We start from the raw sequence: 57,406 nt of genomic DNA on the forward strand, positions 1-57,406 counted from the left end.
AGCTCGAACTCCGCCTTGATGCGGTCGAACAGCGGCCACAGCCGCTCCGGCACCAGCGAGTGCACGTAGTGCCCGGCTATCGCCATGTCCGTCTTCGCGAGCGTCATCTCGACGTTGCTGATCACGGTGCGGAAGAAGTGCCAGTTGCGCAGCATGTCGTGGAGATCGGGCTCGAGGCCCGCCTCACGAGCGGCCTTCAGACCGGAGCCTGCCCCGAACCAGCCCGGCACGATCTGTCGGGACTGGGTCCAGCCGAAGACCCACGGGATGGCCCGCAGACCGTCCAGGCCCTTCTCGGAGGTCGCGCGCTTGGAGGGGCGCGAGCCGATGTTCAGGTCGCCGAGCTGCTCGACCGGCGTCGAGGTCACGAAGTACTCCGGCAGATCCGGGTCGTCCGCCAGCGTGCGGTAGCGCGCATAGGAGGCGTCGGAGACCTGCTGCATGACCTCGCCGAAGCGTTCCAGCTGCTCGGGCGTCGAGCGCGGCGCGGTATGCAGCGCCGAGCCTTCGAGCACCGCGGCCAGCGACAGGTCCAGGTTCTCCCGGGCCAGCGTGGGCAGCGTGTACTTGTCCGAGATGACCTCACCCTGCTCGGTGAACTTGATCTCGCCCTCGAGCACGCCGTACGGCTGAGCCAGGATCGCGTCGTACGTCGGGCCGCCACCACGGCCGACGGACCCGCCGCGGCCATGGAACAGCCGCAGCGTCACCCCGTGGCGGGCGGCGACATCGCGCAGCAGGCGCTGAGCCTGGTGGATCTCCCACTGGCTCGTGATGACGCCGGAATCCTTGTTGCCGTCGGAGTAGCCGAGCATGACCTCCTGGAGGTCGCCGCGCAGGCGCACGATCTCCCGGTAGGACGGATCGCTGAGCATCTCGTCGAGGATCTCCCCGGCGTGACGCAGCTCGGCGACCTCCTCGAGCAGCGGCGCGAAGCTGATGTCCGACCGGTTCTCGTCGCCACCGGGAAGGGTGACCAGGCCGGCTTCACGGGCGAGCAGGGCGACGGCGAGGATGTCGTCGGCGCCATGCGTCATGGAGACGATGTAGGTCTCGATCGAGGACTGGCCGTACTGCCGGTGCGCGTCCCGGATCTCGCCGAACACCTTGTAGGTGGTGCGGGTGGCGTCGTCGAGGATCGTCTCGTCCTCGGCGAGGGCCGTGCCGACCAGCGGACGGCGGTTCGCGAGCTCCGCGGCCAGCACCTTCGTGCGCTCGTCGCGGCTGAGCTCCGCGTAGGGACGGTCCAGCTCCCCGACCCGGTCGAAGAGACGGGCCAGCACCTCGTGGTGCTTCTCGGAGTGCTCGCGCACGTCGAGGATGGCGAGGTTCAGGCCGGAGCCGGCGAGGACCTGCTGGGCGACAGCGATCGCCCCGTCGGCCGCCCGACGACCGCCGTGGCGGGCCAGGGCTCCGCGCAGCACGGCGAAATCGTCCTGCAGCTCCTCGGAGTCGTAGTAGTCCTTGCCATGCACATGCGGCTCGCTGGTGCGGATCCGCTCACCGGTGGCCTTGAGCTTGCCGCGCATCGTGCCGAGCTTGAGCCGGTAGGGCTCCTGCTCGAACATCCGCTGCTGCACCTCGTCGACCTCGGAGTCGAAGGCGAGATCCGCCTCGATGCTCGCGCGCAGCTCCTCGTCGTCACCGGTCATCTCGCTGGAGATCGACAGGTCGCCGATGAGCTCGGAGACGACGTCGATCGCCAGCTCGACCGCGGTCTCGGCCTGGAGCTGGAGCACCTCACGGGTGACCTCCGCGGTGACGTACGGGTTGCCGTCGCGGTCGCCGCCGATCCAGGACCCGAACCGCAGCGGCACCTGACGCTCGCGCAGGTCGGCGCCATGGGCGCGCAGCTCCTCGCGCAGATCGTCGAGGAACCCCGGCATGGTCTGGCGGTACAGCTGGGTCAGGTAGTAGAGCACGTTGCGCGACTCGTCCTGAGGGGTCGGACGCTGGCGACGCAGCTCGTCCGTCTGCCACAGGGACTCGATGAGCTCGGAGAGCAGATGATCCTGCCGGCGCCGCTCGGTCGTGCCGTCCTCGGTGTCGTTCTCGAGGATGTCCGAGATCTTGCGGAGCTTGGTCAGCACCGCCCGACGGGAGGCCTCGGTGGGATGCGCGGTGAAGATCAGGCGCACGTCGAGCGAGTCGACGGCCTCCTGCAGACCCTCCGGACCCACGGACTCGTGCACGGCCGCGACGGTGCGCGGGACCCACGACTCCGAGGAGGGCCGCTCCTGCAGGGAGCGGACCCGGTAGACCTGCTCGGCCGCATTGGCCAGCAGGAAGTACTGGGCGAAGGCACGGGTCAGCGCCGTCGCCTGTTCGAGCGGGAGCTCGGCGAGACGCTCCTGGACATCTCGGGCCTCGGCCTCGGAGTCCGAGGACTTCGCGTCCTTGGTCAGCTTGCGGACTTGCTCGACGAGATCCAGCATCTCCTGACCATGCTGGTCAGCGAGGGTGCGACCGAGCAGCGTCGAGAGGCGACGGACTGTCGCTCGCAACGGTGCATCGATATGGGGATCATCGCCGACGACGGGGAACTCGCTCGTCAAGGTCGGGACGGCGATGGCGTCGGATTCTGGCACGGGGCCTCCTGGGGTCGGCGGCGCCACACAGCGGCCGCCGACAGCTGGGGCGACCGCCTCGGCGCGGAACGAACGGGCACAGACTATCGCGACGGGACGGGAAGCCCTGCCGCGGACCGGTCTGCGGACGGGACGAGAACAGACAGGACGAGACAAGTCGGGACTGAGGCCGGAGTCAGAGCTGGAGGTCAGAGCATGGGGTCAGAGCTCGAGGTCAGAGCTCGAGGTCAGAGCACGGCGTGCAGGAAGTCCCTGGTGCGCTGGTGGCCGGGGTCGCTGAAGATCTTCTCCGGCGAGCCCTCCTCGACGATCGATCCCTGATCGAACATCATCACCCGGTCCGAGACGTCCCGGGCGAACTGCATCTCGTGGGTCACGATCAGCATCGAGATGTCCGTCTCGGCGGCGATTTCCTTCAGCACCGCGAGCACCTCCCCCACCAGCTCGGGATCCAGCGCCGAGGTGACCTCGTCCAGCAGCAGGATCTCGGGGTCCATCGCCAGCGCGCGGGCGATCGCCACGCGCTGCTGCTGACCACCGGAGAGCTGCGAGGGGTTGAAGTCCCGCTTGTCGCTCATGCCGACCTTCTCCAGCAGGCCCTCGGCCTTGGAAACCGCCTCGGCCTTGGACAGACCCATGACGTGGATGGGCGCCTCGGTGATGTTCTCCAGCACCGTCATGTTCGGGAACAGGTTGAAGTGCTGGAACACCATCCCGATCTGCGTGGTGGTGCGACGGCGGGCCTTGTCCGAGACGCGAACGCGCTTCCCGCCCCGGTCCTCGTACTGCAGGGGGGTCCCCCCGACATGGATGAACCCGTCGGTGAGCTCCTCGAGGGTCATCACCAGGCGCAGGATCGTCGTCTTGCCGGAGCCGGAGGGCCCGATCAGGGTGACGCGCTCCCCCTTCGCGACGGTGAAGTTGAGGTCGTTCAGCACGGTGTTGTCGCCGAACCTCTTGACCACGTCTCGGAACTCGATGTGCGGAGCACCGGTGGCGGATGCCCCCTCGGGGGCGGTGTTCTCAGGCAAGTTTCTTCTCCAGTCGTCGGATCAGAACGGACGTCGGATAGCTCGCGACCAGGAAGATCAGGCCGGCGAGCGTGATCGACTCGGTGTACCGGAAGGTGTCCCCGCCGTAGGTCTGGGCGACGCGCACCATCTCCAGGACGTAGATGAGGGAGAGGAACGGCGTCTCCTTGAACATCGAGATCGCGTAGTTGCCCAGCGACGGCAGGGTGCTGCGGATCGCCTGCGGGATGACGACCGCCCGCCAGGTGCGCAGCAACGGGAGCGACAGCGCGGTGGCCGCCTCCCACTGTCCCTTGGGCACGGAGTCGATGCCGGCGCGGTACACCTCGGCCATATAGGTCGTGTAGTGGATGCCGAGCACCCAGATGCCGATCGCGAGCGTCGAGTCGAGGTAGGGCGAGAGCACCAGGTTCGCGAACACCAGCTGGACCACGAGCGGCGTCATCCGGATGAACTCCACGACCCAGGTCACCGGAGTGCGGATGACGGCTGGCGCGATCCGTCGGATCATCGCCACGACCAGGCCCAGCACCACGGCGATGAGCGTGCCGAGCACGGTCGCCACCAGGGTGTACTTGAAGAAGCCCTCCAACAGCAGGGGCAAGACGGCGGCGGCGTGGTCCCAGGACCACCAGGACTCGTTCATGCCAGTCCTCCCTTCGCCACAGCGGCACTGCCCGGGGAACGCAGCAGGGATCCGAGCGACTTCGACAGCGCCGGGCCCCGGCCGATCTTGTGCTTGGCCCGGACTTCGAGAGCGTTCATGATGATGACGATCACCCAGGCGATGAGGTAGTACGCGACCAGGGCGAACAGGAACGCGAACCACGTGCCGGTCTGATCACGCACCTGCTCCACCCGGAAGTAGAGGTCGTAGAGCAGCACCGTGCTGACGATGGCGCTGCCCTTGAGCAGCTGGATCCACAGGTTCGACAGCGAGGGGATCATCAAGGCCCAGGCCTGCGGGATGATCACGCGGAACATGCCGCGCGCCGGGGAGAGGCTCAGCGCGCTGAGCGCCTCGTACTGCCCCTTGGGCACCGAGCCGATCGAGCCGCGCACCACCTCGGCGCCGTAGGCCCCGTAGTTCAGCCCCAGCGCCAGCACGCCGATGGCGAGGGGGGTGAGCTGCCACCCGAACGGATAGGGCAGCTGCGGCAGCACGAAAGCGAGCCAGAACAGCTGGACCATGAGCGAGGTGCCGCGGAAGAACTCCACGAAGATGCGCGCGAGGATGCGCACAACGGCGACCTTCACGGTCTGAGCGATGCCGAACACGAAGGAGATCACCAGTGCCAGCAGGCCACCGAGCGCGGTGGCCAGCACGGTGGCCTGGACACCTTCCAGGACCTGCGGCATCCGTGCGCCGAGGATCTCGATATTGGGTCCGAGCTGCTCGAAGAAGCCCATCACACCATCCATGGGCGGATCACCTCCTCGACTCGCGCCGCTCCGGCGCGTCCCAGATCGGGGCGCGCCGGAGCGGTATGGACGAGATCGTCAGAGGTCACTGCAGGGACGACAGATCGCCGGAGCACAGGATCTCAGCGGTCATATCCTCCGGGGGGAGCTCTTCCTCGGAGAAGCCGAACTCACCGACGATGGAGAGGTACCGCTCCGGATCGGCGATGATCTCGGCGAGCTTCTCGTTGTACGCGTCCAGCAGCGAGGTGTCCGCCTTGCGGAAGACGGTGCCGCCGGCGCCGACCTGCTTCACCCCGTCGATCTCGGCGACGAAGCTCTCGGTCACCTCGAGGTCGGTGTTGGAGTTGTCGGCCAGCCAGTTCAGGGAGATCGCGGTGAGCGCGAAGGCGTCCGCGTTGCCGCTGGTGACGGCGTCCACGCCGTCCTGCGGGCCGCCGACCTCGATGCTGTCGAGATCGAGGTCCTTCGCGTAGGTGCTCTCGACCGCGCCGCTCATGGTGGCGACGGTGAGACCGGAGTCGACGAAGGAGTCCATGTTCTCGAGGTTCTCGGGGTTGCCCGCGGGCACCATGAGCGCGGTCGTGTACTGGAACTCCGGCTCGCTGAAGGCGGCCTCGGCGCAGCGCTCGGGGAGGATCGACATGCCGGCACTGACCGCGTCGAACTGCTGGGAGTTCAGGCCCGGGATCAGTGAGTTCCAGTCGGTGAGCTTGCCCTCGACCTCGTCGATGCCGAGTTCGCCGAAGATCTCACGGTGCATGGCCACGGTCGCGCCGGTCAGCTCTCCGTTGTCGTCGAAGCTGTAGGGCGCCTCCCCCGCGAAGCCGACGGTGATCTTGCCGGCCTTCTGGAGCTTGGACAGCAGATCGTCGCCGCCACCATCGCTGGAATCGCCACCGCCGCCGGTGCTCGTCTGGCTGCAGGCGGCCAGGCTGCCGCCCAGTGCCGCGGCGGACAGCACGAGGCCGGTCCCTCGGAAGAATGTACGGCGATTGTGCATGGGGAGTTCCCTCTCGCTGAGCGATCGACCGGCCGACGCGCGCTGGCTGCTCGATGCTGAGCTGTCGGACAATCTGATCTCTGGATATCGGATTCCTGTCCACGTTATAGGTGTTGGCCGAGTGGGTCGTACCCCGTCCACGTTTCGTGATGGGGTCGTAACCCGCTCGGAACTCGTCCCGCGTCCGCTCCGGTCCGCGGCCCCGGACCGCGCCTCGGACCACGCCCCGGCGAGGTCCCCGAGTGAATCGAGCGACTGCACCGGTCCTCCCATGCTGACGTGAGGTCTCCCGCGTTCTACGATGACGCGACGCGGAAGTGGACCGCGCAGGAGCAAGGAGAACGGCGATGACCTCTCGTCTGGAACGAGTGCAGCTGCCCATGATGCAGCCGCTGCGTCGGCCCTCGATCATCGATCAGGCCGAGCTCGAGCTGCGCAACGCCATCTACTACGGCGACCTCCGCCCCAGCGACGGGATCCCCGAGGTGCAGGTGTCCCGCCAGATGGGGATCTCCCGCTCGTCCCTGCGCGAGGCCTGCCAGCGCCTGGTGCGCGACGGCCTGCTCACCCAGATCCCCGGTCGCGGCCTGTTCGTCACCCGTATGGACGCCGGGACGATGTCGGACTTCATCGACTACCGCCTCGGGATCGAGATGCAGTCCGCCACGATCGTGGCGGACACGATCAGCACGTTGCGCCGCCGCGGCGGGACGGCGGAGATCGACGCGCTGCTCGCCCCGCTGCGCGCCTCGCTCGAGCGCAGCCGCACGGCTCTCGCGGCCGAGCAGCTCATCGAAGCCGGCAACGCCGACCTCGACCTGCACCAGCAGCTCGCGGAGATCACCCAGAACCGCTTCCTCAGCACCGCGATGAACACCATCGTGATCCTCACCCGGATGGGCAGCTTCTCCGACCCGCTGGGCTTCGGCGTGCGCGCCGACCTCACCTCCACCCATGAAGCCCTGCTGGAGGCGCTCGCCGAGGGCGACGGCTCCCGTGCGCGCGCCCTGCTGCGCGAGTCGCTGCAGGAGCTCGCGGGTCGTCTGCGTGCGGGCGTCGAGTCCGACGTGGTGCGCGATCCCGATCTGCTGGAGAACTCCGGCCCCGAATGGACGACGATCGGCGAGGGCACCGGCGAGAGCCTCTGAGCGTCGGCCCGTCGGCCCGTCGGCCCGTCGGCAGAGCATGGACAAGGCCCCTGTCCCGCGATGTTCTCGCAGTACAGGGGCCTTGCCGTCGGCGGAGACGAGAGGATTTGAACCTCCGAGGCGATTTTTGTCGCCTACTCCCTTAGCAGGGGAGCGCATTCGGCCGCTCTGCCACGTCTCCTGATGCCCGGGTCGAACTGGGCATGCCGGAACAGCATACGGGAGCGCGCGGGGTGCGCCAAAGCGGGAGCGCGCAGATCACGTCACATGTGCCGACCACCACCGTCGGACGGGTGCTCCCGCACGACCTCGCGCCGGCATCGCTCCCCCGGGCAGGCGTGATCCGGAGCCGGGATCAGAGCCCGAGCTTCTCCTGCAGCAGCGCGATGTGCTTCGGGGTGCCCACGCGGTACTTCACGAAGGTCAGCACACCCTCGGCGTCGATCGCGAACGTCGAACGGATCGTGCCCTGGACCTTCTTGCCGTACATGTTCTTCTCGCCCCAGGCGCCGTAGGCCTCCATCACCTGGTGCGATTCGTCGCCCGCGAGGGTGTAGGGCAGCTCCTGCTCCGCCACGAAGCGGTCGAGCTCCGCCACCGGATCCGGGGAGATCCCCACGACGCGGTAGCCGGCGTCGAGGAACATCTGGTGGTTGTCGCGCAGGTCGCAGGCCTGCTTGGTGCACAGAGACGTGTTGGCGGCCGGGTAGAACCACAGCAGCGCCGGGGCGCCGCGCAGCTCGGACAGGCTGATCCGGCCTCCGCCGGCGGTGGGCAGATCGAGATCGGGGGCGATGTCGCCGACGGCGAGCTTCACGGGTGCGGCAGGCATGTCTCTCCTGGAGGGGATGCGGATCGAGGTGGTGGCGGGGGACGACGGCGTCCGACCAGGCTAGCGGGAGACGGCGACCCGTCGGCCCCGGCGACCGCGCCGCAGATACGTCTCCCGGAAGCGTCGCTCGGCGTGGCGATCACCGAGCAGCAGCAGCTTGCCCGGCGCCGAGGGGATCGACTCGGTGTCATAGCTGAGCGTGCCGTCGTCCCCCGCCACGGCCACGATGTGGCAGCCGGTACGACGATGCACCTCGGCATCCCGGACGGAGCGCCACACGAGGGAGGAGGGCCGCGGCACCAGGAACAGCTCATTGCCCTCGGCCACCAGCACACGATGGCTGAGCCCGGCGTGGTTCCACAGATCGGTGGCGCCGATGGTCGCGTACGAGAGGACCCCGTCGGCCCCGGCGCGGTACAGCGTGGCGACGTTGCGCTCGTAGGTCGCGCGCGAGACCACCTGGAGCTCGGGGCGCAGGCGCCGGCAGAACAGGGTGAGGTACACGTTCAGATCGTCATCGCGCGGCGTGACCAGCACGGCCGAGGCGCTCTCGAGCCCGGCCCTGCGCAGGACCCGCTGGTCCGCGGCGTCACCGTCCACGACCGTGTAGTTCGCCGTCCCCTCGAGTGCGGAGTACGAGTTCTCGACCCGGCCCGGCAGCTGCTCGACGATCGTGTTGGGGACTCCCTGGGCGGTGAGCTCGCGGGAGGCCGAACGACCCACCCGGCCGCCGCCGAGGATGATCACCGGGTCCTCGGACTGCTCCAGGACCTGGAACTGCTCGTCGTAGGCGTCGAGCTCGGCGGACTCCCCCGCGAGGATCAGCACCGTCTGCTCGGTGATCGGCAGCTCGGGCTTCAGCGGGCGAAGACGCCCCTTGCGCATGATCGCCAGGATCCTCACGCAGGAGCGGAGCTCCGCGATGGCCTCGCCCAGCGTCTTCCCCACGAGCGAGGTGCCGCGCACCGCGGCCTCGGCGATGAGGGTGTCCCCGAAGCTGCCGATGCGATGGATCCTGCCCGTCGAGCCCAGCACGCGCCCGGCCATCTCCTGGCCCAGCACCGCGCCAAGCTCGAGCACGTGGTCGGAGCCGGCGAGGGAGAGCACGTCCACCGAGACCGGCTTGCTCGCGGTGACCGCGACCGGGACGTCCCCGCAGACCTGACGGACCGTGAAGGCGACGTTCGTGTTCGCGGTGTCGGAGAGCGTCGAGGCGACCATGCGCGCACGGTCCGCCCCGGCGCTGCGATAGGTCTGGGCGGAGTCCAGAGGGCCGACGACCACCTGGCGCCCCTGGTCATGCAGCTGTCCGGCCTCGACCGGATCCTCCACGACGAGCACCGCGGGGACCTCGGAGCGCTCCGCCCGCGCGGCGAACGCCTGGGTGACCGCGTCGGAGCCCACCAGCAGGACATGGTCACGCAGCTGGGCCGGCACCTTGCGGGGCGTGCGGGCCGTGCGCCGTCGATCCAGCCAGGGGGTGACGACGTACTGGATGACGAAGAAGGGCAGCAGCACCAGCATGTAGACGACGCCGCTGAGGAGCACGAGCAGGGAGAACAGCCGGCCCAGGTCCGTCGAGAAGGTGATGTCGCCGTAGCCGAGGGTCGACATCGTGGTGATCGTCCAGTAGATCGCCCCGATCCAGGAATGATCCTCGCCGTCGGCGCCCATCAGGGTCTTGAACACGGTGGCATAGAGGATCACCATGACGGCGCCGATCGCGACGATCAGCAGTCCGGCACGCGATTTCCGGCGCGCGACCGGCACCCGATCAGCGCGTCGGGGCATGCCTCCCGGCAGCTCCATGGATGATCCTCTCGACGACGGTCCGTGGCACCCGGACGAAGCTCGCTCCGGGGCACCTCGCGGAAGCGTAGGCCTGTTGCCCGGTGCATGCCTAACGATCGACCACCGCATGCGGCCCAGGGCACCCTCGCCCGGGGCCCACCGTGGTGAGGACCATCTCCCCGGCAAGCTCCGGATGGCCGCGCACAGCGAGTTCACACGTCGGGGAGGTTCAGCAGGCCGTGGGGTCCGACGCCCAGGCATGCTCGACGAGGTCGCGCAGGACGTCGAGGTCCACGTCCTCGAGCTTCCGGACCCACACGCACGCCGCACCGCGCCGGTGCTTCCCGAGCCGGTCGAGCAGCTCGTCGGACCGCGGGGCGCTCACCAGCCCGTAGAGGGCGAGGTCCGCCGCGCGAGGGCTGAAGCCGAGATGGAAGGTGTCCCCTTCGCGGCCCGAGGCGTACACGTAGTGGGTCTCGCCGTAGCCGATCATGCTCGGACCCCACATGACGGCCTGCTCCCCGGTCGCCTCGCCGAACAGCTCCAGAAGCTGCTGGCCCTCACGACTGCGCCGGGCGCTCAGGCCCGCGACGTACTGGGCCGGGTCGACCGTCGTCGCATGGGTCCTGATGTCCTTCGCGCTGCGCCCGGTGCTGCCGCGGGTGACCGTCGCCCCGCCGCTGCGCGGAGCAGGCGGGTCCACCAGGGATTCGCCGTGCTCCTCGAGGACCTGCTGGAGGCGACGACCGGCCGCGGGGCCGACGCCGTGCAGCCGCGCGAGCTGCGTCCAGTCCGCGCCGACGAGGTCGCCGACGCTGTCCAGTCCCTGCTCGGCCAGGGCGCGGGCGGCCGGCCTGCCGACTCCGGGGACCGCGTCGATCGATGTGCTCAGCTCGCTCATGGCCGCAGGCTACTCGCGAGCGATGGCCTTCGCGGTCGATCCGCGGGGGACGAACTGTGTGGGCAGGCCGATCCGGGCATGCTTCGGGCTCCGGCCGTGGGCATCCTCGTCACCGCTGGCGCCCTGGCTCTCGAGATGGCTCTCGCCGTTGCGGCGGCTGCCGCCGTCGTGGAGCAGGTCGATCGCGGTGACACCCATGTCGTAGCGGGGCACCCGCACAGTGCTGAGCCCCGGGGTCACGAGGGAGGAGAACTCGATGTCGTCCCAGCCCACCACGCTGATCTCCCCGGGCACGTCGACGCCGAAGCTGCGCAGGCGCTCCATCAGAGCCAGCGCCATGAAGTCGTTGTAGACGAGCACCGCGGTGACGTCGGTGAGCAGCACCGCCTCGGCGCCGCTGCGGCCGCCGTCGACGGTGGGTGGGAAGGAGCCGATGTCCGTCCAGTCCATGCCGGCCTCGGTGCAGGTCCGCTCGATCATGGGCCGGCGCACGGCGTCGGATCGGCTCACGCTGGGCCCGCCGACGTACCCGACGTGGCGGTGCCCCATGCGATGGAGGTGGCGGATGGCCGAGGGGATCCCGGGGATCGGATCCGCGAAGACGCCGGGCAGCACCGGGGACACCCGGTTGACGAGGCTGAGCGGGGTGATGTCCGCGGCCTCGCGCAGGGAATCCTCGGTCATCCGGCTCGAGCACAGCACGATCCCGTCGACCTGGGCAGCGAGGGTGCGCACCAGCGGCAGCTCGCCCTCCGGGGCCTCCCCCGCGTCCGTGATCAGCAGCTGGGAGCCGAGCTGGTGGGCACGGGCCTGCGCCCCCTTCAGCACGGCGGGGAAGAAGGGGTTCTCGAGGTCCGGCACGATCACGCCGTAGACCCCGGCGCGGCCGGTGATGAGGGCGCGGGCGCTGCGGTTGGGGCTGTAGCCGAGGTCGGCGGCGGCGGCGAGGACCTTGTCGCGCGAGGTCGTGCCCACGAGCTCCGGTCGCTGGAAGGAGCGCGAGGCGGTCGCGACGGAGACGCCTGCGAGCGCCGCGACGTCCTTGAGGGTCGTGGCCATGCGGCGCCTCCAGGTCGTGGTTCGTGTCGTGGTCGTCGTCGTGGCCGTGGCCGTGGCCGTGGCCGTGGCCACGGTTCGTGCCCACTGCAACTTTTGCAGTCACACGGAATCCTACGGCATAAACACCCCTTCCCCGCAGGCCCAGGGTATGCAATCGTTTACGATGGTCGTGCGCATCCCCGCCCATCACGCAGACCTCGGACAGGAGCACCATGAGAGCACTGCAGGTGACGACCCCCGGCGCCGCCATGGTCGCCGAGATCGACGACCCGATCCCTGCCCCCGGTGAGGCGCTGCTGCGCGTGCTCTACGCCGGGATCTGCGGCTCGGACATCCAGACCTTCCGCGGCACCCAGCCCTTCACGACCTACCCCCGGGTCCCGGGCCACGAGTTCTCGGCCGAGATCGTGGAGATCCGCGCGGCCGACGGCGACAGCGCCGGGCTCCAGGTGGGCGACGTGGTCACCGGTGTCCCGTACTTCCAGGACGGCACCTGCTACTCCTGCCGCCGCGGCCTGATCAACGCCTGCGAGCACAACGAGACCATGGGCGTGCACCGCGACGGAGCCTTCCAGGAGCTGCTCACGATGCCGCTGGACCGCCTGCACCGGGCCGACGGGGTGGACCCTCGCGACCTCGCCCTCGTCGAGCCCTTCTCCATCGGCTATCACGCGGTGCTCCGGGCGGACGTCGGCCCGTCGGACCGTGTGCTCGTGCTCGGAGCCGGAGCGATCGGCCTGCTCACGATGCTCTCCGCCCTCACCCGCGGCGCACAGGTCTGGATCGCGGACGTGGTCCCCTCCCGCCTGGAGCTCGCCGATCGGCTCGGTGCCGCCGGCACGATCGACCTCAGCGGGGCGGAGCTGTCGGAGATCGTCGACGCGGCGACCGACGGTGACGGCTTCGACGTGGTCTGCGAGGCGACCGGGCTGCCGGTCTCCTTCCTGGGTGCGATCGAGGCAGCCGCGATCGGTGCCCGCCTGGCGCTGATCGGCAACGGCACCGCCGAGGTCACGTTCAACCAGTCGCTGCTGATCAAGAAGGAGCTGACCGTGCTCGGCTCGCGCAACAGCCGCGAGGTCTTCCCCACCCTCATCGAGCTGCTGCGTTCCGGCGCGGTCGACGTCTCACCGATCCGCACCCTCGTGGTCCCGTTCACCGAGGCGCGCGGCGCGCTCGAGGCCGCCGCGGCCGGCTCCACGAGCGAGGTCAAGGTGCTCCTGGACCTCGCGGCGAGACCGTGATCCGACCAGTGCCCCCGCCCGACAACCACGACTGCACCATCACCCACCTCTGATCGGAGAACCCCATGACCCTGCGCACCGACTCCCTCGCGGCGAGCATCCGCTACGACGGCTCCGTCCGCTCCCTGCAGCTCGAGGCCTCCGCCGCCGAAGCTCTGTCCGCCTTCGAGGGCGAGGCCTCCGCGGCCGGCGACGGCCACGTGCTCACCGGTCCCCTGACCACGGCGAACGCGAAGGCGCTGCAATCCGCCTTCCCGGCCCTGCGCCCGCAGCTGATCGGCGGCCACCGCACCTCCGTCGGCACCGGCGACCGCACCGGCCTCGCGACCCCGGGCCAGGCCCGCGCCTTCGGCACGCAGGGCGGGAGCGTCATGCCGGTCCTCGCGCAGCAGTCGATCCGTGAGATGGACCGCCTGGGCCGCAGCGCCCGGTCCGTCATGGACGACGCGATCTTCGGGCTCGTCGAGGCGGGCTGGGACAGCGGCTTCGGCGCCGACTGCGACCACATCAAGACCACCGAGGGCATCGACCGCGGCCTCGAGGCCGGGTTCGTCATGTTCACCCTGGACCCGGGCGATCTGGTCGCCGACGTCACCGCCGGAGTCACCGAGGCCGACGCCGCCGCGCTGCCCTGGGACCAGCTCGAGGACACCCTCGAGGACGCGAAGAAGCGCTACGTGGGGATGACGCTGGACGTCGGCCACTCGCAGATCGAGGTCACCGAGCAGGACGTCCTCACCGCGGTCGTGAAGTACGGCCGCGCCGTCGTCGAGTCGATGCGCCTGTACCGCCACGTCACGGAGAACGCGCCGCACGAGGTCGAGGTCGAGTTCGCCGTCGACGAGACGAAGTGGCTGACCACCTTCTTCGAGCACTACTACATGGCCACCGAGCTCACGCGCCTGGGCGCCTCCTGGTTCAGCTTCGCCCCGCGCTATGTGGACGGCTTCGAGAAGGGTCTGGACTTCCTCGGGAACACCGAGGAGCTGCGCCTGAACCTCGAGGCCCACCACGCGATCTCGCAGCAGTTCGGCGGCTACAAGATCTCCCTGCACTCCGGGTCGGACAAGTTCTCGATCTACCCGCTGTGCGTCGAGGCCACCCAGGGCCTCGTGCACCTGAAGACCTCGGGCACCAGCTACCTGTGCGGCGTCGAAGTCGTGGCCGCCCATGATCCGGAGCTGTTCGCCGCCATCTGGGACATCTCCCGCGCCTCCTACGTGAAGGCCCGCGCGAGCTACCAGGTCTCCGCCCACGAGGACCGGACCCCGACATCGCTGACCGGCGTGGACCTGCCCGAGCTGATCCGTTCGGCCGATGCCCGCCAGATCCTGCATGTCGGCTACGGCGACTCGCTCAACGGCACGGATGCCTCGGGCGCCTCGATCCACGACCGCTTCCTCGCCGTGGTCGCCGAGAACCAGGCACAGCACACCGACGTCCTCGCCGCCCACATCGGCCAGCACCTCGCGCCCTTCGCCGCCGCCCCGACGGGGCGCTGACCGGGGGGGGGCGGAGGGGGCGCTGACCAGGCGCTCGCGTGGCGCTGAACAGGCGCTGACTCGGCACTGAGGGGGTGCGCCCCACGCCTGCCCGTCGGCCGGTCCGCCTCTCCGCGCGGGCAGGCCGACGGGCAGGACGTCGCGCAGGCCGACGGGCAGGGCGTCGGGACGGCCGACGGGCAGGCAGATGCCGGGTCCGCTCCGGGATGTCGGGCGCGCCACTGTCCGGTCCGGGGCGTCTGCTGCGGATGCCAGGATGTCCCTGACGAGCATCGGAAGGGGGCGGCAGTGCTGGATGTGCTGGGCGTACTGGGCGTGCTGATCGCCGTCGCCCTGTGGTGGTCTGCCTACCTGCTGCTCTTCCGGGGAGACCGCCGCCGCGTGCGCACGGGGTTCGCTCTGCTGCTGGCCGTCCACGCGAGCGCCTCGTTGATCGCCGTGCTGGTCTTCTGGGGCCATCCGTTGGGCCAGCTGCTGCTGCTCGTCACCGGTGCTCTCGGGCTGATCGGTGCGCTCGCCCTGGGCGTCACCGTGGTGGTGGGATCGGTGGCGGTGTCCCGCTGGGAGAGCAGCCTCCTCGGGCGCCTCTCCTCGGGCCTCGGAGGGATCGCGCTGCTGGTCTCCCCCGGTGCCGTCGTGGCGCTCGCGGGAACGGGGACGCCGTTGGGTCTCGGGACCGCGATCGCCGCCGGCACCGTCGCCGGACACCTGGGGCTCGCCTACCTGGTGTTCCTCGGTGCCACGGTCCCGTACCAGCTGTTCCCGCCGCACCGTGAGAGCACGGGGATCATCGTCCTCGGCTCCGTCCTGTTCGACGGGCGGGTGCCGCCTTTGCTGCGAAGCAGGCTGGACCGCGCCGTCGCCGAGCGCGAGCGCCTCCTCGGCCTCGGGATCGATCCGCTGCTGGTGCCCTCGGGTGGCAAGGGCGACGAACACAATCCTGCCGAGAGCGAGGCGATGGCCTCCTACCTGATCGAGGTCGCCGGGGTGCCGGCCGATCGAGTGCACGCGGAGACCGAGTCCCGCACCACCGAGGAGAACCTGATCCTCTCCCACCGGATCCTCGACGCGGCCGGCCATCTCGGGCCCTACATCATCACCACCAGCCGCTATCACGCCTTCCGTGCCGCACTGCTGGCGCGCGGCCTCGGGTTCGCCGACGAGGTGATCGGCGGTCCGACGGCGACGTCCTACCTGCCCACCGCCACGTTGCGGGAGTTCGTCATCACCATGGCCTATCGCCTGCGCTGGGTGCTCGCGACCGTCCCGGTGACGGCGGCGCTGGCGGTCCTGCTGATCCGTCTGCTCGCCCCCGCGTGAGGGTCAGTCACCACCACTTGAGGGTCAGTCGCCCCCGCGTGAGGGTCAGTCACCACCACTTGAGGGTCAGTCGCCCCCGCGTGAGGGTCAGTCGCCCCCGCGTGAGGGTCAGTCGCCACCACGTGAGAGTCCGCAACGTCGCGACGATTGCCGAGTCCCTCGAAACGTCCCACAAACGACACGAATCGAGGGACTCGCCGACGCCCCTCGGGCGCGTCGTCATCGACATCACCCACCGACAGACCGAATCCCCCGATACGTGTCCCTGAGGGCACGGATCGAGGGACTCGGTGAGGTGCGCCGGGCTCTCGGGCGCGTGGCCGCAGAGTCGAGCGGGGCTCCGCGACGGGCGTGGCTCAGCGGCGGTCGTCGAGCGCGCGCACACCCTTCCAGGCGGCGGGGATCAGGGCGGCGGCGATCGCGGCCTTGACCAGGCCACCGGCGAGGAAGGGCCACACGCCGGCGGCGAGGATCCCCCCGATGCCCATCTCTGCACCCATCACGACGTTGAGGATCATGGCGAGGTAGGGCACGCCGACCAGGAAGGGCACGACGCTCGCGGCGACGAAGCCGATCATGGCCAGGACCGGCTTGCGATCCCAGGCGCGCTCGGCGAACCACCCGGCCACGAAGGCGGCGGGGATGAATCCGAGGATGAACCCGAAGCTCGGGGACAGGGCCGCGGCGGGTCCGCCGGTGAACTCGGCGAAGATCGGGGCGCCGGCGAGGCCGACGAGCAGGTAGGTCAGCATCGCCATCGCGCCGCGGCGGGAGCCGAGTGCGGCACCGACCAGGATCACGCCGAGGGTCTGACCGGTGATCGGCACGAGCGGCAGCGGGATCGTGATCTGGGCGAGGAGCGCGACCACGGCGGTCCCGGCGAGGACCAGGCCGGCATCCTGCAGAAGGGAACGGTGCGGGGCCAGGGCGTCGGCCAGGACGGGACGGCGGGCCGGAACGGCGATCGCGGACATGGAGCTCCTCGGAGGGTCGGGCGGGGAAGGGAACAGCGTAGGCCAGACTACGCACCTCATGTCCACCCACGACGCTCTGTGAACTCTGCCCGTGAACACCGCTCCTCCGCGCTCGCCCACGCTCGTCCGCACAGGTCCGTGCCCGTGCGTGGCCCGCGCTGGGTGGTTCGTGACCACCGGTGCCCGACGCTCAGACCCGGGCGATGACGCCGAGATCGGTGCGCACCCACCAGTCGCCGCTGCTGCGCCGTTCCTCGGGGTTGGTGAAGCGGTACTCGAAGTACCTCACGCGGATCGCGGTGGGCGGGGTTCCGTCGAACGGGTCCGAGCGCAGCAGCCGGCGGATGGCCGGTTCCCCGGCCCGGAGCTTCTCCAGCAGTGCGACGAACCAGTCCTCGGCGCCCGGCCGCAGCGCGAGGAACCACATCTGCCAGTCCAGTCGCAGGTGGTACGGGGCGAACTGGGCCGGCCGGCGCCGCACGTCACCGGGCTTGCCACGGAACTCATAGGGCCGCCAGGTGCCCTCGTCGGCCCCTGCTCCCGCGGGATCCAGCGTGCCCTCGATGACCACCTCGAACCGACGAGTGGTCATCGAGCCGAAGGCGCCGTAGGCGTTGACGAGGTGGAATCGGTTGAAGCTCGCATTCATCAGCTGGTCGGCGGAGAACAGATTGCGCAGCGGCTGCCAGCTCAGGGCCACCAGGAAGGCGACGATCACGAGGATCAGCACGTGCCACCACAGGGGCGAGGCGTCCGTTGCGGTGCCCGGCAGCGGGAGGCCCTGCCATCCCCAGCCGGGCCAGGGCCCGCCGACGATCCAGCGCAGGAAGGAGTCGCTGATCGCGGAGAAGGCGACGAGGATGGTCAGCCAGTTCAGCCACGCATAGTTACCGGTGACCACCAGGAACAGCTGGGTGAGGATCACGAGCGTCGCACCGATCGACGCGAGGGGCTGGGGCAGCAGGATCAGCCAGATCGCCCCGAGCTGCACGGCGTGGCTGCCGAGGACCTCCATCCGGTGCCACCAGCGGGGCCGCAGGTGGGCGAGGCGGCTGAGCGGTCCGGGCATCGGCTGGGTCTGGTGGTGGTGATCCATCGCGGTGAGATCCCGCCAGGCCGGATCGCCGCGCATCTTGATCATTCCCGCACCGAACTCGAGGCGCAGCAGCATCCAGCGCAGGAACCACAGGATCAGCAGGGGCGGCGCCACCTCGTGCGCCCCGAGGAAGCCGACCAGGAATCCGCACTCCAGGAGCATCGATTCCCAGCCGAAGCCGTAGAAGGTGCGACCGAGCGAATGGATCGAGAGGTACAGGACCCACATCCCCAGGAACACCGGGATCGTGGTCCAGCCCGGCCCGCGCTGCGGCAGCCCGAGGACGACCGACGCCCCGAGCAGCATGCCGACCAGGCACATCATCCGCAGAAGCCGGTCGCTGTAGGGGAACAGCCGGGTGTGGAACAGGCTGGGGCCCCGTCGGCCCCGCGGCCGCGCCAGGTGCTCGCGGACCGGCAGCAGGCCCCGTTCCCCCAGCAGCGCGGGGAACTGGGTCAGGGTCGAGAGGAAGGCGAGCACGAACACGGCGGCGACCCCGCGCAGGATGACCTCGCGGGCGATCGTGTAGTCCTGCGCATCCAGCAGCGCGAGCCAGCTCGTCCACTCCATCCGGGCCACCTCCGAGCCTCGAGGACACCTCGAGTGTGGACCCTGGCGCCGCTCCCGTCACCCGGGTCGGCGGCGAGGCGCGGAGGATCGCCGGGCCGGGCGACTGCCAGGCGGTCCGGTCAGAGACCGCCGAGCACCTGCGGGATGAGCGTCGTCCCTGCCCACCACGTGCAGGTGGCGAGCACGATGACGTAGCCGAGGTTCCAGGTCCACGCGGGCAGGGGCGTGAGCTGCGCGAGCTGGCCCGGGTCGTCGGACCTGTCGCCCCCGCGCATCACCGCGCCCAGGTGCCGCCAGGCGCCGAGCAGGAGGAACACCCCGGCCGCGAGGGTGATCAGGGCGTTCAGCCCGGGACTCCCCCACCACCAGGCGGCGCCGATCCCGGCGGCGGTCGCGAGCACCACCAGCAGGGTGTGCGCGGATCGGGTGAACACCAGCGAGAGCACGAGGATCATGAGCGCCGCGAACAGGGCCGTGCTCGACCAGCCGTGGAGAGCCACCTGGATCAGCAGGGTGCCCAGGATCGCCGGGGCGGGATAGCCGGCCCACGTCGAGAGGATGCGCCCGGCGCCGCGGCGGGGGCCGACGGTCACGGCGTGGCCGGACATGTCTGCGCTGACCACGAAGCCCGTGAAGCGCCGACCGCAGAGCATGCCGATGATCGCGTGGCCGAGCTCGTGCACGATGGTCACGGCGGGCCGCGCGAGTCGCCACAGCGGCGGCATCGCGACGGCCACCAGCGCCACGGCAAGGGCCAGCAGCACCCACCATCCCGTCTCGGGGACGGACGCGGGCACGATGCGCTCCCACACCGCGCGGCCGACATCGTGAAGATCCATCTCGTCATCGTGGCAGGCCTCCCCCGGCGTCGGCTGGGAACCACGGCGGCCGGGCCGCGTCCACGCAGGACCCTCACACGCCCCACGCATCCGCGACCGTCCCGTCCGCCCGCCCGATCGCCCAATCGCCCAAGCGCCTGTCCGCCTGTCCGACCGCTCCTGCGGGACCTGCGCCCGGCAGCGTGCCAGACTGTCGGCACTTGTCGACGCGGATACGAAGAACCAGGTGGAAACTGCCGATGGCGGACATCAACCCCTCCCTTGCCCGGTGGATCGCCGCACCGGGGATCGACCCGCAGAACCCCCTGCTCCGCACGACGTTCGAGCTCAGCGCTCCGCCGACGTCCGCCCGGCTGCTCGTGACCGGCCTGGGCGTGTTCCGCGCCTTCGTCAACGGCTCCCCCTACCGGCGCTCGCGCCTGGATCCGGGCCTGACGGACCCGCGGCATCGGGTGCAGGTGTGCGAGGCGGACGTCTCCGAGCTGCTCACGCGGGGCACGAACGTGCTGGGCATCTCGCTGGGACGCGGATTCCACGACATGTCCACCCCGAACGTGTGGCGGTGGGAGCAGGCACCCTGGCGCGGCCCCGTGCGAGCCTGGGCGCACCTCCGCCTCGAGCTCGCCGACGGCACCTCCCGGGCGATCACCACCGGCGAGGGATGGCGCACGGCGCCCGGGCCGATCTCCGCGGACTCGATGTACGAGGGGGAGGTCTTCGAGGGCGGTCAGGACCCCGACGCCTGGCTGCACGCCGACTTCGACGACTCCGCCTGGGAGGGAGTGCTCGTGGACCGTCCGGGGCACGGGTCCCGCCGCGCGGCTCCGGTCGCCGTCCCACGGATGCAGCTGCAGGTCCAGGAGCCCGTCGTCGTCCAGGAGGAGATCGCCCCGGCGCGCGTCGAGGGTCCGGGCCCCACCAGCGCCGGGGACGCGCGCGTGGTGCTCGACATGGGTCGCGTGATCGCCGGCTGGTGCCGCTACACGCTCCGCGGCCAGGAGCCCCTGGAGTTCTCCGCCGTCCACGGCGAGAAGCTCCGGGCCGACGGCAGCGTCGACGCGGACAACGAGCACATCCGCACCGACCGCTTCCAGGAGGATCTGGTGCGGCTGGGGCCCCGCTCCCCCTCCTTCGAACCGCAGTTCAGCTATAAGGGATTCCGGTATGTGGAGCTTCAGGCCCGCCGGGGAACTCTCGAGGACCTCGAGGTCACGGGACTTCTCGCCCATGCGGATCTCTCCGTTGCCAGCGCTCTGACCAGTTCGGACGAGTACCTCGTGCGCTTCGACGCGGCGATGCGCGCGTCGCTCGCGAACAACATGCACCATGTCCCCACCGACACCCCGATGCACGAGAAGAACGGGTGGACCGGCGATGCCCTGACGGGGCTGAGCGCGATGGTGGCGAGCTTCGACATGCGCCGGATGCTGCGGAAGTGGGCACGCGACCAGGCCGACGGCCAGCGTTCGGACGGGTCACTCTCCGTGATCGCCCCGAATCCCGGCTGGGGCTACGAGGAGCTCTCCCCCGCGCCGGAGTGGACCTCGCTGCTGCCCGAGCTCCTCGACGAGCTCGCCACCGAGTACGGCGAGGTGGACATCGTGCGCGAGCTCGGTCCGGCCGCTGCGGACTACCTGTCCTACGAGCTCGGGCGCCGTGACGAGGACGGACTCGTCACGGGGGTCCTCGGCGACTACCTGACACCCGGCAGTCCCGGCCCCGCTCCGGAGGACAAGCGCCTCACGGCGACGCTGTTCCTCGCCCACGGCCTGCGCGCCCTCGCCCATGCGGTCGAGCTCGCGAGCATCGACGGCAGCCCGACCGACGGTAACCCCTGGACCTCGCGCGGCGACCGGATCGACGGGGTCCCCACCCCGGCGCAGCTGCTCGACGACGCCAACGGCCTCGAGGCCGCCGTGAACACCGTCTTCCTCGACCACCAGCGCGGGATCTACCGCGACCCGGGCTCCACGGAGTACCGCCAGACCAGCAACCTGGTGCCCCTGGCCTTCGGCGTCGTGCCCCCGGGCCGGGTGGCCACGGTGGTCTCCCACCTAATCGCGGACCTCGAGCGGCGCGACGCCCACCACGACTGCGGGCACATCGGCGTGCGCTTCCTGCTGCCCGTGCTCTCGGCGCACGGGCACGGCGAGCTCGCCCTCCGGGTGCTGTCGAACCCGACGGCGCCGGGCTGGAAGGCGTGGCTGGACGCCGGGAACTCCACGTTCATGGAGATGTGGCACGAGCCCCGCTCCTGCTCCCACTACTTCATGGGGACTCCCGCGACGTGGATCCACGAGAACGTGGCCGGGCTGCGCCGCGGTCCGGACGGGTGGCGGGAGTTCGACGTCGTCCCGGACCCCGATGTGCCCGTCGGCCGGATCGAGCTGTCCCGCCGCACGATCCACGGCGAGATCGTGGTCGACGTGGATCGCGACGCCCGGATCGTGACTCTCGAGGTGCCCGAGGGCACCCGCGCCCGCGTGATGCTTCCCGGCCTCGAGCAGCATCTGGAGCCGGGGCTCCACTCCGTGACGTGGTGAACCCGTGAGCCGAGGCTCTCCCGCCTGCCCGGTGTCCCGTGACGCAGAACGGCGCCCGCCGGTTCCGGCGTGATGCCGGACCCGACGGGCGTCGTGGTCTTGACCGGGATCCGCGAGGCGGACCCACCGGTCTTCAGGGCCGATCAGTGATCGACCGGGGCGCTCAGATGGCGCGGATGTTCACTGCCTGCATGCCCTTGGGGCCCTGCTCGGTCTCGAACTCCACGCGCTGGTTCTCCTCGAGATCGCGACGGCCGGTGCCGGCGATCGCGCTGAAGTGCGCGAACACATCGGCGGAGCCGTCCTCGGGGGCGATGAAGCCGTAGCCCTTGTCGGAGTTGAACCAGGTGACGATGCCAGTAGCCATGGCGATATTCCTTCGTTGTCGTGAACCACGTTCGTGGCCCGGGTATCCGTGGCGACGGCGCCGCCGCGGATGTGGTGCACCCCAGGCGTTGCGCCGACCGATGCGGTCGGTGCTGCCAGGACGGGGTGCGTGTGCGGCCTCGAGGGCCGCCTGAGCCGCGGCCAGCGACATGAAGTCGCCGATGCGGCCGAACTGGGGCCCGAAGGCCGTGTGGACCGGCGCGTCAGCGGCAGGGCTGACGACGTGGCCGGCGAACTCTCCGGCGAGCGTGGCGACGTGGACGTCGTCATCGGCTCGGAGCCAGGAGAGGGTGGGGTGCGCTGCAACGACCAGGGAGGCGGCCATCGGCGCGGACGAGAGGGGTGACGTCGAGACGTCGTCGTACGTACTGAGAAGTGCGGAGGAGGTGATGAATACTCAATTTCGTAGGTGTTCTGCGCGACCGTCGTCGGTCGCCTCCGAAAGAGGCATCCAGCGCCGTGCGGCCATCCGCTCTCAGCACCCGGATCCACGACCCGGAGGAGGTGGTGCGTGCTGTCCCGCCGAGGCGAGATCGTTCGAACGACTCCGAGGAGACTACGGCATCCGCGGGACCGCGTGTGACCACATGTGATCCACCGGACGCGGCAACCGTGGATCCGCGTGGCAGCCGGGCCATCGATATCGGTGATGACCTGCACGATGATCCTGTGGGGAGCGTGGCGACGGACGCGGTGCAGCGCCATCGGACCGGACGACCACGTGGTCAGCAGCCGACGCCGACCCCCTCCGGGAGCAGGCAGCGGGCTCACTCCTCCCATCGGACCTCCGCCGCCTCCTTGTCGGGTCGCCACCCGCGCCAGACGGGGTGGCGCAGCCGGCCGTCCTCGGTGCGCTCGGTGTGCTGGACCTCGCCGACGAGGTCCGCGCGCACCCAGTCCGCGTCCCGACGGTCCGCCGCGGGCACGTCGTCCACCGGCGGGGTCTTCCGGGTGCGGGATCCGAGCGTGCTCGCGATCTGCTCGAGGTCGCGGTCGCTGAATCCGGTGCCGACGCGACCGGCATAGCTCAAGCGTCCCTGGGCGTCGGGCACGGCGACGAGCAGGGATCCGATGCTCCCGGAGCGCCCGCCCTTGCCGTGCCTCCAGCCGATGACGACCACCTCCTGATGGCGGGCGTTCTTGAGCTTGATCCAGGTGCGGCCGCGCTTGCCGGGCCGGTAGATGCCGGTTTCCGTCTTCGCCATGACCCCTTCGAGCTGGAGCTCCTGCGAGAGCTCGATCGCATGGTCGACGTCGCCGTGATCGGCGTGCGGCAGATGGACGTGCTCGGCTGCCTCCACCGCGGCGAACAGGGCGTCGCGTCGTGCCCGGTACGGGGTGCGCAACAGGGAGTCGCCGCCGCGCACCAGAAGATCGAAGAGCATCACGTGCACCTCGACCTCCTCCCGCGCCCGCTGGACGTCGCGCTCGCGGGTGAGGCCCAGGCGTTGCTGGAGCCGGGAGAAGGAGGGACGGTCGTGGGCGTCGAGCGCGACGATCTCCCCGTCCAGGACGCTCTCGCCCGCCGCGAGGATCTCCGGATCGAGAGCGTCCTGGAGCTCGGCGAGCTCGGGGAAGGTGGCGGTGAGGTCCTTGCCGCCACGGCTGGTCAGGCGCACGGCGTCGGCGGTGACGGTGGCGATGACGCGCACCCCGTCCCATTTCATCTCGAAGGCCCAGTCGTCCTGGTCCCGGATGTCCTCGCGGCGGCCGAGGGTGGCGAGCATCGGGGAGATCGGGTCGCTCATCCTGGCCGGCGCGGATCGGGCTCCGGAGGAGGATGACGCAGAGGGCGCCCCGTCCCCTGCCGTCGGCTGGTCCTTCATGAGATGCAGCAGCCAGTTCGCGTCGGCCTTCTTCTCTGCCGCCGCGGACTTCGTCGTCCCGCCCATGCCTCCGGTGTGGAGGAAGGCGAAACGGCGCGGTGCCCCGCCGAGTCCGCCGTCCCCGCGACCGTGACAGACGACGATGACCTCCTTGCCCTCGCGCCACTTCTCGATCTCGATCGTGCCGGAGTCCCAGAGGGTGACGTCGCCGCCGCCGTACTCGCCCGTCGGGATCGTCCCCTCGAAGGTGCCGTACTCGAGCGGATGGTCCTCCGTCTGCACGGCGAGCCGGTTCACGTCGACGTCGAGCGGGGGCCCCTTGGGCACGGCCCAGGAGACCAGCACGCCGTCGTGCTCGAGGCGGAAGTCCCAGTGCAGGCTGGAGGCGTGATGCTCCTGGATCACGAACATCGGCGCCTCGGAGCGCAGGGCCTCGAGCGCTTCTTGCGCGGCGTCGGAATCGGAGTCGGAGCCTGCTGTCGGAACCGGTTCGGGGGTCTTCGTGGCATCACGCTTGGAGCGGTAGGCCTCCAGCCGGTCACGCGACGAGCCGGCCGACCCGCTCCCCGCACTGCCGCTCATGCCCAGGGCCGCGATCGGGTCCGTGCCGTCCTCGATCCGTTGCAGGACCTCCTCGAACTCGAGCTGGTCGAGCTCGGGATCCTCGATCTCCTCCCAGGTGCGGGGCGCCGCCACCGTCGGGCGCAGCCGGCCTCGCAGGGAGTACGGGCACACGGTGGTCTTGTGACCGTTGTTCTGCGACCAGTCCACGACCACCTTGCCCGCTCGCAACGACCTCTTCATGTCGCTGACGACGTGATCGGGATGGTCGTCCTCGAGGGACCTCGCCAGCTCGTGGGCGACCTGGGCGATCTCCTCGGCCGTGGTGCCGCCGTCCAGGGGCGCATAGAGGTGGATGCCTGTGGATCCGGACGTGACCGGGTGCGGCTCCATCCCCATGTCCTCCAGGATCTCGCGGCACCACTGGGCGACGCGGGCGCAGTCAGGAAGGCCCGCTCCCTCCCCAGGATCGAGATCCAGGACCAGCCGATCGGGGTTCGACGGTGCGAGGTCCTCGTCGAAGCGCCATTGCGGGGTGTGGATCTCGAGGGTGGCCAGCTGCGCGAGCCACACCAGCACGGCGGTCTCGTCGACCAGGGGGTAGGTCAAGGTGCCGTCCTTGTGCTCGATGTCCGCGCGCGGCACCCAGTCCGGTGCGTGATCCTCGAGGTCCTTGCGGAAGAACACCGAGCCGGGATGCTCGGCCGTGCCCACCCCGTCGACCCAGCGCTTGCGGGTCGCAGGTCGCCGCGTGGCCTGCGGGATCATCACCGCAGCGATGCGCCGGTAGTAGTCCAGCACCTCTCCCTTCGTGGTCCCCGTCGAGGGGTAGTAGATCTTCTCGAGGTTCGAGACCTTCAGCGTGCGGTCGTCGATCCTGACCTTCTGCTCTCCGGTAGCCATGACCACACTGTGCCCTGCGTCACGGGGATCGTCACGGCCCGAGCAGGAAATCGGCCTACCGATCGTTCCTGGCGTGCGCCGACCGCGCGTGGTGTCATGGGGGCATGCGCGCGATATGGAGCGGTGAGATCACGTTCGGGCTCGTCAACGTCCCGGTGAAGCTCTACGGGGCCACCAGGTCGCACGACCTCTCCTTCCACCAGGTCCACGACGAGGACCAGGGACGCATCCGGTACCAGCGCACCTGCGAGGTGTGCGGCCGCGAGATCGACTACGAGCACATCGACAAGGCGTACGACGACGGCGACAAGACGGTCGTCCTCACCGACGAGGAGCTCGAGGACCTGCCCGCCGAGGACAACGACGAGATCGACGTCGTGCAGTTCGTGCCCGACGAGCAGGTGGATCCGATCCTGCTGGGCACGTCCTACTTCCTCGAACCGGTCGGCCGGTCCTCCAAGGCCTATGTGCTGCTGCGCCGGACGCTCGAGGACACCGAGCGCACAGCCATCGTCACCTTCACGCTGCGCACCAAGACCCGCCTCGGCGTGCTGCGGGTCCATGAGGACCTCCTCGCCCTGCAGACCCTGCGCTGGCCGACCGACCTGAAGGACGTCGACTTCGGCCCGTCGAAGACGACGATCAGCGCCAAGGAGCTGATGATGTCGGCCTCGCTGGTCGAGCAGTTCAGCGGCGACTTCGATCCCGAGCAGTTCACCGATGAGTACCAGGAGCAGCTGCGCGAGCTGGTCGAGGCCAAGCTCGACGAGGGCGACTCGGTCGATACGGATGCGACGTTCGGCAAGGACGGGTCGGCCGATGACGGAGACGACGGCGATGGGGGCGGGAAGGTCATCAGCCTGATGGACGCGCTCGAGCGCAGCGTGCAGAAGCGCCGCGGGTCAGGATCGTCCTCCGGGGATGCGAAGGCAGCGCAGGCGACGAAGGGATCGAAGAGCTCGAAAAGCTCGAAGAAAGCCGACGGAGCGAAGAAGACCGGCAGCTCGAAGAAAGCCGGCGGAGCGAAGAAGTCCAGCGGTTCGAAGCAAGCCAGCGGAGCGAAGAAGTCCGGTGGCTCCAAGAAGCCCGGTGCTTCGACGAAGTCCGGCAGCTCGACGAAGTCCGGCAGCACGAAGAAGTTCGCATAGTCGTCGGCCCGTGCGTCGGCCCCCGCGAGTAGCCTGGCGCTCGTGATCGATCGCGCAGGCCCCCAGCCCACAGCCATCGAGGTCCGGGGCGCCCGCGTCCACAACCTCCGCGATCTGGACGTCGATGTGCCGCTGCACTGCGTGGTGGGCATCGCCGGGGTCTCCGGCTCCGGGAAGTCCTCGCTCGCGATGGGTGTGCTCTACGCCGAGGGCTCCCGTCGCTACCTCGAGGCTCTGTCCACCTACACGCGCCGCCGCATGTCCCAGGCCCCGCGGGCGGACGTCGACGTGGTCACCCACGTTCCCGCCTCGCTCGCCCTGCGCCAGCGGCCCGGAGTGCCCGGTGTGCGCTCCACCTTCGGCACCTCGACCGAGCTGCTGAACGTGCTGCGACTGATGTTCTCGCGCCTGGCCTCGCACGTGTGCCCCAACGGCCACCGCATCGGCCCCACTATCGACGTCGCCGCCGAGGTGCCGATCGCCTGCCCCGAGTGCGGCAAACAGGTCGTCGCTCCCGGAGCGGAAGCCCTCGCCTTCAACGCCGAGGGCGCCTGCCCGCGCTGCGAGGGCATCGGCGTGGTGCGCACGGTCGACGATGCGACCCTCGTCCCGGATCCGTCGAAGACCCTCGACGGCGGCGCCGTGGCGCCCTGGTCGATGTTCGGCTTCAACGTGCAGCCGGACATCGCCCGGGAGTTCGGGGTGCGCACCGATGTGCCCTGGCAGGACCTCGAGGACTGGGAGCGCGAGATCGTCCTCGACGGCCCTGAGGAGAAGAAGCACATCACCGTCACCAGCAAGAAGGGCATCCACGACCTCGACTTCACGTTCCGCAACGCCCGCCTGACCGTCACCGCCGAGCTGGCCCGGGCCGATACCGAGAAGCGCCTGTCGAGGGTCTCCCGGTTCCTCGCCGTGAGCACCTGCCCCGACTGTGACGGCACCCGCCTGAGCCCCGCTGCGCTCCTCCCCCGGCTCGACGGGATCGACCTGGCCGAGGCCTCGGCGAAGACGCTCGACGAGCTGATCGCCTGGGCACCGACGGTCGTGGATCCGCTGCCGGGCGAGATGCGCCAGATGGCCCGGGCGCTCGTGGAGACGCTGCTGTCCATGGCCGATCGTCTGGTCCAGCTCGGACTGGGCTACCTGGCCCTGGATCGGGCAGGGTCCTCGCTCTCGACCGGGGAGCTGCAGCGGGTCCAGCTCGCCCGCGCGGTGCGCAACCGCACCACCGGCGTGCTCTACGTGCTCGACGAACCCAGCATCGGCCTGCATCCCTCGAACATCGACGGGCTCCTCACCCTGGTCGGCGACCTGCTGGCCGACGGGAACTCCGTGGTGCTCGTGGACCACGACGTGCAGGTGCTGCGGGCGGTGGACCACCTGATCGAGATCGGTCCCGGGTCGGGCAAGGACGGCGGCACCGTCGTCGCCGCGGGCTCCGTGGCCGATATCGAGGACTCCGCGGATTCACTGTTGAGCGGGTTCCTGACCGGTCGGAAGCCGGTCGTCGTGCGCGAGCAGGCAGGAGGCGACGTCTTCGCCGACGGTTGCCTGAGCCTGCGCACCGATCCCGTGCACACGGTCCATGCGCTCGAGGTGGAGATCCCTCGCGGCCGTTTCACCGCGGTCACCGGCGTCTCGGGCTCCGGCAAGACGACGATGGTGCTCGAGTCCTTGGTGCCGGCGCTGCGGGCACGGCTCGAGAACCGTCGGCTCCCGGCGCATGTGACGGAGCTCGAGGACGAGGGGATCCTGCGGGTCCACCAGATCGATGCCACGCCGATCGGGGTGAACGTGCGCTCCACCGTCGCGACCTACAGCGGGGTGCAGGACGATCTGCGCCGTGCTTTCGCCCGCACCGACGCGGCCCGCGAGCAGGGGCTCACGCTCGGGGACTTCTCCTACAACACCGGCTCGCTGCGCTGCCCGCGCTGCGAGGGCACCGGGCGGGTCTCGCTGGACGTCCAGTTCCTCCCGGACATCGATATCGACTGCCCTGAATGCGGCGGGCACCGCTACGCCCCGGAGGCCGACGAGATCCTGCGACCGCGCCCGGATTCACCCGTCGGTGTGTCTCTGCCCCATCTGATGTCGCTCACGGCGCGCGAGGCGCTCGACGCGGTCGGTGATCTGCCGGCGGTGCGCAAGAAGCTGCAGGCCCTGGTCGATCTGGGGCTGGGCTATCTCACGCTCGGCGAGGACACCCCGGCGCTGTCCGGCGGGGAGGCGCAGCGGCTCAAGCTCGCCGGGCAGATCGATCGCCGCCAGGACGACGCCCTGTTCGTGTTCGACGAGCCGAGCGTGGGCCTGCACCCGCGGGACGTGCGCACCCTGCTGTCCGTGCTGGATCGCCTCGTCACCCGCGGCGCGACCGTCGTGGTCATCGAGCATGATCTGGACATGGTCGCCAACGCCGACCACGTGATCGACATGGGGCCGGGCGGCGGCGAGGCCGGCGGCCGGATCGTCGCGACGGGCAGCCCGTCGGACGTCGCCGCGATCGACGCGTCGGTGACGGGTCGCTACCTGCGCGAGCACCTCCTCACCGACAGGGCGCGCTGAGGAGAACCCGGGACCAGGTCACGAAGCGAGCTCTGACCCACCAGGGTCGGCGGAGCCGGCAGGGTCGGCGACGTTGGGCTCCCAGCGGAGCAGATCGCCGGGCTGGCAGTCCAGCACCTCGCACAGTGCAGCGAGCGTCGAGAAGCGCACCGCCCTGGCACGGCCGTTCTTGAGCACGGAGAGGTTCGCCGCGGTGATGCCGACCCGCTCGGCGAGCACGCCCACCGGCATCTTCCGCCGGGCGAGCATCACGTCGAGGTCGACGACGACCGCCATCAGATCACCTCGTCGAGCTCTGCTCGGAGGGAGCGGGCCTGCTCTGCGGTGAGCGTGGCCTGGACCAGCAGTTGGCGTTGCACGTACACGACGAGGGCGACACCGGCGATGACCAGGGCGCATCCGCACAGCGCGCCGACCATCCCCGGCGCCATCTCGTCCCCGGGGGTGGTGCGATTCGCCCAGACGCCGACCAGCGCGAACGCCAGGACCAGCACGGAGCAGGCTCCGATCGCTCCGATGATCACGTCGACATAGTGGAAGGAGCGCTGCGAGAACACCCGACCGTGCCGCACAAGGCCGAGCAGACGCAGGATGCAGACTCCGACCACCTGCAGGGCCAGGATCCCGAGGACGCTGAGCGAGAGGATCACGATGGCGAACGTGGGTATCCCGGCCTGGTCGAGCAGCCCCGCCATCACGATCACGCCCTGCAGCACGAGGGCGCCCAGCAACGAGATCCAGATGATCACCCGAAGAATCGTCACACCCACCGCGCTCATGGCATCGCTCCCTCAGGTCCGTCGTGATCCGCCCGGTCGACGGAGCTCACGGGGAGGACATCGTTCAACAGCAATAATACATCGATTATCGATGTGCGCCGTGGGTGTGTGCTCAGATCACGGGGTCACCCTCCCCCGCCTCTGCCTGCAGTCGGTTCCAGGCCAGGGTTGCCAGCAGCAGCGCCTGGTCCGCGAGCACGGAGTCGTCGAAACGGGCCTGCGGGGAATGGTTCGAGGCGGGCAGATGCTCGGGGTCGAGATCCTTCGCCGCTCCCACGTATCCGTACGCCCCGGGGATCTCCGCGAGCACCCGGGAGAAGTCCTCGGACCCCGTGCGCGCGTTCGCCAGCTCCTGGTAGCGCTCCGCACCGAACAGGGCGCGGGCGGTCTCCCCGAAGGTCGCCGCCTCGACGTCGTCGTTGATCGTGGCGGGGAGGACCGTGCGCATGGTCGCGTGCACCGTGAGGCCGTGGGCGCGGCCGATGTCGGTGACGAAGCGGGGAAGCTCGGCGACCAGCGACTCGGTGGTGGCGTTGCTGAACGAGCGCACACCCACTCGGAAATGGGTCTGATCGGGGATGATGTTCGGCGCGCTTCCGGCGTGGATCTCGCCGACGGTGAGCACCACGGGGTCGAAGGCGCTGTACCGGCGGGTGATGTGCGTGTACAGCGCGGAGATCATCTCGGCGGTGGCCGGCACCGGGTCCAGCGCCTCGTGAGGGCGGGAGCCGTGGCCTCCGCGCCCCACCACGCGCACATCGAGCACAGAGTAGGCGGCCATCAGAGTGCCGGGGCGACTGGCGATCGTCCCGCTGGCAACGTCCGCGGCGACATGGATCCCGTAGGCGGCGATCGGCCGCTCCCCCGCCGCCTCGAGCACGCCTTCGCGCAGCATGACGCTCGCCCCGTCGTATCCCTCCTCCCCCGGCTGGAACATGAACAGGACGGTCCCGGGGAGCTCCGCGCGCCGAGCGGCGAGCAGTCGCGCCGCGCCCACCAGCCCGGCGACGTGCAGGTCGTGGCCGCAGGCGTGCATCGCCCCGTTGGTCGAGCCGAACGGGAGGCCGGTGTCCTCCACGAGGGGCAGGCCATCCATATCGCCCCGCAGCAGCACCACCGGTCCGGGCCGGCCGCCGCGGAGCACCGCGACCACCGACGTGGTCTCGGTGCCCAGGGTTATCTCGAGGTCGAGATCGGCGAGCGCGTCGAGCACGAGCTGCTGGGTCACGGGCAGCTGAAGCCCGACCTCCGGGGTGGCGTGCAGCCGCCGACGCAGGTCGATCAGCTGCTCGAGGAAGCGGTCGTCACCGGGGGTGAGGTCTGCCATGCGAGGGTCCTTCCACGCGATCAGGGGATGTCCCATCCTGGCCCGCTCGCGGACCTGTCGCCACCGCGTCCCGCGAGCCGCGCCTCAGGTGCCGACGGCGATGACCCCGCGGAGCATGCGCGGCTCCTCGATCTCGTCGAGCACGGCGAGGGCGAAATCCTCCATCGAGATGCGAGACGTGCCGTCAGCAGCGATCACGAGGTCCGGGACGGACCCGGCACGGCCGACATGAAGGCGATAGGAGCCCCGAACGTCACCCGGGGCGAGCTCCACGGCAGGCGCGAAGTCCGCCGCCGGCGCCAGGAAGGTCCAGGCGTTTTCCGGACCGGCCGACTGCAGCACCTCGAGCTGGCTGGCGCTCGCGGCGGCGATCGGCCTGATCGCCGGGGACACCCAGCGGGATCGCCGTCGTCCTGGAGGCGATGACGACCTCGTGGTCACGTCGCCGCGCCTCGGCGGCGATGCGCGAGCCCGCCGCGCCGGTCCCCCCGATGATCAGGACCCTCATGCCGCCACCTCCCGTCGGCGCACGGATCCCTGCGCGGCGACCACCGCGATCAGCGCGACGGCGAAGCCACCCAGCTGGACGGCGGTGAGCTGCGCGCCGAGCACGAGGAGACCGAGCACGGCTGCGACCAGGGGAGAGAGCACCGGCAGGAAGGCGGCGCTACCGGCCGGCATCCGGCCCAGGCCCCGGAACCACAGCGCATAGGCCAGCAGCCCGCCCACGAGCGTGAGCCAGGCGTAGCCCGCCACGGCCTGCGCGTCGAGCACCGGCGGCGCGCCCTCGACGGCCATGGCGAGCGGGAGGATCACCAGGCCGCCGGCCGTGAGCTGCCAGCCCGCGAAGGCGATGGGGCCGACGGGTGGCCGCCATCTCGCGGACAGCACCGTGCCCACCGCCATGGACGTCACGCCGCCCAGGCCGGCGAGGATCCCGAGCGGATCGAGTGCGGCGTCAGGTCCGAGCACCATGGCTGCGACCCCGAGGACGGCCATGATTCCCCAAATCAGCCGCCGTGCGGTCGGTCGTTCCCGGAGCAGGACGGCGGCGAGCACCGCGACCAGCAGCGGCCCGGTGGCACCGAACACTCCCGCCACTCCCCCGGGCAGCAGATAGGCGGCGAGGAACAGCAGCGGGAAGAAGGCGCCGATGTTGAGCGTTCCCAGGAGCAGGGAGCGCCACCACCAGTGACCGTGCGGGAGGGCGCGGCCGATGGCGAGGGCGAGCAGACCGGCGGGCAGCGCCCGCAGGGCCCCTGACCACAGGGGATGGTCCGGGGGCAGCAGCTCGGTGGTGACGACATAGGTGGTGCCCCAGGTGATCGGGGCGATCGCAGTCAGGGCGACGGTGAGAGCCGGGGTCGTGCCGGGCGTCGGAGACGGCGGGGATCCGTGCGGGTTCGGAGGCGAATCATCTCGGCGTGACCTTTCGATATCTAACTGTTTCATGATTGACAATCTAGAGGCCCGGTAGGCTTGCGTCAAACAGTTCGAGATCTAACGTTCAGAAGGAGGCGACATGGCCGACCGCGTGAGCGACTTCCTCGCCCAGTGGGCCCGGGAGCGCCCGGACATCGACGCGACCCCGATGGGGGTGATCGGCCGCCTCTCTCGCGTCGACGAGATCGCCGGCCGCACCCTGCAGGCGACGTTCCAGAGTTTCGGTCTGCATCGCGGGGAGTTCGACACCCTCGCCACCCTGCGTCGTTCCGGGGCGCCGTTCACGCTCACCCCTGGCGAACTGGCGGCGTCGAGCATGGTCACCGGCGCCGCGATGACCAACCGCCTGCAGCGGCTGGAGGACAAGGAACTGCTCGAGCGGACGATGGACCCGTCCAATCGGCGCCGGGTGCTGGTGCGCCTCACCACGACCGGACGGGAGCTGGTCGACGAGGTCGTGGTCCCCCACGTGCGCGCCGAGCAGGAGCTGCTGGACGCCCGGCTCAGCCGCGAGGAGCAGACTCAGCTGGCGACGCTGCTCGAACGCTTCCTGGAGATCTCGGGCGATACCTCCATCCACGACGCGACCAAGGACTGACCATGGACCAGAGCACGACAGGCACGTCCGTCCCGACCCCGACCCCGCCCCCGACCACCATCGTCATCACGGGCGCCTCCGACGGCATCGGCGCCGCCGCGGCCCGCCAGCTCGCCGGCCAGGGCATCCGACTGCTCCTAGTGGGCCGCTCACCGGAGAAGACCGCGGCCGTCGCGCGAGACGTCAGCGCCGAGCACTTCGTCGCCGACTTCGCCCGACTGGACGACGTGCGCCGCCTCGCCGAGGAGCTCTCGGAGGCGACGGCCGGACACGGCATCGACGCGCTCGCCAACAATGCGGGCGGGATCTTCGGCGACCGCACCCCCACCGTCGACGGCTTCGAGAAGACCATCCAGGTCAACCACCTCGCCCCGTTCCTGCTCACCAACCTCCTGCTGCCGCGCCTGCTGGCCGGGAGCGCCGCGGTCGTGAACACCTCGAGCGTGGCGAACCGGCTGTTCGGGCACCTCGACGTCGAGGACCTCGACAACATGAAGCGCTACAGCCCGCGCAAGGCCTACGGGGACGCGAAGCTCGCGAACGTGCTGTTCACCCGCAGCCTGCACGCAAAGTTCCACGACCAGGGGATCTCCTCCGCGGCGTTCCACCCCGGGCTGGTGCGCACGAGCTTCTCCGCAGGTTCTCGCAGCCCGATGCGCTGGCTCTACCAGTCACCGCTGGCACGCCTCGCGCCGATGATCAGCCCCGAGCGGGGCGGAGCGACCCTGGCCTGGTTCCTCACCGGCACTCCGGGCTCGACCTGGACCTCGGGGCGCTACTACGACCAGGACCGGCCCACCATGGCCGTGAACCCACAGGCCGACGATCTCGAGCTCGCCGAGGCGCTGTGGCAGCGCAGCGCCGAGCTGGTGGGGCTGCCGCACACCGCCTGAGCGAGAGCCGCGCATGGCACCCGGGGCCGCGCCCCTCTCGGCGCCGGTGACCGCCCTCGCCCTCGCCCCCCCCCCTGCACCTCAGGTTAGGGTTGCCTTCATAGCGCCGGACCCGGCCGCGACGACTCTTCCTCTCGAAGGCCCCATGCCCACCTCACCCACCAGCGGCTCCCTGCTCCGGCGGGCCATCGGCCGCCGCCTGCGATTCGTCGTCCCGGGCCTGCTGCTGATGGCCACCTGGCAGCTCTGCGAGGCCCTCGTGCCGATCTCCATCGGGCTGATCGTGGACCACGCGATCGTGCCCCGGGACCGCGCCGCCCTGCTGCTCTCGATCGCCGGCCTCCTGCTGCTGTTCACGGTGCTCTCCTTCGCCTATCGCTTCGGGGCTCGACGGATGAACACGGCACTGCAGCTGGAGGCCCACGACCTGCGGGTCGAGGTGGCACGCCACGCACTGCTGAGCCGCGGCGCGCTCGATGGGCGCCGGCCGGGCGCGGTCCTGTCGCTCTCCTCGGCGGACGCCGACGTCGCCGCGATGATCTTCCGACAGCTCGCCTCCGGCGGCTCCGCGCTCATCGGCATCGCCGGCGCCTCCGCATACCTGCTGTGGGTCGATCTGCCGGTGGGCCTGGTCGTGATCCTCGGGGTCCCCCTCGCCCTCCTGGTCGTCGCCGGCCCTTCCCGGGCGATCTCCCGGCGCAGCGGTGATCAGCAGGCGGCGGTCGCCGAGGCCGGCGCGGTCGCGAGCGACACGATGGGCGGCCTGCGGATCCTCAAGGCCATCGGTGGTGAGCGCTGGGCCTCTCAGCGCTACCATCGCGCCTCCGCCGACGCGGCCGCCGCCGGGGTCCGCACAGCCGATGTCTCCGGTCGGGTCTCCGGCCTCGGCGCCCTCGGCGTCGGCGTGATCCTCGCAGGGGTGGTGCTCATGGCGGGCTGGCGCGTGACCACGGGCGACCTCAGCGTGGGCCAGCTGGTCTCGGTGATCGGCGTGGCCGTGTTCTTCTCCGAGCCGATCCAGACCCTCACCATGACGATGACCGTGTTCGCCCGCTCCCATGGCGCGGCCGGGAAGATCGCGGACTTTCTGGGCGGCGGTCGATCCGTCGAGCCGACGGGGCCGCTGCCCACCGGCTCCGCGGTCGCCGTCGACTCCCTGGACCTCGGGATCCACCACATGGTGGACCTGCGGATCAGCGACGGGGCGCTGTGCGTCCTGGACGTCTCGGAGCCCGCGGCGGCCCTCCAGCTCGCCCGGGCCCTCTCGGGCGGTGCGGGCGCGGATCGGGTCCTCGTGGGCGACTCCCGCCGCGACGAGATCGCCCGCCCCCTGGCCGGGGCGATGATCAGCGCGCCGCATGCGGCGGATCTCTTCGCCGGAACGATCCGTTCGAACATCACGATGCTCCACGACCCGGGCACCCCGGTGCCCGGGTCGGTGCTCGCCGCCTCAGGTACCACGGAGGTGCTCGGGGTGGTCTCCGGCGGCCTGGACCACGAGGTGCGCGAGGCGGGCAGCAACCTCTCCGGCGGCCAGCGCCAGCGGATCGCCCTGGCCCGTGCCCTGTACGCGGACCCGGAGGTGCTGGTGCTCGAGGACCCCACCAGTGCCGTCGACTCGGTGACCGAGTGGCACATCGCGCGGGGCGTGCAGCGGGAACGCACCGGCCGCACCACCATCGTGCTGACCTCCTCCCCGGCCTTCCGCGCCCTGGCCGACGAGATCCACGAGATCCCCGCCGAAGGACCCGCCGATCCAGATCTGGATCCGGCTCCAGCCCCGGATCCAGCGGCGGCTGCCTCGGCCAGGGCTCTCGTCCCGACCCCGGCAGAGGCTGACCACGAGCAGGCGTGGGAGCAGGCCAGCGAAGAGGCCCGCGACCAGGTTAGTGAGCAGGATCGCGAGACCGCCGGGGGTGAGCGATGATCCTGCCCACCGCCTCCCGACGGCGTGTCCTCGCGGCCCTCCGCCCCCTCCTGTCCGGGCGCCTCCTTCTGCTGCTCCTGATCGCCGTCGCCGGGTTCGTGACCGCGCTGGCCGGCCTCGTCGGCCCCTGGGTCGTGGGCGGGCTCGTGGACGCGCTGCGCGTCGAGACCTCGATGCGCCCGGTGGTCCAGGGCGCCGTCTGGATCCTTGTCGCCGGCATCGTGGGCGGTCTGGGCACCTGGTTGAGCCGCTGGTGGATGGGCGCGCTCGCGGAGCCGGCCGTCGCATCGCTCCGGGAGGACGTCCTGGACGCAGCCCTCGCCGTCGACTCCTCCGTGGTCGAGAGCGGAGGGCGCGGAGATCTCGTCTCCCGCGTCGCGGAGGATTCCCGGGTGGTCACCGAGGCCGCCTCGGCCATCCTGCCGATGTTCCTGCAGTCGCTCTTCGTGGTGGTGGTCTCCGCCGCGGGCATGACGGTGGTGGATTGGAGGCTGGGTCTCGTCGGCCTCGTCGCCGTCCCCATGTACGCGTTGACGCTGCGCTGGTACCTGCCCCGCTCCGGGCCGATCTACGCCCAGGAGCGGATCGCGTTCGGTGTGCGCTCGCAGCGCATGCTCGGCGGCATCGGCGGCGCCACCACCCTGCGGGCGTACGAGGCCGAACGGGTCGAGCTCGAGCGCATCGACGCCGCGTCGGTCCATGCGCGCACCCTGTCGATCGACGTGTTCCGCTTCCTCACCCGCGCCTTCTCGCGCAACAACCGGGCCGAGGCGGTGGTCCTCGCCGCCCTCCTGGTGGCCGGGTCCCTCCTGGTCGAGTCCGGTGGGCTGACGGCCGGCGGCGTCGCGACCGCAGCGCTGCTGTTCCACCGCCTGTTCAATCCGATCGGCGCACTGGTCGGCATGTTCGACGAGATCCAGTCCGCCGGCGCCTCGCTCGCACGGATGGTCGGCGTGATCGACCTGCCGTCGTCGTCGACACGATCAGCACGTGCGGCAGAACCAGTCGGCATCGCGGCGACGGCGGGCGCCCCGGCCCTCGAGACGCTGCCGCCGGCGGACGGCTCGCTGCTGCTGGACGGCGTCGGGCACTCCTACGAGGTCGACCACCCCGTGCTCGCCGCGGTCGATCTGCGGATCGCGCCGGGCGAGGTGGTCGCCGTCGTAGGTGCCACCGGCGCCGGCAAATCGACGCTCGCCCAGATCGCCGCCGGCACCGTGCCGCCCACGACCGGGACCGTCCGCCTGGGAGCCGACGCCGTTCGCGACCTCTCCGCCCCTGCACTGCGACGACGGATCTCGATGGTCAGCCAGGAGGTGCACGTCTTCGCCGGCAGCATCGCGGAGAACGTGCGCGTGCCCGCCCCGGAGGCCGACGACGGTGCCGTCCTCGCCGCCCTGAGCACCGTCGGGGCCCACCGCTGGGTGAGCAGTCTGCCCGACGGCACCGACACCGTGGTGGGCGACGGCGGGCAGCCGCTGACCGCCATGCAGGAGCAGATGCTGGCTCTCGCCCGCATCGTCCTGGCGGATCCGGAGTTCGTGGTCCTCGACGAGGCGACGGCGGAGGCCGGCTCCTCCGGCGCCCGGGATCTCGAGACCGCGGCACGCGGGGTGCTCACGGGCCGGGGCGGGCTCGTGGTCGCCCATCGCCTGTCCCAGGCCGTCACCGCCGACCGCGTACTGGTGATGAAGGGCGGCAGGATCGTCGAATCAGGAACCCACGAGGAGCTCAGCCACGGCGACGGCCTCTACGCGACGCTCTGGGAGGCCTGGACCGCACGGTGAGGGCGATCCGCCGCGAGGCGTCGGCCCCACAACCGTCGCCGTCGCGGAGGTCGCGGTGCTGGGACGGGGTGGAGTCGAGCGGCTCGACCAGGCAGGATGGACGCTCAGGACCCCACCCCGATCAGCACCAGGAGCCCCCATGACCGCTGTCGTCGTCACCGCCATCTTCTACCCCAAGCCCGGCAAGAAGCAGGAGCTCGCGGACGCCATGCAGCGCGGCATCGCCGCCGTGCACACCGAGGAGGGCTGCGAGCTCTACTCCATCCACGACGCCGAGGACGGCACGATCACCATGATCGAGAAGTGGTCCTCCGTCGAGGCGCTCGACGCCCACGGTGACAGCGACCAGGTGAAGATCTTCCGCGCCGACGTCGCCGACCTCGTCGAGAAGCCGGGCCTGGTCACCCGCATGACCCCCATCCCCGCCGGCACGGAGGCCCAGGGCCTGCTCTGAGCGGACAGAACTGCTGCACGACCAGCTCGACAGCGCGGCGGCCGACGGGACCATCCCGTCGGCCGCTTCTGTTTTTCAGCGGCCGCCACCAGGGTGACCATCGGTGCCGCTACAGCCAGCACAGCCACCACGCCGGCACGCCGGCACCCCATCGAGGCCACCAACGCGGCCACCGCGGGCCGGTGGCGCTGGCCTTCTCACCCTCGATAGCGTACTAAGCGTCTGATACGGTTTGTGTCATCCGACTGATACGGATCGAGGTTTCTTCTGATGTGGCTCCTGCTCCTTCCACTCGTCGTGGGCGTGCTCTGCGCGGCCCTGCTGCGATTCGTCCTCCGTGGCCGGCTCCCCCGCCTCGCTCGGCCGGTCGGCCTCGTGACCGCTCTGGCTGCCGGCGCCTCGTCGCTGATCATGATCGTGTTCTCGACGTCCCCGTTGATCCCGATGTATGTCACCGACCTCCAGTCCTTCCCCTGGGACGTGTACGCCGCCGTACGCTTCGTGCTGCCGCTGGCGCTCGGGGTCCTCACGGTGCTCCTGCTCGGACTCCCTGCGCGCGACCGTCGCTCCAACGGGGCCCAGCTGACGCGGCGCACCTGGACCTCGTTCCTGAGCGGGCCATGGATGGTGACCCTCGGGATCGTGCTCGCGCTCGTCGTCACCATCACCGTGGCCACCGGCCTGGTCTCGGAGCGTGATGAGGCCGGCCACTTCACGCGTTATGTCATCGAGCTGGGCAGCGGGGGCGCCGAGACCGACTTCTACGGTTGGCACTACTCCCTGGCGCCGATGATCACCCTGGTCATCCTGCTCGCGGCCACAGTGATGGCATGGGCGGGCATCGCCCGGCCGCCGCATCCGGAGGACGTCGAGCAGGACATCGCGCAGCGCCGCCTGCGGAGCACGAACGTCGCCCGCATCACGACCGGAGCGCTGCTGCTCCACCTCGCGTCGGTCCTCCGTCTCCTGAAGTCGACGTCCACGATGAGTCTCACCGTCGGTGCCGAATCGGGAGAGCACTTCTCCACGGGTTCGGCGTTCTCCGACCTGGCACCCTTCCTGGAATACGGTGCCCCGCTCCTCGCGGCGATCGGCCTGGGGCTCTGGGTCTACACCGCGCTGACGGCTCTCCCTCGGTCCGCGAGGACCTCTCGGGAGTCGGCATGATCATCGAGATCACCCCGGCCGGTGGGAGCCCGGCCGAGCAGATCCACGACCAGATCGCCGGGCTGATCACGACCGGCGCCCTCGCCCGTGGGGACCGCCTGCCCTCCGTCCGGCAGCTCGCCACCGATCTGCAGGTCGCCCCGGGCACCGTGGCGAAGGCCTACCGGGCGCTGGAGGCCAGCGGGCTGATCGTCTCCCGCGCCGGCTCCGGGTCCCGGGTGAGCGACCAGGCCTCCCCCGTCTCCCCCGCCGTCGCCCGCGCCGCGCGACGCCTCGCCTCGAGCTCGCGCGAGGACGGTCTCGACCTGGACGCCGCCATCCGGGTGCTCCGCGCCGTGTGGTGACACCGCGTGGTGACACCGCGAGCTCCCTGCCGACTGCTTTGTGTCCGCAGATCACGCGCCCCGTGCACGGCAGCCCCCTCCAGAGGCAGACTCGAGGCACACGCACCGAGCGAGGAGACGCCCATGAGCACCACCGCCCAGACCCCTGACAGCGCCACGACCACCTGGCAGGGCTTCCGCCGCCGTCGCGACGAGTCCCTGGCCGCTCCCCACGGCATCCTCGCCCAGGTGGGGATCCGGTGGATCGATCCTTCGGCCGGTCCTCAGCGCCTCGAGGGCGTGCCCGGCAGCTGGGAGATCGTGGACGATCGCGCTGTCGTCCACCTCGACGGCACGGATCTGACGGTGCTCGCCGAGGCCCCTGACGTCGAGGTCCACGAGGACGCCGACCGCACCACCGTGACCGTGACCGGCACCGGCGATGTGCGCCTGGCGAGCTACGGCGAGGACGTGAGGATCGACGTGATCCGTCGCGGTGGCCGGATCGGCCTGCGTCTGCTCGACCCGTCGGCCCCGCGCCTGACCGCCTTCGACGGCGTGCCCACCTTCGACTACGACCCGGCCCTCGTGCTGACCGGCACCTGGCGGCGCGAGACCACCACCGTGACGGTCGACTCCGCGATGCCGTGGCTGCAGCAGGAACTGCCCTCCCCCGGTGTGGCCACCCTCGAGATCGACGGCACGGCCGTGGACCTCGTGCTGACCGGGGAGTCGAGCATCCTGTTCACCGACGAGACCTCCGGGACAGACACCGCCGACTGGCGCCAGGTGAGCGCACAGCTCGACGACGACAAGGTGCGGGTGGATCTCAACTATTCCCTGAACTTCCCCTCGGCCTTCAGTGCCTGGGGCACCTGCCCCCGGCCGCCGGTGGGCAATCACCTGCCGCTCGCGGTGCGGGCCGGGGAGTCCCGGGTGGAGCCCACGGAGCGCTGAACGGCGGAAACGGCGGGAACTGCACGAACAGCGCCAGCACCTTAGGATCGCGGGATGCTCGAGAACTCCTCCGCGCGACCCGCGCAGCCCGCATCCGGCCCCGCTGAGCCCGGAGCCGATGCGACCGGAACTGCTGCGGCAGAGGCCGCTCCGACTGGAACTGCAGCAACCGGATCCGCCGATGACCGTTCGTCGGGCCGGGGCCGACGGGGCGGCGTGCCGTGGGGGTCCGTGCTGCGCAACGTGGCCCTCGTCGTCGCCGTGCTGGCGATGATCTGGCTCGCGCTGAACGTGCGCCTGCCATCGCTCGACGAGCTGCGCGCCGAGTTCGCCGAGCTCGGCGCCTGGGGTCCGCTCGCGTTCATCGGCCTCTACGCCGTCGTCGCCCTCACCCCGATCCCGGTGACGATCATGGCCGTGGCCGGCGGGATGCTCTTCGGCCTGCCGTTCGGGACCGTGCTGTCGATGATCGGCGTGGTGCTGGGGTGCTGGGGCGGCTACTGGATCGCCCGCGGCCTGGGACGCGAGACCGTGATGAAGGGCCTCGGCTCGCATGCCGACATGGTCGAGGACCAGCTGGAGAACGGCGGCTTCTACGCCGTGTGCACGCTGCGCCTCATGCCCGGCATCCCGTACTGGCCGGTGAACTACGGCAGCGGCGCACTGGGCATCACGAGCCGCGACTTCCTCATCGCCACCGCCCTGTCCGCCCTGCCCGGCCAGATCTCCCTCATCGCGATCGGCTCCTTCCTCGCCAATCCCGGCATCGGCCACGGCATCGCCGTGGTGACCTCCTGGATCATCGTGATCATCCTGACTCTGATGTCCTACCGCCGCTGGCGGGCCACCCGCACCGCCGACGCCTGAGCGCCCCGTCCCCGTCGGCCGATCCCCCACTCCGATTCCTCGGCACGGATTCCTCGGCGCCACCTCGACGGATGCCGAGTCCCGGGGTGCCTGTTCCGGGCCGTCGCCAGGACTAGACTGCTCTCACGCCGCCGGAGCCCCTCCTCAGATCCATGCTCGGAGATCGCCCCGCCCGGCCGCAGTGCGCCAGTCGGCGCACGCCGTCGCCCTCCGGAGACCCCGGCCCGTGGTCCCCGGCCATCCCTGAGGACGTGTCATGACTACAACGACCGAGGCCAAGCGCGGGTTCAGCCCGCGCGTGGCCCTGCAGAAGGTCGGCACCTCGCTGTCGAACATGGTGATGCCGAACATCCCGGCCCTCATCGCCTGGGGCATCCTCACCGCCTTCTTCATCGAGGACGGCTGGACGCCGAACGCTCCGCTCGAGAGCGCCGTCGGCCCGATGATCCACTACCTGCTGCCCCTGCTGATCGCGAACACCGGCGGCCGCATGATCTACGAGGCGCGCGGCGCCGTGGTCGGCGTCATCGCCACCATGGGTGTGATCGCCGGCTCCGACTGGCTGATCACCCTGGACAACGCCGCAGCGCTCAAGGAGTGGCTCGCCAGCGGGAAGGCCGAAGCCGACTTCGCGGCCCTGCCCCAGGTGCACATGTTCATCGGCGCGATGATCATGGCGCCGCTCGCGGCCTGGATCATGAAGAAGCTCGACAAGCTGTGGCAGGACCACATCCCCGCCGGCTTCGAGATGCTCGTGAACATGTTCTCCGCCGGGATCTTCGGCTTCATCATGCTGGCGGCCGGCTTCTTCGGCCTCGCCCCGCTGGTGAACGCCCTGATGACCCTGCTGGCCAACGGCGTCGCCGCGCTGATCAACGCGCACCTGCTGCCGCTGGTCTCGCTCCTCATCGAACCCGCGAAGGTCTTCTTCCTCAACAACGCCATCAACCACGGCGTGCTGACCCCGCTGGGCATCGCCGACGCCGCCACCAACGGCAAGTCGGTGCTGTTCCTGCTCGAGTCGAACCCCGGACCGGGCGTCGGCATCCTGCTCGCCTACACGTTCTTCGGACGCGGCGCCGCACGGGCCTCCGCACCGGGCGCCGCGATCATCCAGTTCTTCGGCGGCATCCACGAGATCTACTTCCCCTACGTGCTCATGAAGCCGATCCTCATCCTCGCCGCGATCGGCGGCGGCATGTCAGGCGTGTTCGTCAACGTCCTGTTCAACACCGGACTCAAGGCCCCCGCCTCCCCGGGATCCATCCTCGCGATCTACGGCGTCGCCGCCCGCGACTCCTACCTGGGCATCACCCTCGCCGTGCTCGCCGCGGCCGGAGTGAGCTTCCTGCTCTCCACGCTGTTCCTCAAGATCGGCAAGCAGGACGACGGCGACATCGCCGCCGCCACCGCCAAGATGGAGGAGATGAAGGGCAAGAAGTCCTCCGTCGCCGGCGCCCTGACCGGCGCGGGTGCCGGAGCCGGAGCGGCCGCCGCGGCCGACGGCTCCGGCCACACCGGGCGCATCGACAAGATCGTCTTCGCGTGCGACGCCGGCATGGGCTCCTCCGCCATGGGCGCGACCGTGCTGCGCAAGAAGGTGCGCGCCGCCGGTTTCGCCGACGTCGAGGTCACCAACAAGGCGATCTCCTCCCTGAACGACGAGTGGGACGTCGTCGTCACCCAGAAGGAGCTCACCGACCGGGCCCGCCAGCGCACCGGCTCCGCCGTGCACGTCAGCGTGGACCAGTTCATGAACTCCCCGCGCTATGACGAGGTCGTCGAGCTCGTGCACGAGCGCAACGATCCCCAAGCGGAGACCGACTCCGAGCCGGTCGGCGCAGGAGCGACCGCCGCCACCGTCGGTGCCGGAGCAGCCGGAGCAGCAGCAGGCGCGGGCGCGGGCGCTGGCGAGGGCCACGGCCGTCGTGCGGCCGAGAAGACCGCTCCCCAGCACGAGTCGGCGGGTGCCGCCGGAGCGTCCGAGGCCCCTGACTCCTCCGACGCCGCTGCCGCCTCGGACACGTCGGCCGCCTCCCCGGAGATCCTCTCCCCCGAGAGCATCGTCCTGACCGGCACCGCGACCGATTCCGCCTCCGGCATCGACGAGGCCGGGGCCCTGCTGGTGGGCGCCGGCGCCGTGGACCAGGGGTACGTCGACGCGATGCACGCCCGCGAGGCCACGGTCTCGACGTTCATGGGCAACGGCCTGGCCATCCCCCACGGCACCAACGATGCGAAGTCCACCATCAAGCGGTCGGCGATGTCGTTCGTGCGCTACCCCGACGGCATCGAATGGAATGGCAACCCGACCAAGTTCGTGATCGGGATCGCCGGGGTCGGCAACGAGCACCTCGAGCTGCTCCAGAAGGTCGCCATGACCTTCTCCGATCCCGCCCAGGTCGAGCGCCTCGAGCAGGCCACCAGCGCCGAGGAGATCCTGGCGATCTTCGGCGACGAGAAGGAGTGATCGTATGACCAAGGCAGTGCATTTCGGCGCGGGGAACATCGGCCGCGGCTTCGTGGGCCTGCTGCTCCACGAGGCCGGCTACGAGCTGGTGTTCGCGGACGTCGCCGACTCCCTGATCACCCAGCTGCAGGAGGCGGACTCCTACGAGGTCCGCACCGTCGGCCAGAACCCGACGCAGACGGTCGTCGACGGCTTCAGCGCGATCAACTCGACCAAGGACCCCGAGGGCCTGACCGAGCAGATCGCGTCGGCCGACGTCGTCACCACCGCCGTCGGCGCGCACATCCTGCGCTTCGTCGCACCGAACATCGCCGCCGGCATCGCGGCCCGCCCCGCCGGGGCCCCTCGCCTGGCTGTGATGGCCTGCGAGAACGCGATCAACGCGACCGATCTGCTGGAGCAGGAGATCCGCGCCAACTACCAGGGCGAGGACCTCGACGACAAGGCGCTGTTCTCCAACACCGCGGTGGACCGCATCGTGCCGGTGCAGGCCGACGGTGCGGGCCTGGACGTCACCGTGGAGGACTTCTACGAGTGGGCCGTGGATCGCACGCCCTTCGCCGGCCAGGAGCTGGACGTCCCGGGCATCACCTGGGTGGACGACCTCGGCCCGTACATCGAGCGCAAGCTGTTCACGGTGAACACCGGCCACGCCACCACCGCCTGGCACGGCTGGGCCGCGGGCCATACGACGATCGCCGACGCGATCTCCGATGCCGCGGTGCACGGCCGCGTCACCTCGGTGCTCACGGAGACCTCCGCGCTGCTGGTCGCCAAGCACGGCTTCTCCGAGGAGGACATGGCCTCGTACCGCACGAAGGTGCTGGGCCGTTTCGCGAACACGGCGCTGCCGGACCCGGTCGAGCGGGTCGGGCGCGCGCCCCTGCGCAAGCTCTCCCGGAACGAGCGGATCATCAGCCCGGCCGCCGAGCTCGCCGAGCGCGGGCTGGGATACGAGGGTCTGCTCGCCTCCTTCTCGGCGGCGCTCGCCTTCACCCCCACAGGTGACGACGAGGTGGACCGGCTGCAGGAGATCCTGCGCTCGCAGGACGCCGACGCCGCCGCGGCCGAGATCACCGGCCTGGAGCCTTCGCACCCGCTGTTCGCTGCGGTGCGGGATGCTGTCGCCGCGAGGCAGTCGGCCCTGTGGAAGTTGGTCGACGGGCGCCGCTCACGGTTCCCGTCGGCCCTCCCCTGGCCGCTCCGGCATGGGGCGCGGCGAGGGCGCGGCGAGCAGTGCGACGAGGGCGAGATCGATGCATAGTGGGGACTCTTCCCACTCCTGAGCGATGGTCTGCCCGCTGGGCCCCTGGCCCATGGGGCAGACCGGTATATTTCCTGAGGACACCGTAAGAACTTGGCGCGGGAGATCGCGCCGCCCTTCCGTCGCGAACCGCGCGGCGGCCCGTCGAAAGGCACACACCATGGCAGAGCGCACCGTCAAGATCGCCAGCGCCTCCGGGCTCCACGCGCGCCCCGCGGGCATCTTCGCGCAGGCCGCCGCCGAGCAGAGCGCGACCGTCACCATCGAGAAGGCCGGCGGCAACGCCGTGCAGGCCTCCAGCATGCTCATGCTGATGACCCTGGGCGCCGGTCACGGCGACGAGGTCACCCTGCGCGCCGAGGGCGAGGGGGCCGACGAGTCGGTCAACGCCCTGGCCGACCTCCTCGAGAAGGACCTCGACGCCGAGGCCTGAGCCGGGCTCCCCGAAACCCTCGATATGCACCGTGAACGGTGCATATCGAGGGTTTCGATGATTCTGGTGCCCGCTGAGGAGGGCGCGACCTCGGGGTTCGGCCTCAGCCGGCGCTCGCGCCTCCCTGCTCGAGCTCGCGCAGCGCCTGCTCCCGGAGCCCTGCCATGGCGGCCCAGGCCTCCGGGGTGTCCGCGTCGTCGGCGGCGATCCGGCTCAGCAGCTCATCGGCCCGTGCCGCGCCCTGCTCCCGCAGCAGCCGGAAGATCTCGGCGTCATCGAGTCCGTCGCGCAGGGACTCCCAGCGCAGCGAGGAGATCGGACCCTCGGCGCCGGGGTAGACGATGTACTCATCGCCCTGGCCGTAGCGGTGGCTCGGATGCTCCAGCACGTCCGCGGGCCAGGAGTTGTAGGTCCAGCGCAGGTAGCCGTCCAAGCCGTAGCGAGCCACCTCCCAGCCCAGCATCCGGGAGGACATCGGCGGCGAGGCGGTCACGGTGTTGGGCCGCACCGGATCGTAGAACGTGTAGAACAGCGTCGGCTCCCCGCGTTCCAGCCGCGCCGTGATCAGCTCGGCAGGCACCTCGGCGAGGAAGCTGTGGTTGAAGGAGATGGAGTGGGCGATGTCCGCCTCCTCGAGGGAGTTCGCCGCCAGAGATATCCGCCCGTCCCACTGCGGGGCGACATCGTGGATGACCTCGAACACCGCATCCATGAGGGCTTTCGGTCGCTCGTCGAAGGCTAGCGCCGCCCGATCCCACCAGCCGCGGTCCACCAGGTGCTCGTGCATCGTGGTGAGGAACGCTCCCCATGCCTCGCGGTAGCGCTCATCGCCCAGCTCGACCTTCTCATCGACCTGCTTCCCGCTGCGGGTGTCGACGTAGGTGAGGCGCTGGTCGAGCCGGAACTGGATCATCGCGAACAGGTGGATCGGCCCGGTGATTCCGGCCCGCTCGTGCTCCTGGACGCAGCGGTCGAACTGCGTGGTGTCGAAGGTGAACGTCGTGCCGTCCCACTGCCAGCCCACCAGGGACAGGTAGGAAGAGGCCGTCTGCGGCACGATCTCGCCGGTGTCCGGGTCCTCGATCAGCCAGGGATCGTCCACCACGACGGCGTTGACGACATCCTGCCCGTGGGCGGCGAGGTCCTCCAGGTACGGGCGGCAGGCGATCCAGTGCTCCTCGCTGAAGGTCGTCAGGCCCTGGGCATCAGCGATCGCGTCGGGGTGCCACCACAGGTCCAGTGTGAAGGGTCGCTCCGCGAGCGGGGCGAGCGGCACGGCGGGGATCGTGACGTCCACCGGGTAGCTGCCCAGCGGCCGACGGTCCTGCAGCACGGTCAGGCGCACCGTCTCGGTGCCGCCGGGATGATCCGGCGGCACGGCGATGCTCACCCACAACGGGGACCTGCTGCCTGCGTCGACGTGCGCCGGCAGCGGCGTCAGCGGATCGGTGGTGCTGCTGCCGGTCGACGCACCGCCCGGCTCCACCTCCACGATCTCCTCGACCCTAGAGGCGCTCACCGACAGCTTCCGACCGCGGGCCGTCACGTCGAGCGCTCCAGCGCGCGGGGCCGTCACGACCAGCTGGAGGCTCGTGCGACCGCCCGGAGGGATGGTCACCGCCAGGCGGGTCCCGTCCGGCAGGGTCTCCGGCGTGGGGTCGTCCGGACGCACCCGCACGAAGGCGGACGTGCGGGCATCCCCCGTCGGCAGGGAGACCGCGCCATCGGCCTGGGCTGCGGGGCGGCTGCCGAGGTCCAGAGGGTCGAGCTGCGCTGCGGCCTCGACCCTCTCGCCGTCCGCGGTGCCTCGGGCACGGATGGTGGGTGCCCAGCTGGCGTCGTCGAGGTCGGACTGCTCGAGCTGGTGACCCAGCTGGTCCCGGCCGCGGATCATGGCGGTGGCTCCGGGCTCGAGAGTCTCGATCGTCGCGGAGCCGCCGGCCGAGGAGCTCACCTCGAGGGCGTCCACGGCGAGGCCGCCGGCGTTGCGCACCCGCACCCAGGGCACGGCGAGGTCGCCGACCAGCGAGCGATCCTCCTCATCGGGATAGACGGCGTCGATGACCGGGGTGAGCTCGAGGGCGAAGAGCGGCGTCGTCCCCGCGATGTCGAGGACGACCGATGCGGGGCGGGCGGCGTGCACCTCGCGCGCCGTGGTCCCGACCGCAGGGCCGAGCGCTGGGACGGTCATGGTCGCCGTGGCCTGCAGGGTCAGTGCCCGCGGCCCCGCCAAGCCGCTCGGCACCTCGACGTCGAGGGAGACCTCCGTGCTCGCTCCGGGGGCCAGCTCCGCGACGGCGGCGGGCGCTGCGGTGATGCCGTCGGGCGCCGTGAGCGAGACCTCCGCGCCCGGCGCGGGCTCGGTGCCCTGGTTGGTCACGGTGACCGTCACCGTGGTGCTCGTCCCGGCCGCGAGGGACGTCTCCGCGGGGATCTCGAGCAGCAGGGGCGCCGGGGACAGCGCTCCGACGTCGATCCGGCGATAGCTGATCGTCGAGTAGCCCTCCCGCTCGTACAGCAGCCCGAGCACGCCGGGCTCCCCCTCCAGCGCCACGATCGTCGAGTACGCGGACGCGTCGTCGTCGAGCAGGAACGAGGCAGGCCAGGTCGCTCCGTCGTCGAAGGAGATCTGCAGCGTGAGCTGGCGCCGGATGTCCGCGTCGGCGCAGTTGCTCAGGGCGAGCACGCGGGCGGCCGGATCCTCGGGGCCTGCATCGGGGAAGACGCGGACGATGGCCCCGTTGTTGCCGGGGTCGATCTGCTCGGGGATCGTCTCGAACGCGGTGAAGGTCGCCCCGCCGTCGGTGGAGATGGCCTGGCGGCGATACCCGCCCGGGGCACGGGTGTTCAGCAGCACCGATCCGTCGGAGAGCTCGGCGAGCTTGTTCTCGTCGGCCCCCGGTCCTGCCGGTACCCCGTGCTGCCAGCTCTCCCCGCCGTCGTCGGACCAGGCCGCGACGGCATAGTTCTCCCCATCGATACGGACCACGTAGGACTGCATGATCCTGCCGGTGAAGCCGGTGCCGCGCGTGCGCAGCTGCAGGCCGGTACCGGAGGAGGCGAACATCCCTGCCCAGGCCGGGTCCTTGACCTGCGCGGTGATGCGCCGGTGCTGCCAGGTCAGGCCGTGGTCGTCCGAGACGAGGTGCTCCGCCTGGGTGATGTCCTGATCCTCGGGGTCGTTGCCGGTGCCGGAGGCTGCATAGCCGGCATGCACCGAGCCGGTGCAGAAGCAATGCAGACGCCCGGTGATGTGGTCGGTGAGCAGGCTCGGGTCCCCTGCGGACCAGGCGGCGTCGGCGCGGATCGTGCGGGTCGGTTCCCAGGTGGCGCCGCCGTCGGTCGAGCGGCGCATCACGACGGTGATGTGTGCCGGCAGATCATCCATCGAGTCCCGGGCGTCGAACACTGCGATCAGGCCGCCATCGGCGGCTTGGGTGAGCGCGGGGATCCGTGAACGGAGGGCACGAGGGGTGCCCCAGCGAGCGACGTCGACGAGCGGTCCGAGCGCCTCGGCCTCGACCGGGGCCGCGTGGGATGCACGGGGTTCACCCAGCAGGCTCCCGGCGACCACGGCCGTCGTGCCGAGGGCCGCGCCTCCGAGGACGGTGCGGCGCGAGCAGCCGCCGTCGTCGCGAGGCAAGGGGCTGGGGTGGATGGGGGCGTCGGTCATCGTGGTCCCTCTCGGACGGCGGCACGGAGCCCGCCACCTGGATCACGCCGACGGGTCCGGGCACAGGTTAACCGTTCAACACGGGTTGGGCACCGGGAACTCGGGATCTCGGGACCTCGCGGTCCCGGGAGGGGAGACAGGGACCTGTGGCGCGAAGGCGCGGGGGCAGGGCGGGAGCCAGCCGCGAGGAGGCGGGAGCGAGAGCCTGCCGCGAGAGGGCGGGGCGGGAGCCAGCCGCGAGGGGGCGGGGTCTGCCGCGAGGGGTCACGGGGCGCAGGGCACAGATGACGACGATGACACGCCTCCCGGAACGTCGAATCCACGAGAACGTGCCGTGACGGGCACGTTCTCGTGGATTCGACGACCGCGAGCACAGTGTCGCGGGGAATGCGGGAGGGACGCCACGCTCAGCGACTCTGACGCTCAGGCCCGCAGGCCCTCAGCTCCTCAGGCGCTCAGGCCCTCAGCTGCTCAGCTGCTCAGCTGCTCAGGAGATCAGAAGCCCAGCTCGCCGAGGATCGGCAGGCCGGCGCGGACGAGGTGGTTGGCGTCCTCGGCGGTGCGGGCGGCGACGGCCTTCGCGGCGAGCTCCTTGGCCTGTTCGAGCGTCACGGTCGAGAGCACCTTGGCGACGGCCGGCAGGGAGCGCGGGGTCATCGACAGGCTGTTCACGCCAAGCCCCACGAGCACGACCGCGAGGCCCGGGTCGCCGGCGGCTTCGCCGCACACGCCCACGGGCTTGTTGGCCTTCTCGCCGAACGCCTCGGGATCGCCGCCCGCAACACGAGCACCGTCGCACGTGGCCTTCACGAGCGCGAGGACGGCCGGCTGCCACGGGTTGTTGAGGTGGGCGAGGGAGCCCAGCTGACGGTCCGCGGCCATCGTGTACTGGGTGAGGTCATTGGTGCCGATGGACGCGAAGTCGCAGACGGCCAGCTGACGGTCCGCGGTGATCGCGGCCGAGGGCGTCTCGACCATGATCCCGGCGGGCTCCAGGCCCCGCTCGCGGCACAGCGCCGTGAAGTCCTCGGTCTCGGTGACCGTCGAGATCATCGGGGCCATCACCCAGGGCGTGGCCTCGGACTGCTTCGCGGCGGCGGCGATCGCGTCGAGCTGGTTGGTCAGCACCGAGCGCTTCTCCCAGGAGGTGCGGTAGGCGCGCACGCCGAGCGCCGGGTTGGGCTCGTCGGCATCGGTGAGGAAGGGCAGCGGCTTGTCGGCGCCGGCGTCGATCGTGCGCACCACGACCTTCTTGCCCGCCATGTGCGCGAAGGCGGCGGAGTACGCGGCCGTCTGCTCCTCGACGGACGGCTCGTCCTCGCGATCCAGGAACAGGAACTCGGTGCGGAACAGGCCCACGCCGTCGGCGTGCGCGGCGGCGGCCTTCTCGGCGTCGGCCGCGTTGCCGATGTTGGCCAGCAGCTGCACGCGGGTGCCGTCCTCCAGCACCCCGCCGCCACCCTCATAGGTGAGGGGATTCTTCTGCAGCTCGGTCCAGGCCTCGGCGAAGCGGTGATGCTCCTCGGTGACCTCGTCGGTGATGGTGCCCAGGCCTGCGTCGACGAACACCTCGGTGCCGTCGGCGAACTCGTGGATGCTCTTGGCGGCGACGATCGCGGGCAGGCCCAGCTGACGGGCGAGGATCGCGGTGTGCGACTGAGGGCCGCCGTCGGACGTGACCAGGGCGATCACGCGCTCCGGGTCGAGAGTGGCGGTATCCGCCGGGGCGAGGTCGATCGCGGTGAGGATGAAGGGCTCCTCGAGGTCGGGGATCCCGGGGGCCTGCTCGCCGCGCAGCTCGGCGACGATGCGGGCGCGCACGTCGCGCACGTCGGTGGCGCGCTCGGCCATGTAGCCGCCGAGGCCCTCGAGCATGCTGGCGACCTGGTCACCGGCCTCCCAGACAGCGCGGGCCGGGGACTTGCCGCCGGAGAGCACGAAGCCCTGGGCGGTCTGCGTGAGAGAAGGATCGGCGGCCATCTGCGCGGTGGCCTCGAGGATCTTCTTCCCGTCCCCGCTGGCGCGCTCGGCCAGACGGATCAGCGCGGCCTGCACGGCGGCGGCAGCGGCCGGGATGCGCTCGGCCTCGACGGCGGGATCGGCGCCCTCGGGCAGCTTCTCGGTCGCGGGCGGCTCGGCGACCGGCGGCGCCATGGTGCGGATCGTGCCGACCACGCGGCCGGGGCTGACTGCAACACCTGTGTACTGGGCCATCGCTGATTCTCCTTGCGGATCCGGGGGCTGCGCCGCAGGAGCCGGACGGCCTGCCAGGCGACTGCTCCATGCTACGCGGAGTGCCGTGCCCTCCGGAGTGCGGTGATCCGGCGCCCATCCAGCCGACGTCCCTACGATGGCGTGATGAGCGCCATGGAGTGGGAGCACCTGCCCGAGCCCAATCTCACCGGTCGCACCGTCGTCATGACGGGCGCGAGCGACGGACTGGGCCGAGAGGCGGCGCTGCAGCTGGCCCTCTGGGGCGCGGACCTCGTGCTGCCGGTGCGCACGCGCGCCAAGGGCGAGGTGGTCGCGCAGCGGATCGTTCGGGAGACCGGCCGACGAGGAGCGGTGCGCCTGACGTCGCTGGATCTCGCCGATCTGTCGTCGGTGCGCGCGGGCGCCGAGGAGATCGAGCGTCTCGTCGGCCCGAGCGGTTTCGACCTGCTGATCCATGTCGCCGGGGTCGTCACCCGGCACCGCGAGGTCTCGGCCGACGGAATCGAGATGATGACCGCGGTCAACGCCCTCGCTCCCCTGCTCCTGACCGAGACGCTGCTGCCGCTGGTGCGGGAGCGGGTGGTGGTGGTCGCCTCTGATGCGCATACCTTCGGGTCGATCGACCTGAATGATCCGCACTTCCGGCGCGGCGGCTGGTCCCTGCGCGCCGGCTACGGACGCTCGAAGCTGACGACGATGCTGTGGGGCCGCGACCTCGCCGACCGGCTCCGGGCGGAGGCCTCAGGACCGGACGGCTCAGGGGTGGACCTGCAGCTCGTGCATCCGGGCTGGGTGCTCACCAACCTGCAGAACGCGACGGGGTCCGAGCGCCTCGATCGGCTCGTCACGGAGGTCACCCGACCGATCGCGATGACGGCGCGACGCGGCGCCGCCTCGGTGCTGTTCGCCGCCACCCAGCCGCTGCCCCCGGGGTCGTACATCGGCCCCGACGGTCGCGGTGCGCTGCGCGGGCGGCCGACGTTCCTGCGGCGTTCGGCCGACGCCCTGGATCCTGATCTGGCCCGCGAGGTCTCGGACTGGGCCCGTTCCGAGGTGGGCCTGCCCAGCACGCCCCAGGGCGCCGACACCCGGTCGTGATCCAGGGCGTCGGACGGTGAGCTTCGGACCACACCCCTCGGACCACACCAGCCTCGGACCACGGCCCTCGAACCACGACCGGCCCCGGAGCATCTGCACGAGATGCCCGGGGCCGGTCGTCGATCAGCGGAGGGTGCGGGATTCGAACCCGCGGTACGGGGTGACCGCACATTGGTTTTCAAGACCAACTCATTCGGCCGCTCTGACAACCCTCCCCTGGCCCGGAGGCCCTCGAGAAGTGTACCGGGACTAGGGTGGCGGGATCTGCACCCGAGGGAGAGGATCACCCCGCATGCGCGCCGTACTGATCGACTCGAAGGACTCCGACGCCCGCTTCGTGGAGGATGCCGACGAGTCCCTGCTCACCGGGCCCGTGGAGCTGGACGTGCTCTTCTCGAGCTACAACTACAAGGACGCGATGGCGATCGCGGGCAAGGGCATCGCCCGCTCCTTCCCGCTGATCCCCGGCATCGACATGGTGGGCCGCGTGACCGCCTCGGAGGCCGAGCAGTACTCGGCCGGCGACCTCGTGATCCTCAACGGCGACGGCATCGGCGAGTCCCTCCACGGCGGCTTCGCGACCCGGGCCCGGGTGCGGCCCGACGCCCTGGTGCGCCTCCCGGCGGAGATCTCCCCCGACCGCGCCGCGGCGATCGGCACCGCCGGATTCACCGCGATGCTCTCGGTGCTGCGGCTCGAGGACACCGGGATCGAGCCCGGCAGCGGCGACGTGCTGGTCACCGGCGCCTCCGGCGGCGTCGGGTCGATCGCGGTCGCGCTGCTCGCCGCCCGCGGCCACCGCGTGGTGGCATCCTCCGGGCGGGACGAAGAGAACGGCGAGTACCTGCGTGATCTCGGCGCGGCCGACGTCATCCACCGCGCAGAGCTCTCCGAAGAGCCCGGCAAGCCGATGCAGTCGCAGCGGTGGGCAGGAGCGATCGACGGCCTGGGCAGCACCACGCTCGCCAACGTCCTCGCACAGACCGCCTGGGGAGGCACGGTCGCGGCCTACGGGCTCGCCCAGGGCACGGACCTCCCCACCACTGTGCTGCCGTTCATCCTGCGCGGCGTGACCCTGGCGGGCGTGAACTCGGTGGAGGCCCCGCTCGCGCTGCGCGAGCGCGCCTGGGAGGCGCTCACCCGGGAGCTGGACCTCGACCTGCTCGATTCGCTGACCACCGGCATCGGCCTGTCGGAGGCGATCGCGTTCGCCCCGCGGATCCTCGCCGGCGAGACCCGTGGCCGCACCGTCGTGGACGTGACCCAGTGACCATGCGCGCGCTCTCCATCACCGAGGATCACCAGCTCGAGCTGGTCGATCTCCCCGAACCCGTCGCGGCGCCCGGCGAGGTGCTGATCGACGTCGTCGCCGCGGGGGTGAACCGTGCGGATCTCGCCCAGGTCGCCGGGATGTATCCCCCACCGCCGGATGCCTCGGAGCTGCCCGGGCTCGAGGTCTCCGGCCACCGCCGCGACACCGGCGAGGCCGTGGTGGCGCTGCTCGCCGGCGGCGGCTACGCCGAGGTCGTCGCCGTGCCCGAGGGACAGCTGCTCCCGGTGCCCGAGGGGATGGACCTGGTCGACGCCGCCGGCGTGGTCGAGGTGTGCGCGACCGTCGTCTCCAACCTCGTGCTCGAGGCCGGCCTCGTCGAGGGCGAGACCGTGCTGATCCACGGCGGCACCGGCGGCATCGGCACCGTCGCGATCCAGCTGGCACGGCACCTCGGTGCCCGCGTGCTCACCACCGTCGGCTCCGACGAGGCGATCGCCACCACCCGTGGCCTGGGTGCGGACATGGCCTGGAACCGCCGCACCACCGATCTGCTCGAGGCGGTGCGCGAGACCGGCGGGGCCGACGTCATCCTCGATGTCGTGGGCGGTCCCACGCTCGCGGACAACGTCGGGATGCTCCACGAGCATGGACGCCTGGTCATCATCGGCACCCTCGGCGGGGCGAGCGGCGAGCTGCCGATCGGCCTGCTCATGGGCAAGCGCGGCCGGGTCATCGGCACTACGCTGCGCTCCCGCCGCACCGAGGCCAAGCGCGAGATCCTCGAGGCCACCCAGGCCCTGGCCTGGCCGCTGCTCGCGGACGGTTCCCTGCGGATCCCGATCCACGCCCGCTTCCCCCTCGAGCGGGCCGCCGAGGCGCACGCGGTGCTCCGCGAGGGCGGCCATCTGGGCAAGGTCGTGCTCGAGGTCGCGTCGCCCGAGGACTGAACGACATCTCAGAACACCTCCCCACAATTTTATGAGTAAACCCGTTACTCATAAAGAAGTGGGGAGGTGTTATGAGTAAGGACAGCCCCAGCTGGCCGGCCCTGGGTGCCGAACCCCGGAGCTGGACACCGACTGCAGGATTCGGAATCCGTGCTGACCGCAACCCAGGCTCGCAGACCTACAGGGCAGCGATCGTTCCGGCCATCGCGAAGCTCACGCCTCAGGTCTCCTCGGAGACGATGTCGGCTGCCGAGGATGCGGCCCTGTCCCTCAGCAGACTGGATGCGGAGCTCGGGGTGAAGCAGCCCAACGTCTATCCGCCGTTGCGTGCACTGGAGGAGGCGGGGATCCTCACCGCGAAGAACGAGCATCAGCTGGGCCCGTTCTGGCGGTCCGACGAGATCCTCTCGGCGATCGACCGCTTCGCGGAGCGTGCGGGACGACGGAGTCTGGGCTGATCCCAGAGCAGCCGGATCAGCCCAGCAGGGTCTCCAGCACTAGCACGGTGCCGTCCTCGTAGACGGAGTCGGTGACGGTGTCCGCCACGTCCTTCACGCCCTGGGGCGCCTGGCCCATGGCCACGCCGACGCCGGCCCACTGGAGCATCTCGGTGTCGTTGAAGCCGTCGCCGACGGCCACGGTGTGCGCCGGCTCGATGCCGAGATCCGCTCGCACCGTCTCCAGGGCGGTGGCCTTGGAGACGCCGGGGGCGGCCATGTCGAGCCAGGCCGTCCAGCCGATCGAGTACTCCACGCCGTGCACCCCGGATTCGGCGATGACCTTGCTGAACTCCTGCGGGCTGAGGTCCGGCACGTGCACCACCACGCGCACGGCCTCGAGCTCGAGGAGGTCCTCCAGCGGCTTCTCCTGGGCCTGCACGCCGAAGCTTGCGTCCTGGAAGCCGGTGGTGGCCTGGAAGGAGCCGTCGACCATCTCGACCGCGTAGTGCGCGTCGGGTGCGACCTCGCGCAGGGTGCGCAGGGCGTGGCCGGGCCGGAACGCACGGGTGTCGATGATGCGGTACCCGCCGTCGGCCGCCGGATCCAGCTCCAGGGTGACCGCCCCGTTGGAGCAGACCGCGTACCCGCGGGTGATCCCCGCGGCCTCGACGATCGGGAGCGTCGCCCCGAGGGAGCGGCCGGTCGAGATGACGACGGTGTGCTCCGCGGCGGCGCGCTGCAGCACACGGCGCATCGGCGGGGACATGACGCCGTCGTGGTCCACGAGCGTGCCGTCGACGTCGAGCCCGATCAGCAGTCGCTTCCCGGGCAGGTCGCCGAGGTGCTCCTCCAGACGGGTCCGGGTGGCATCGCGGTCGGTGGTCGCCGTGGCTGCATCCATGCGACCGAGTGTCTCAGCGCCGTCTGACACCCGGGTGAACCGGCGGTGACGGACGGCGTCGCGCAGGCGTCGCAGTGCTCCGCGTCCGGAGAGTCGGGTCATGTCAGGCCACGACCTCGAAGGTCTCGCGCCCGCCGAGGTAGGGGCGCAGGCCCTCGGGGACCACGACAGAACCGTCGGCCTGCTGGTGGTTCTCGAGGATCGCCGCGATGAAGCGCGTGGTGCCGAGGGTCCCGTTGAGCGTCGCCACCGGGCGCAGCCCGTCATCGGTGCGCTCGCGGATGTTCAGCCGCCGGGCCTGGAACTGGGTGGTGTTCGAGGTGGAGGTGAGCTCGCGATAGGTGTTCTGGCTGGGCATCCACGCCTCGCAGTCGAACTTGCGGGCGGCGGAGGTGCCCAGGTCACCGGCGGCTGTGTCGATGATGCGGTACGGGACGTCGATGCGCGCCATCATCTCCCGCTCGAGATCCAGCAGGCGCTCGTGCTCCTCGTAGGAGTCCTCGATGCGGCAGTAGCTGAACATCTCGACCTTGTGGAACTGGTGGACGCGGATGATGCCGCGGGTGTCCTTGCCGTAGCTGCCGGCCTCGCGGCGGTAGCAGGCGCTCCAGCCGGCATAGCGGATCGGGCCGCCGGACAGGTCGAGGATCTCGTCCTTGTGATAGCTGGCCAGCGCCACCTCGCTGGTGCCGACGAGGTACAGGTCGTCGTCCTTGTCGAGGTGGTAGACCTCATCCGCGTGCTCGCCGAGGAAACCGGTGCCCTCCATCGACTCCGGGAGCACCAGGGTGGGGGTGATCATCGGGGTGAAGCCGGCGTTCGTGGCCTGGTCGATCGCGGAGTTCAGGATCGCGAGCTCGAGCTGGGCGCCGACGCCGCGCAGGAAGTAGAAACGGGCGCCGGAGACCTTCGCGCCGC

Annotated in this window: 45 protein-coding genes, 2 tRNA genes and 1 pseudogene (2 of these 48 running past the window's edge); 23 read left to right on the forward strand and 25 right to left on the reverse strand. The window is 70.6% G+C overall.

Annotated features, from left to right (window positions below):
* From ppc to ACT3T5_RS01575, 5 genes are all read right to left on the reverse strand, one after another.
* Positions 1–2,588, reverse strand: the 5' portion of a protein-coding gene (ppc, locus tag ACT3T5_RS01555; RefSeq protein WP_444576434.1) for a phosphoenolpyruvate carboxylase. Its footprint begins 241 nt before the window's first position; only the first 2,588 of its 2,829 coding nucleotides appear in the window; it begins with the start codon at positions 2,586–2,588; its stop codon lies beyond the left edge, outside the window.
* Positions 2,589–2,815: 227 nt separating this feature from the next.
* On the reverse strand, positions 2,816–3,619 hold the full coding sequence (gene ehuA / locus ACT3T5_RS01560) for an ectoine/hydroxyectoine ABC transporter ATP-binding protein EhuA (protein ID WP_444576435.1): 804 nt from the start codon (positions 3,617–3,619) through the stop codon (positions 2,816–2,818).
* Positions 3,612–4,265: an ectoine/hydroxyectoine ABC transporter permease subunit EhuD gene (ehuD, locus tag ACT3T5_RS01565; RefSeq protein ID WP_444576436.1), complete on the reverse strand. Its 654-nt coding sequence runs from the start codon at positions 4,263–4,265 to the stop codon at positions 3,612–3,614. The genes ehuA and ehuD overlap by 8 nt, the downstream gene beginning before the upstream one ends.
* Positions 4,262–5,041: an amino acid ABC transporter permease gene (locus ACT3T5_RS01570; protein WP_444593384.1), complete on the reverse strand. Its 780-nt coding sequence runs from the start codon at positions 5,039–5,041 to the stop codon at positions 4,262–4,264. The genes ehuD and ACT3T5_RS01570 overlap by 4 nt, the downstream gene beginning before the upstream one ends.
* Positions 5,042–5,126: 85 nt before the next feature.
* Positions 5,127–6,044, reverse strand: a complete 918-nt coding sequence (locus ACT3T5_RS01575) for a transporter substrate-binding domain-containing protein (protein ID WP_444576438.1) — start codon at positions 6,042–6,044, stop codon at positions 5,127–5,129.
* A 347-nt stretch (positions 6,045–6,391) separates the two neighbouring features.
* On the opposite strand from ACT3T5_RS01575, the gene ACT3T5_RS01580 reads away from it, so the two are divergent.
* Complete coding sequence (locus ACT3T5_RS01580) at positions 6,392–7,192, forward strand: GntR family transcriptional regulator (protein ID WP_444576439.1); 801 nt, start codon at positions 6,392–6,394, stop codon at positions 7,190–7,192.
* A 92-nt stretch (positions 7,193–7,284) separates the two neighbouring features.
* Here ACT3T5_RS01580 and ACT3T5_RS01585 read toward each other — a convergent pair.
* The 5 genes from ACT3T5_RS01585 to ACT3T5_RS01605 all read right to left on the reverse strand — a co-directional run bounded on the left by ACT3T5_RS01585 (position 7,285) and on the right by ACT3T5_RS01605 (position 11,775).
* Positions 7,285–7,373, reverse strand: a tRNA-Ser gene (locus ACT3T5_RS01585).
* A 174-nt stretch (positions 7,374–7,547) separates the two neighbouring features.
* On the reverse strand, positions 7,548–8,024 hold the full coding sequence (locus tag ACT3T5_RS01590) for a peroxiredoxin (protein WP_444576440.1): 477 nt from the start codon (positions 8,022–8,024) through the stop codon (positions 7,548–7,550).
* Between the two features lie 60 nt (positions 8,025–8,084).
* Positions 8,085–9,833 carry a potassium channel family protein gene (locus tag ACT3T5_RS01595; protein ID WP_444576441.1) on the reverse strand — a complete coding sequence of 583 codons (1,749 nt, stop codon included), beginning with the start codon at positions 9,831–9,833 and terminating at the stop codon, positions 8,085–8,087.
* 211 nt (positions 9,834–10,044) lie between these two features.
* The gene (locus tag ACT3T5_RS01600) at positions 10,045–10,716 is read right to left on the reverse strand and encodes a helix-hairpin-helix domain-containing protein (protein ID WP_444593385.1); all 672 of its coding nucleotides are present in this window, start codon (positions 10,714–10,716) and stop codon (positions 10,045–10,047) included.
* 9 nt (positions 10,717–10,725) lie between these two features.
* The gene (locus tag ACT3T5_RS01605) at positions 10,726–11,775 is read right to left on the reverse strand and encodes a LacI family DNA-binding transcriptional regulator (RefSeq protein WP_444593386.1); all 1,050 of its coding nucleotides are present in this window, start codon (positions 11,773–11,775) and stop codon (positions 10,726–10,728) included.
* A 212-nt stretch (positions 11,776–11,987) separates the two neighbouring features.
* On the opposite strand from ACT3T5_RS01605, the gene ACT3T5_RS01610 reads away from it, so the two are divergent.
* The 3 genes from ACT3T5_RS01610 (at position 11,988) to ACT3T5_RS01620 (ending at position 15,841) form a co-directional block, all read left to right on the forward strand.
* Positions 11,988–13,019 (forward strand): zinc-binding alcohol dehydrogenase family protein, encoded by a 1,032-nt coding sequence (locus ACT3T5_RS01610; RefSeq protein WP_444593387.1) that lies wholly within the window; start codon positions 11,988–11,990, stop codon positions 13,017–13,019.
* 65 nt (positions 13,020–13,084) lie between these two features.
* On the forward strand, positions 13,085–14,521 hold the full coding sequence (locus ACT3T5_RS01615) for a tagaturonate epimerase family protein (RefSeq protein WP_444593388.1): 1,437 nt from the start codon (positions 13,085–13,087) through the stop codon (positions 14,519–14,521).
* A 288-nt stretch (positions 14,522–14,809) separates the two neighbouring features.
* On the forward strand, positions 14,810–15,841 hold the full coding sequence (locus ACT3T5_RS01620; RefSeq protein WP_444593389.1) for a YdcF family protein: 1,032 nt from the start codon (positions 14,810–14,812) through the stop codon (positions 15,839–15,841).
* 356 nt (positions 15,842–16,197) lie between these two features.
* On the opposite strand, the gene ACT3T5_RS01625 is transcribed toward ACT3T5_RS01620, so the two are convergent.
* The 3 genes from ACT3T5_RS01625 to ACT3T5_RS01635 all read right to left on the reverse strand — a co-directional run bounded on the left by ACT3T5_RS01625 (position 16,198) and on the right by ACT3T5_RS01635 (position 19,320).
* On the reverse strand, positions 16,198–16,815 hold the full coding sequence (locus tag ACT3T5_RS01625; RefSeq protein ID WP_444576447.1) for a biotin transporter BioY: 618 nt from the start codon (positions 16,813–16,815) through the stop codon (positions 16,198–16,200).
* A gap of 190 nt (positions 16,816–17,005) precedes the next feature.
* Positions 17,006–18,481: a lipase maturation factor family protein gene (locus tag ACT3T5_RS01630; RefSeq protein ID WP_444593390.1), complete on the reverse strand. Its 1,476-nt coding sequence runs from the start codon at positions 18,479–18,481 to the stop codon at positions 17,006–17,008.
* 119 nt (positions 18,482–18,600) lie between these two features.
* Positions 18,601–19,320, reverse strand: a complete 720-nt coding sequence (locus ACT3T5_RS01635) for a M50 family metallopeptidase (protein ID WP_444593391.1) — start codon at positions 19,318–19,320, stop codon at positions 18,601–18,603.
* 239 nt (positions 19,321–19,559) lie between these two features.
* Between ACT3T5_RS01635 and ACT3T5_RS01640 the strand changes: the two genes are divergently transcribed.
* Positions 19,560–21,863, forward strand: coding sequence for a family 78 glycoside hydrolase catalytic domain (locus ACT3T5_RS01640; protein ID WP_444593392.1), 2,304 nt, complete (start codon positions 19,560–19,562; stop codon positions 21,861–21,863).
* A gap of 163 nt (positions 21,864–22,026) precedes the next feature.
* On the opposite strand, the gene ACT3T5_RS01645 is transcribed toward ACT3T5_RS01640, so the two are convergent.
* Both ACT3T5_RS01645 and ACT3T5_RS01650 read right to left on the reverse strand, forming a co-directional pair.
* Entirely contained in the window at positions 22,027–22,230 is a 204-nt protein-coding gene (locus ACT3T5_RS01645; protein WP_193118110.1) for a cold-shock protein, read from the reverse strand.
* Positions 22,231–23,017: 787 nt separating this feature from the next.
* On the reverse strand, positions 23,018–25,540 hold the full coding sequence (locus ACT3T5_RS01650; RefSeq protein ID WP_444593393.1) for an ATP-dependent DNA ligase: 2,523 nt from the start codon (positions 25,538–25,540) through the stop codon (positions 23,018–23,020).
* Positions 25,541–25,644: 104 nt separating this feature from the next.
* On the opposite strand from ACT3T5_RS01650, the gene ku reads away from it, so the two are divergent.
* The gene (gene ku, locus ACT3T5_RS01655; RefSeq protein WP_444593394.1) at positions 25,645–26,688 is read left to right on the forward strand and encodes a non-homologous end joining protein Ku; all 1,044 of its coding nucleotides are present in this window, start codon (positions 25,645–25,647) and stop codon (positions 26,686–26,688) included.
* 42 nt (positions 26,689–26,730) lie between these two features.
* On the forward strand, positions 26,731–29,253 hold the full coding sequence (locus tag ACT3T5_RS01660) for an excinuclease ABC subunit UvrA (RefSeq protein ID WP_444593395.1): 2,523 nt from the start codon (positions 26,731–26,733) through the stop codon (positions 29,251–29,253).
* Between the two features lie 18 nt (positions 29,254–29,271).
* On the opposite strand, the gene ACT3T5_RS01665 is transcribed toward ACT3T5_RS01660, so the two are convergent.
* The 5 genes from ACT3T5_RS01665 to ACT3T5_RS01685 all read right to left on the reverse strand — a co-directional run bounded on the left by ACT3T5_RS01665 (position 29,272) and on the right by ACT3T5_RS01685 (position 32,811).
* Positions 29,272–29,529: a helix-turn-helix domain-containing protein gene (locus tag ACT3T5_RS01665; protein ID WP_444593396.1), complete on the reverse strand. Its 258-nt coding sequence runs from the start codon at positions 29,527–29,529 to the stop codon at positions 29,272–29,274.
* Positions 29,529–30,032: a DUF2975 domain-containing protein gene (locus ACT3T5_RS01670; protein WP_444593397.1), complete on the reverse strand. Its 504-nt coding sequence runs from the start codon at positions 30,030–30,032 to the stop codon at positions 29,529–29,531. Before ACT3T5_RS01670 ends, ACT3T5_RS01665 begins: the two co-directional genes overlap by 1 nt.
* 112 nt (positions 30,033–30,144) lie before the next feature.
* Positions 30,145–31,359: a M20 metallopeptidase family protein gene (locus tag ACT3T5_RS01675; protein WP_444593398.1), complete on the reverse strand. Its 1,215-nt coding sequence runs from the start codon at positions 31,357–31,359 to the stop codon at positions 30,145–30,147.
* A gap of 84 nt (positions 31,360–31,443) precedes the next feature.
* Positions 31,444–31,752 (reverse strand): hypothetical protein, encoded by a 309-nt coding sequence (locus ACT3T5_RS01680; RefSeq protein ID WP_444593399.1) that lies wholly within the window; start codon positions 31,750–31,752, stop codon positions 31,444–31,446.
* 111 nt (positions 31,753–31,863) lie between these two features.
* Positions 31,864–32,811 (reverse strand): EamA family transporter, encoded by a 948-nt coding sequence (locus ACT3T5_RS01685; protein WP_444593400.1) that lies wholly within the window; start codon positions 32,809–32,811, stop codon positions 31,864–31,866.
* A gap of 70 nt (positions 32,812–32,881) precedes the next feature.
* Here ACT3T5_RS01685 and ACT3T5_RS01690 point away from each other — a divergent pair, with 70 nt between their 5' ends.
* From ACT3T5_RS01690 to ACT3T5_RS01745, 12 genes and pseudogenes are all read left to right on the forward strand, one after another.
* Positions 32,882–33,400 carry a MarR family winged helix-turn-helix transcriptional regulator gene (locus ACT3T5_RS01690; RefSeq protein ID WP_443343331.1) on the forward strand — a complete coding sequence of 173 codons (519 nt, stop codon included), beginning with the start codon at positions 32,882–32,884 and terminating at the stop codon, positions 33,398–33,400.
* Between the two features lie 2 nt (positions 33,401–33,402).
* Positions 33,403–34,293, forward strand: a complete 891-nt coding sequence (locus tag ACT3T5_RS01695) for an SDR family NAD(P)-dependent oxidoreductase (protein ID WP_443412416.1) — start codon at positions 33,403–33,405, stop codon at positions 34,291–34,293.
* Between the two features lie 145 nt (positions 34,294–34,438).
* On the forward strand, positions 34,439–36,220 hold the full coding sequence (locus tag ACT3T5_RS01700; protein ID WP_444593401.1) for an ABC transporter transmembrane domain-containing protein: 1,782 nt from the start codon (positions 34,439–34,441) through the stop codon (positions 36,218–36,220).
* Positions 36,217–38,007, forward strand: a complete 1,791-nt coding sequence (locus ACT3T5_RS01705) for an ABC transporter ATP-binding protein (RefSeq protein ID WP_343923601.1) — start codon at positions 36,217–36,219, stop codon at positions 38,005–38,007. Before ACT3T5_RS01700 ends, ACT3T5_RS01705 begins: the two co-directional genes overlap by 4 nt.
* Before the next feature lie 139 nt (positions 38,008–38,146).
* Positions 38,147–38,461, forward strand: coding sequence for a putative quinol monooxygenase (locus tag ACT3T5_RS01710; RefSeq protein ID WP_444576463.1), 315 nt, complete (start codon positions 38,147–38,149; stop codon positions 38,459–38,461).
* A 270-nt stretch (positions 38,462–38,731) separates the two neighbouring features.
* Positions 38,732–39,628, forward strand: a complete 897-nt coding sequence (locus tag ACT3T5_RS01715) for a hypothetical protein (protein ID WP_444593402.1) — start codon at positions 38,732–38,734, stop codon at positions 39,626–39,628.
* Positions 39,625–39,972, forward strand: a complete 348-nt coding sequence (locus ACT3T5_RS01720; protein ID WP_193118083.1) for a GntR family transcriptional regulator — start codon at positions 39,625–39,627, stop codon at positions 39,970–39,972. The genes ACT3T5_RS01715 and ACT3T5_RS01720 overlap by 4 nt, the downstream gene beginning before the upstream one ends.
* Positions 39,973–40,095: 123 nt before the next feature.
* The gene (locus ACT3T5_RS01725) at positions 40,096–40,908 is read left to right on the forward strand and encodes a DUF1684 domain-containing protein (protein ID WP_193118084.1); all 813 of its coding nucleotides are present in this window, start codon (positions 40,096–40,098) and stop codon (positions 40,906–40,908) included.
* Positions 40,909–40,962: 54 nt separating this feature from the next.
* Entirely contained in the window at positions 40,963–41,775 is an 813-nt protein-coding gene (locus ACT3T5_RS01730) for a TVP38/TMEM64 family protein (protein ID WP_444593403.1), read from the forward strand.
* Between the two features lie 256 nt (positions 41,776–42,031).
* Positions 42,032–44,245 (forward strand): PTS sugar transporter subunit IIA, encoded by a 2,214-nt coding sequence (locus ACT3T5_RS01735; protein ID WP_444593404.1) that lies wholly within the window; start codon positions 42,032–42,034, stop codon positions 44,243–44,245.
* 4 nt (positions 44,246–44,249) lie between these two features.
* A pseudogene (locus ACT3T5_RS01740) lies at positions 44,250–45,392 on the forward strand (mannitol-1-phosphate 5-dehydrogenase); the annotation flags it as partial.
* A gap of 277 nt (positions 45,393–45,669) precedes the next feature.
* Entirely contained in the window at positions 45,670–45,942 is a 273-nt protein-coding gene (locus ACT3T5_RS01745) for an HPr family phosphocarrier protein (RefSeq protein WP_444593405.1), read from the forward strand.
* 103 nt (positions 45,943–46,045) lie between these two features.
* Here ACT3T5_RS01745 and ACT3T5_RS01750 read toward each other — a convergent pair whose 3' ends face one another.
* The gene (locus ACT3T5_RS01750) at positions 46,046–49,615 is read right to left on the reverse strand and encodes a glycoside hydrolase domain-containing protein (RefSeq protein WP_444593406.1); all 3,570 of its coding nucleotides are present in this window, start codon (positions 49,613–49,615) and stop codon (positions 46,046–46,048) included.
* 495 nt (positions 49,616–50,110) lie between these two features.
* Complete coding sequence (ptsP, locus tag ACT3T5_RS01755; RefSeq protein ID WP_444593407.1) at positions 50,111–51,829, reverse strand: phosphoenolpyruvate--protein phosphotransferase; 1,719 nt, start codon at positions 51,827–51,829, stop codon at positions 50,111–50,113.
* A gap of 144 nt (positions 51,830–51,973) precedes the next feature.
* On the opposite strand from ptsP, the gene ACT3T5_RS01760 reads away from it, so the two are divergent.
* Positions 51,974–52,927 (forward strand): SDR family NAD(P)-dependent oxidoreductase, encoded by a 954-nt coding sequence (locus tag ACT3T5_RS01760; RefSeq protein ID WP_444593408.1) that lies wholly within the window; start codon positions 51,974–51,976, stop codon positions 52,925–52,927.
* A gap of 127 nt (positions 52,928–53,054) precedes the next feature.
* On the opposite strand, the gene ACT3T5_RS01765 is transcribed toward ACT3T5_RS01760, so the two are convergent.
* Positions 53,055–53,142: transfer RNA gene (locus ACT3T5_RS01765), tRNA-Ser, on the reverse strand.
* Positions 53,143–53,219: 77 nt separating this feature from the next.
* Here ACT3T5_RS01765 and ACT3T5_RS01770 point away from each other — a divergent pair.
* The 3 genes from ACT3T5_RS01770 to ACT3T5_RS01780 all read left to right on the forward strand — a co-directional run bounded on the left by ACT3T5_RS01770 (position 53,220) and on the right by ACT3T5_RS01780 (position 55,605).
* Positions 53,220–54,197 (forward strand): MDR family oxidoreductase, encoded by a 978-nt coding sequence (locus ACT3T5_RS01770; RefSeq protein ID WP_443415404.1) that lies wholly within the window; start codon positions 53,220–53,222, stop codon positions 54,195–54,197.
* Between the two features lie 2 nt (positions 54,198–54,199).
* The gene (locus ACT3T5_RS01775) at positions 54,200–55,147 is read left to right on the forward strand and encodes an NAD(P)H-quinone oxidoreductase (protein WP_443350021.1); all 948 of its coding nucleotides are present in this window, start codon (positions 54,200–54,202) and stop codon (positions 55,145–55,147) included.
* A 239-nt stretch (positions 55,148–55,386) separates the two neighbouring features.
* On the forward strand, positions 55,387–55,605 hold the full coding sequence (locus ACT3T5_RS01780; protein WP_444593409.1) for a hypothetical protein: 219 nt from the start codon (positions 55,387–55,389) through the stop codon (positions 55,603–55,605).
* A 16-nt stretch (positions 55,606–55,621) separates the two neighbouring features.
* Here ACT3T5_RS01780 and ACT3T5_RS01785 read toward each other — a convergent pair whose 3' ends face one another.
* Together ACT3T5_RS01785 and serS are read right to left on the reverse strand one after the other, a co-directional pair.
* The gene (locus ACT3T5_RS01785; RefSeq protein ID WP_444593410.1) at positions 55,622–56,488 is read right to left on the reverse strand and encodes an HAD family hydrolase; all 867 of its coding nucleotides are present in this window, start codon (positions 56,486–56,488) and stop codon (positions 55,622–55,624) included.
* A 103-nt stretch (positions 56,489–56,591) separates the two neighbouring features.
* Positions 56,592–57,406, reverse strand: the 3' portion of a protein-coding gene (gene serS, locus ACT3T5_RS01790; protein WP_444593411.1) for a serine--tRNA ligase. The gene runs 448 nt beyond the window's last position; only the last 815 of its 1,263 coding nucleotides appear in the window; its start codon lies off the right edge, out of view — the gene reads right to left on this strand; it ends in the stop codon at positions 56,592–56,594.

Source organism: Brachybacterium sp. AOP3-A1-3, assembly GCF_052378285.1.
In the GTDB taxonomy this organism is placed as follows: Bacteria; Actinomycetota; Actinomycetes; order Actinomycetales; family Dermabacteraceae; genus Brachybacterium.

Bases quoted from the DNA above. Each gene is read 5' to 3' on its own strand.
- ehuD (WP_444576436.1), bottom strand. From the start codon at position 4,265: ATGAACGAGTCCTGGTGGTCCTGGGACCACGCCGCCGCCGTCTTGCCC.
- ACT3T5_RS01570 (WP_444593384.1), bottom strand. From the start codon at position 5,041: ATGGATGGTGTGATGGGCTTCTTCGAGCAGCTCGGACCCAATATCGAG.
- ACT3T5_RS01575 (WP_444576438.1), bottom strand. From the start codon at position 6,044: ATGCACAATCGCCGTACATTCTTCCGAGGGACCGGCCTCGTGCTGTCC.
- ACT3T5_RS01580 (WP_444576439.1), top strand. From the start codon at position 6,392: ATGACCTCTCGTCTGGAACGAGTGCAGCTGCCCATGATGCAGCCGCTG.
- ACT3T5_RS01590 (WP_444576440.1), bottom strand. From the start codon at position 8,024: ATGCCTGCCGCACCCGTGAAGCTCGCCGTCGGCGACATCGCCCCCGAT.
- ACT3T5_RS01595 (WP_444576441.1), bottom strand. From the start codon at position 9,833: ATGGAGCTGCCGGGAGGCATGCCCCGACGCGCTGATCGGGTGCCGGTC.
- ACT3T5_RS01600 (WP_444593385.1), bottom strand. From the start codon at position 10,716: ATGAGCGAGCTGAGCACATCGATCGACGCGGTCCCCGGAGTCGGCAGG.
- ACT3T5_RS01605 (WP_444593386.1), bottom strand. From the start codon at position 11,775: ATGGCCACGACCCTCAAGGACGTCGCGGCGCTCGCAGGCGTCTCCGTC.
- ACT3T5_RS01610 (WP_444593387.1), top strand. From the start codon at position 11,988: ATGAGAGCACTGCAGGTGACGACCCCCGGCGCCGCCATGGTCGCCGAG.
- ACT3T5_RS01615 (WP_444593388.1), top strand. From the start codon at position 13,085: ATGACCCTGCGCACCGACTCCCTCGCGGCGAGCATCCGCTACGACGGC.
- ACT3T5_RS01625 (WP_444576447.1), bottom strand. From the start codon at position 16,815: ATGTCCGCGATCGCCGTTCCGGCCCGCCGTCCCGTCCTGGCCGACGCC.
- ACT3T5_RS01630 (WP_444593390.1), bottom strand. From the start codon at position 18,481: ATGGAGTGGACGAGCTGGCTCGCGCTGCTGGATGCGCAGGACTACACG.
- ACT3T5_RS01635 (WP_444593391.1), bottom strand. From the start codon at position 19,320: ATGGATCTTCACGATGTCGGCCGCGCGGTGTGGGAGCGCATCGTGCCC.
- ACT3T5_RS01640 (WP_444593392.1), top strand. From the start codon at position 19,560: ATGGCGGACATCAACCCCTCCCTTGCCCGGTGGATCGCCGCACCGGGG.
- ACT3T5_RS01645 (WP_193118110.1), bottom strand. From the start codon at position 22,230: ATGGCTACTGGCATCGTCACCTGGTTCAACTCCGACAAGGGCTACGGC.
- ACT3T5_RS01650 (WP_444593393.1), bottom strand. From the start codon at position 25,540: ATGGCTACCGGAGAGCAGAAGGTCAGGATCGACGACCGCACGCTGAAG.
- ku (WP_444593394.1), top strand. From the start codon at position 25,645: ATGCGCGCGATATGGAGCGGTGAGATCACGTTCGGGCTCGTCAACGTC.
- ACT3T5_RS01665 (WP_444593396.1), bottom strand. From the start codon at position 29,529: ATGGCGGTCGTCGTCGACCTCGACGTGATGCTCGCCCGGCGGAAGATG.
- ACT3T5_RS01670 (WP_444593397.1), bottom strand. From the start codon at position 30,032: ATGAGCGCGGTGGGTGTGACGATTCTTCGGGTGATCATCTGGATCTCG.
- ACT3T5_RS01675 (WP_444593398.1), bottom strand. From the start codon at position 31,359: ATGGCAGACCTCACCCCCGGTGACGACCGCTTCCTCGAGCAGCTGATC.
- ACT3T5_RS01685 (WP_444593400.1), bottom strand. From the start codon at position 32,811: ATGAAACAGTTAGATATCGAAAGGTCACGCCGAGATGATTCGCCTCCG.
- ACT3T5_RS01690 (WP_443343331.1), top strand. From the start codon at position 32,882: ATGGCCGACCGCGTGAGCGACTTCCTCGCCCAGTGGGCCCGGGAGCGC.
- ACT3T5_RS01695 (WP_443412416.1), top strand. From the start codon at position 33,403: ATGGACCAGAGCACGACAGGCACGTCCGTCCCGACCCCGACCCCGCCC.
- ACT3T5_RS01700 (WP_444593401.1), top strand. From the start codon at position 34,439: ATGCCCACCTCACCCACCAGCGGCTCCCTGCTCCGGCGGGCCATCGGC.
- ACT3T5_RS01705 (WP_343923601.1), top strand. From the start codon at position 36,217: ATGATCCTGCCCACCGCCTCCCGACGGCGTGTCCTCGCGGCCCTCCGC.
- ACT3T5_RS01710 (WP_444576463.1), top strand. From the start codon at position 38,147: ATGACCGCTGTCGTCGTCACCGCCATCTTCTACCCCAAGCCCGGCAAG.
- ACT3T5_RS01715 (WP_444593402.1), top strand. From the start codon at position 38,732: ATGTGGCTCCTGCTCCTTCCACTCGTCGTGGGCGTGCTCTGCGCGGCC.
- ACT3T5_RS01720 (WP_193118083.1), top strand. From the start codon at position 39,625: ATGATCATCGAGATCACCCCGGCCGGTGGGAGCCCGGCCGAGCAGATC.
- ACT3T5_RS01725 (WP_193118084.1), top strand. From the start codon at position 40,096: ATGAGCACCACCGCCCAGACCCCTGACAGCGCCACGACCACCTGGCAG.
- ACT3T5_RS01730 (WP_444593403.1), top strand. From the start codon at position 40,963: ATGCTCGAGAACTCCTCCGCGCGACCCGCGCAGCCCGCATCCGGCCCC.
- ACT3T5_RS01735 (WP_444593404.1), top strand. From the start codon at position 42,032: ATGACTACAACGACCGAGGCCAAGCGCGGGTTCAGCCCGCGCGTGGCC.
- ACT3T5_RS01745 (WP_444593405.1), top strand. From the start codon at position 45,670: ATGGCAGAGCGCACCGTCAAGATCGCCAGCGCCTCCGGGCTCCACGCG.
- ACT3T5_RS01750 (WP_444593406.1), bottom strand. From the start codon at position 49,615: ATGACCGACGCCCCCATCCACCCCAGCCCCTTGCCTCGCGACGACGGC.
- ptsP (WP_444593407.1), bottom strand. From the start codon at position 51,829: ATGGCCCAGTACACAGGTGTTGCAGTCAGCCCCGGCCGCGTGGTCGGC.
- ACT3T5_RS01760 (WP_444593408.1), top strand. From the start codon at position 51,974: ATGAGCGCCATGGAGTGGGAGCACCTGCCCGAGCCCAATCTCACCGGT.
- ACT3T5_RS01770 (WP_443415404.1), top strand. From the start codon at position 53,220: ATGCGCGCCGTACTGATCGACTCGAAGGACTCCGACGCCCGCTTCGTG.
- ACT3T5_RS01775 (WP_443350021.1), top strand. From the start codon at position 54,200: ATGCGCGCGCTCTCCATCACCGAGGATCACCAGCTCGAGCTGGTCGAT.
- ACT3T5_RS01780 (WP_444593409.1), top strand. From the start codon at position 55,387: ATGTCGGCTGCCGAGGATGCGGCCCTGTCCCTCAGCAGACTGGATGCG.
- ACT3T5_RS01785 (WP_444593410.1), bottom strand. From the start codon at position 56,488: ATGGATGCAGCCACGGCGACCACCGACCGCGATGCCACCCGGACCCGT.